This is a genomic window from Kitasatospora sp. NPDC001527 (assembly GCF_040298605.1).
Taxonomy (GTDB): Bacteria; Actinomycetota; Actinomycetes; order Streptomycetales; family Streptomycetaceae; genus Kitasatospora.
In genome coordinates this window covers 213,247-267,269 of record NZ_JBEPAM010000007.1, presented here as the reverse complement: position 1 = coordinate 267,269, position 54,023 = coordinate 213,247, and the positions used below count along the sequence as shown (strand labels likewise).

Annotated in this window: 61 protein-coding genes and 2 pseudogenes (1 of these 63 running past the window's edge); 31 read left to right on the top strand and 32 right to left on the bottom strand. The window is 74.4% G+C overall.

Annotated features, from left to right (window positions below):
* On the top strand, positions 1-50 hold the 3' end of the coding sequence (locus ABT238_RS10590) for an SDR family oxidoreductase (protein WP_350756500.1). Its footprint begins 778 nt before the window's first position; the window shows 50 of its 828 coding nt (coding positions 779-828); its start codon lies off the left edge, out of view; its stop codon occupies positions 48-50.
* Between the two features lie 33 nt (positions 51-83).
* On the opposite strand, the gene ABT238_RS10585 is transcribed toward ABT238_RS10590, so the two are convergent.
* The gene (locus ABT238_RS10585; RefSeq protein WP_350569649.1) at positions 84-494 is read right to left on the bottom strand and encodes a hypothetical protein; all 411 of its coding nucleotides are present in this window, start codon (positions 492-494) and stop codon (positions 84-86) included.
* A gap of 110 nt (positions 495-604) precedes the next feature.
* Here ABT238_RS10585 and sigJ point away from each other — a divergent pair, with 110 nt between their 5' ends.
* Entirely contained in the window at positions 605-1,567 is a 963-nt protein-coding gene (sigJ, locus tag ABT238_RS10580; RefSeq protein ID WP_350756498.1) for an RNA polymerase sigma factor SigJ, read from the top strand.
* 10 nt (positions 1,568-1,577) lie between these two features.
* Here the strand turns inward: sigJ and ABT238_RS10575 are convergent, their stop codons facing one another.
* Positions 1,578-2,150: an ArsR/SmtB family transcription factor gene (locus ABT238_RS10575; protein WP_350756496.1), complete on the bottom strand. Its 573-nt coding sequence runs from the start codon at positions 2,148-2,150 to the stop codon at positions 1,578-1,580.
* A gap of 92 nt (positions 2,151-2,242) precedes the next feature.
* Between ABT238_RS10575 and ABT238_RS10570 the strand changes: the two genes are divergently transcribed.
* The 4 genes and pseudogenes from ABT238_RS10570 to ABT238_RS10555 all read left to right on the top strand — a co-directional run bounded on the left by ABT238_RS10570 (position 2,243) and on the right by ABT238_RS10555 (position 5,578).
* Entirely contained in the window at positions 2,243-3,256 is a 1,014-nt protein-coding gene (locus ABT238_RS10570; protein ID WP_350756494.1) for a S41 family peptidase, read from the top strand.
* A gap of 72 nt (positions 3,257-3,328) precedes the next feature.
* A pseudogene (locus ABT238_RS10565) lies at positions 3,329-3,949 on the top strand (serine hydrolase domain-containing protein); the annotation flags it as partial.
* 25 nt (positions 3,950-3,974) lie between these two features.
* Positions 3,975-4,448, top strand: a complete 474-nt coding sequence (locus ABT238_RS10560) for a serine hydrolase (RefSeq protein WP_350756492.1) — start codon at positions 3,975-3,977, stop codon at positions 4,446-4,448.
* Between the two features lie 464 nt (positions 4,449-4,912).
* Positions 4,913-5,578 carry a nitroreductase gene (locus ABT238_RS10555; RefSeq protein WP_350756490.1) on the top strand — a complete coding sequence of 222 codons (666 nt, stop codon included), beginning with the start codon at positions 4,913-4,915 and terminating at the stop codon, positions 5,576-5,578.
* Positions 5,579-5,724: 146 nt separating this feature from the next.
* Here ABT238_RS10555 and ABT238_RS10550 read toward each other — a convergent pair whose 3' ends face one another.
* From ABT238_RS10550 to ABT238_RS10540, 3 genes are all read right to left on the bottom strand, one after another.
* Entirely contained in the window at positions 5,725-5,979 is a 255-nt protein-coding gene (locus tag ABT238_RS10550) for a hypothetical protein (RefSeq protein ID WP_350569639.1), read from the bottom strand.
* A gap of 135 nt (positions 5,980-6,114) precedes the next feature.
* Positions 6,115-6,681, bottom strand: coding sequence for an NUDIX domain-containing protein (locus tag ABT238_RS10545; RefSeq protein WP_350756488.1), 567 nt, complete (start codon positions 6,679-6,681; stop codon positions 6,115-6,117).
* Positions 6,678-6,932, bottom strand: a complete 255-nt coding sequence (locus tag ABT238_RS10540) for a hypothetical protein (protein WP_350756486.1) — start codon at positions 6,930-6,932, stop codon at positions 6,678-6,680. The genes ABT238_RS10545 and ABT238_RS10540 overlap by 4 nt, the downstream gene beginning before the upstream one ends.
* 104 nt (positions 6,933-7,036) lie before the next feature.
* On the opposite strand from ABT238_RS10540, the gene ABT238_RS10535 reads away from it, so the two are divergent.
* From ABT238_RS10535 to ABT238_RS10515, 5 genes are all read left to right on the top strand, one after another.
* The gene (locus tag ABT238_RS10535) at positions 7,037-7,882 is read left to right on the top strand and encodes a helix-turn-helix domain-containing protein (protein ID WP_350756484.1); all 846 of its coding nucleotides are present in this window, start codon (positions 7,037-7,039) and stop codon (positions 7,880-7,882) included.
* A gap of 10 nt (positions 7,883-7,892) precedes the next feature.
* Positions 7,893-8,105, top strand: coding sequence for a DUF397 domain-containing protein (locus tag ABT238_RS10530; protein WP_350569632.1), 213 nt, complete (start codon positions 7,893-7,895; stop codon positions 8,103-8,105).
* A gap of 107 nt (positions 8,106-8,212) precedes the next feature.
* Positions 8,213-8,455 (top strand): DUF397 domain-containing protein, encoded by a 243-nt coding sequence (locus ABT238_RS10525; RefSeq protein WP_350756482.1) that lies wholly within the window; start codon positions 8,213-8,215, stop codon positions 8,453-8,455.
* A gap of 193 nt (positions 8,456-8,648) precedes the next feature.
* Positions 8,649-8,789, top strand: coding sequence for a hypothetical protein (locus ABT238_RS10520; RefSeq protein WP_350569630.1), 141 nt, complete (start codon positions 8,649-8,651; stop codon positions 8,787-8,789).
* A gap of 32 nt (positions 8,790-8,821) precedes the next feature.
* Positions 8,822-9,571 (top strand): NUDIX domain-containing protein, encoded by a 750-nt coding sequence (locus ABT238_RS10515; RefSeq protein ID WP_350756480.1) that lies wholly within the window; start codon positions 8,822-8,824, stop codon positions 9,569-9,571.
* Here the strand turns inward: ABT238_RS10515 and ABT238_RS10510 are convergent.
* A complete protein-coding gene (locus tag ABT238_RS10510; protein ID WP_350569626.1) occupies positions 9,568-10,209 on the bottom strand; it encodes a DUF6461 domain-containing protein in 642 nt (213 codons plus the stop codon). The genes ABT238_RS10515 and ABT238_RS10510 overlap by 4 nt on opposite strands.
* An 81-nt stretch (positions 10,210-10,290) precedes the next feature.
* Here ABT238_RS10510 and ABT238_RS10505 point away from each other — a divergent pair, with 81 nt between their 5' ends.
* Genes ABT238_RS10505 through ABT238_RS10490 form a run of 4 tightly spaced genes read left to right on the top strand, consistent with a single transcriptional unit; the run spans position 10,291 to position 13,438 of the window.
* The gene (locus tag ABT238_RS10505; protein WP_350569625.1) at positions 10,291-10,659 is read left to right on the top strand and encodes a hypothetical protein; all 369 of its coding nucleotides are present in this window, start codon (positions 10,291-10,293) and stop codon (positions 10,657-10,659) included.
* Between the two features lie 13 nt (positions 10,660-10,672).
* Positions 10,673-11,233: a hypothetical protein gene (locus tag ABT238_RS10500; protein ID WP_350756478.1), complete on the top strand. Its 561-nt coding sequence runs from the start codon at positions 10,673-10,675 to the stop codon at positions 11,231-11,233.
* Positions 11,226-12,275: a protein kinase family protein gene (locus ABT238_RS10495; RefSeq protein WP_350756476.1), complete on the top strand. Its 1,050-nt coding sequence runs from the start codon at positions 11,226-11,228 to the stop codon at positions 12,273-12,275. The genes ABT238_RS10500 and ABT238_RS10495 overlap by 8 nt, the downstream gene beginning before the upstream one ends.
* A gap of 38 nt (positions 12,276-12,313) precedes the next feature.
* Positions 12,314-13,438, top strand: coding sequence for a hypothetical protein (locus ABT238_RS10490; RefSeq protein WP_350756474.1), 1,125 nt, complete (start codon positions 12,314-12,316; stop codon positions 13,436-13,438).
* A 19-nt stretch (positions 13,439-13,457) separates the two neighbouring features.
* Here ABT238_RS10490 and ABT238_RS10485 read toward each other — a convergent pair whose 3' ends face one another.
* The gene (locus ABT238_RS10485) at positions 13,458-14,195 is read right to left on the bottom strand and encodes a flavodoxin family protein (protein ID WP_350569618.1); all 738 of its coding nucleotides are present in this window, start codon (positions 14,193-14,195) and stop codon (positions 13,458-13,460) included.
* Positions 14,196-14,332: 137 nt separating this feature from the next.
* Here ABT238_RS10485 and ABT238_RS10480 point away from each other — a divergent pair, with 137 nt between their 5' ends.
* The gene (locus ABT238_RS10480) at positions 14,333-15,241 is read left to right on the top strand and encodes a LysR family transcriptional regulator (RefSeq protein ID WP_350569617.1); all 909 of its coding nucleotides are present in this window, start codon (positions 14,333-14,335) and stop codon (positions 15,239-15,241) included.
* On the opposite strand, the gene ABT238_RS10475 is transcribed toward ABT238_RS10480, so the two are convergent.
* From ABT238_RS10475 to ABT238_RS10465, 3 genes are read right to left on the bottom strand one after another with little or no spacing between them, the layout of a single operon-like run.
* Complete coding sequence (locus ABT238_RS10475) at positions 15,235-15,762, bottom strand: hypothetical protein (RefSeq protein WP_350569616.1); 528 nt, start codon at positions 15,760-15,762, stop codon at positions 15,235-15,237. The two genes, ABT238_RS10480 and ABT238_RS10475, sit on opposite strands and share 7 nt — an antisense overlap.
* A 26-nt stretch (positions 15,763-15,788) precedes the next feature.
* Complete coding sequence (locus tag ABT238_RS10470) at positions 15,789-16,058, bottom strand: hypothetical protein (RefSeq protein WP_350756472.1); 270 nt, start codon at positions 16,056-16,058, stop codon at positions 15,789-15,791.
* A 36-nt stretch (positions 16,059-16,094) separates the two neighbouring features.
* Positions 16,095-16,730 (bottom strand): TetR/AcrR family transcriptional regulator, encoded by a 636-nt coding sequence (locus tag ABT238_RS10465; RefSeq protein WP_350756470.1) that lies wholly within the window; start codon positions 16,728-16,730, stop codon positions 16,095-16,097.
* Positions 16,731-16,829: 99 nt separating this feature from the next.
* Between ABT238_RS10465 and ABT238_RS10460 the strand changes: the two genes are divergently transcribed.
* On the top strand, positions 16,830-18,251 hold the full coding sequence (locus ABT238_RS10460) for an amidase (protein WP_350756468.1): 1,422 nt from the start codon (positions 16,830-16,832) through the stop codon (positions 18,249-18,251).
* On the opposite strand, the gene ABT238_RS10455 is transcribed toward ABT238_RS10460, so the two are convergent.
* Positions 18,252-18,635 (bottom strand): hypothetical protein, encoded by a 384-nt coding sequence (locus ABT238_RS10455; RefSeq protein WP_350569612.1) that lies wholly within the window; start codon positions 18,633-18,635, stop codon positions 18,252-18,254.
* Positions 18,636-18,719: 84 nt separating this feature from the next.
* Between ABT238_RS10455 and ABT238_RS10450 the strand changes: the two genes are divergently transcribed.
* Complete coding sequence (locus ABT238_RS10450) at positions 18,720-19,124, top strand: hypothetical protein (RefSeq protein ID WP_350569611.1); 405 nt, start codon at positions 18,720-18,722, stop codon at positions 19,122-19,124.
* Positions 19,125-19,179: 55 nt separating this feature from the next.
* On the top strand, positions 19,180-19,812 hold the full coding sequence (locus ABT238_RS10445) for a TOPRIM nucleotidyl transferase/hydrolase domain-containing protein (RefSeq protein WP_350756466.1): 633 nt from the start codon (positions 19,180-19,182) through the stop codon (positions 19,810-19,812).
* Here ABT238_RS10445 and ABT238_RS10440 read toward each other — a convergent pair.
* From ABT238_RS10440 to ABT238_RS10405, 8 genes are all read right to left on the bottom strand, one after another.
* Positions 19,791-23,882, bottom strand: coding sequence for a WD40 repeat domain-containing protein (locus ABT238_RS10440; protein ID WP_350756464.1), 4,092 nt, complete (start codon positions 23,880-23,882; stop codon positions 19,791-19,793). The genes ABT238_RS10445 and ABT238_RS10440 overlap by 22 nt on opposite strands.
* A complete protein-coding gene (locus ABT238_RS10435; RefSeq protein ID WP_350756462.1) occupies positions 23,879-24,727 on the bottom strand; it encodes a hypothetical protein in 849 nt (282 codons plus the stop codon). The genes ABT238_RS10440 and ABT238_RS10435 overlap by 4 nt, the downstream gene beginning before the upstream one ends.
* Positions 24,728-24,874: 147 nt before the next feature.
* Positions 24,875-25,393, bottom strand: a complete 519-nt coding sequence (locus tag ABT238_RS10430) for a hypothetical protein (protein ID WP_350569605.1) — start codon at positions 25,391-25,393, stop codon at positions 24,875-24,877.
* A gap of 98 nt (positions 25,394-25,491) precedes the next feature.
* Positions 25,492-26,391, bottom strand: coding sequence for a hypothetical protein (locus tag ABT238_RS10425; protein WP_350756460.1), 900 nt, complete (start codon positions 26,389-26,391; stop codon positions 25,492-25,494).
* Between the two features lie 69 nt (positions 26,392-26,460).
* A complete protein-coding gene (locus ABT238_RS10420) occupies positions 26,461-27,309 on the bottom strand; it encodes a hypothetical protein (protein WP_350569602.1) in 849 nt (282 codons plus the stop codon).
* Positions 27,310-27,483: 174 nt separating this feature from the next.
* Positions 27,484-28,521, bottom strand: a complete 1,038-nt coding sequence (locus ABT238_RS10415; RefSeq protein WP_350756458.1) for a TolB family protein — start codon at positions 28,519-28,521, stop codon at positions 27,484-27,486.
* Positions 28,518-29,873: an MFS transporter gene (locus ABT238_RS10410; protein WP_350756456.1), complete on the bottom strand. Its 1,356-nt coding sequence runs from the start codon at positions 29,871-29,873 to the stop codon at positions 28,518-28,520. Before ABT238_RS10410 ends, ABT238_RS10415 begins: the two co-directional genes overlap by 4 nt.
* A 5-nt stretch (positions 29,874-29,878) precedes the next feature.
* Positions 29,879-30,790 carry an alkaline phosphatase family protein gene (locus ABT238_RS10405; protein ID WP_350569596.1) on the bottom strand — a complete coding sequence of 304 codons (912 nt, stop codon included), beginning with the start codon at positions 30,788-30,790 and terminating at the stop codon, positions 29,879-29,881.
* 500 nt (positions 30,791-31,290) lie between these two features.
* Here ABT238_RS10405 and ABT238_RS10400 point away from each other — a divergent pair, with 500 nt between their 5' ends.
* Positions 31,291-31,767, top strand: a complete 477-nt coding sequence (locus ABT238_RS10400; protein WP_350756454.1) for a cobalamin biosynthesis protein — start codon at positions 31,291-31,293, stop codon at positions 31,765-31,767.
* The gene (gene cobC, locus ABT238_RS10395; RefSeq protein WP_350569593.1) at positions 31,764-32,891 is read left to right on the top strand and encodes an Rv2231c family histidinol phosphate aminotransferase CobC; all 1,128 of its coding nucleotides are present in this window, start codon (positions 31,764-31,766) and stop codon (positions 32,889-32,891) included. Before ABT238_RS10400 ends, cobC begins: the two co-directional genes overlap by 4 nt.
* On the opposite strand, the gene ABT238_RS10390 is transcribed toward cobC, so the two are convergent.
* The 4 genes and pseudogenes from ABT238_RS10390 to ABT238_RS10375 all read right to left on the bottom strand — a co-directional run bounded on the left by ABT238_RS10390 (position 32,834) and on the right by ABT238_RS10375 (position 34,721).
* Positions 32,834-33,355: a hypothetical protein gene (locus ABT238_RS10390; RefSeq protein ID WP_350756535.1), complete on the bottom strand. Its 522-nt coding sequence runs from the start codon at positions 33,353-33,355 to the stop codon at positions 32,834-32,836. The two genes, cobC and ABT238_RS10390, sit on opposite strands and share 58 nt — an antisense overlap.
* A gap of 120 nt (positions 33,356-33,475) precedes the next feature.
* On the bottom strand, positions 33,476-33,943 hold the full coding sequence (locus tag ABT238_RS10385; RefSeq protein ID WP_350756533.1) for a hypothetical protein: 468 nt from the start codon (positions 33,941-33,943) through the stop codon (positions 33,476-33,478).
* 125 nt (positions 33,944-34,068) lie between these two features.
* Positions 34,069-34,128, bottom strand: a pseudogene (locus tag ABT238_RS10380) (hypothetical protein); the annotation flags it as partial.
* 44 nt (positions 34,129-34,172) lie between these two features.
* Positions 34,173-34,721, bottom strand: a complete 549-nt coding sequence (locus ABT238_RS10375; RefSeq protein ID WP_350756452.1) for a hypothetical protein — start codon at positions 34,719-34,721, stop codon at positions 34,173-34,175.
* Between the two features lie 165 nt (positions 34,722-34,886).
* On the opposite strand from ABT238_RS10375, the gene ABT238_RS10370 reads away from it, so the two are divergent.
* Positions 34,887-35,552: a DUF4232 domain-containing protein gene (locus ABT238_RS10370; protein ID WP_350756450.1), complete on the top strand. Its 666-nt coding sequence runs from the start codon at positions 34,887-34,889 to the stop codon at positions 35,550-35,552.
* Between the two features lie 34 nt (positions 35,553-35,586).
* The gene (locus tag ABT238_RS10365) at positions 35,587-36,030 is read left to right on the top strand and encodes a GNAT family N-acetyltransferase (RefSeq protein ID WP_350569584.1); all 444 of its coding nucleotides are present in this window, start codon (positions 35,587-35,589) and stop codon (positions 36,028-36,030) included.
* Between the two features lie 50 nt (positions 36,031-36,080).
* Here the strand turns inward: ABT238_RS10365 and ABT238_RS10360 are convergent, their stop codons facing one another.
* The 5 genes from ABT238_RS10360 to ABT238_RS10340 all read right to left on the bottom strand — a co-directional run bounded on the left by ABT238_RS10360 (position 36,081) and on the right by ABT238_RS10340 (position 41,787).
* Complete coding sequence (locus ABT238_RS10360; RefSeq protein ID WP_350569582.1) at positions 36,081-37,184, bottom strand: LLM class flavin-dependent oxidoreductase; 1,104 nt, start codon at positions 37,182-37,184, stop codon at positions 36,081-36,083.
* 265 nt (positions 37,185-37,449) lie between these two features.
* Entirely contained in the window at positions 37,450-38,472 is a 1,023-nt protein-coding gene (gene glnII, locus ABT238_RS10355) for a glutamine synthetase (protein WP_350569580.1), read from the bottom strand.
* 238 nt (positions 38,473-38,710) lie between these two features.
* Positions 38,711-39,787, bottom strand: coding sequence for an SCO1860 family LAETG-anchored protein (locus tag ABT238_RS10350; RefSeq protein ID WP_350756448.1), 1,077 nt, complete (start codon positions 39,785-39,787; stop codon positions 38,711-38,713).
* Positions 39,788-39,932: 145 nt separating this feature from the next.
* Positions 39,933-40,610, bottom strand: coding sequence for a uracil-DNA glycosylase (locus ABT238_RS10345; protein ID WP_350569575.1), 678 nt, complete (start codon positions 40,608-40,610; stop codon positions 39,933-39,935).
* Positions 40,611-40,683: 73 nt separating this feature from the next.
* Entirely contained in the window at positions 40,684-41,787 is a 1,104-nt protein-coding gene (locus ABT238_RS10340) for an amidohydrolase family protein (RefSeq protein WP_350569573.1), read from the bottom strand.
* 43 nt (positions 41,788-41,830) lie between these two features.
* Between ABT238_RS10340 and ABT238_RS10335 the strand changes: the two genes are divergently transcribed.
* Together ABT238_RS10335 and tmpA are read left to right on the top strand one after the other, a co-directional pair.
* Positions 41,831-42,982, top strand: coding sequence for a pyridoxal-phosphate-dependent aminotransferase family protein (locus ABT238_RS10335; protein WP_502884342.1), 1,152 nt, complete (start codon positions 41,831-41,833; stop codon positions 42,980-42,982).
* A gap of 189 nt (positions 42,983-43,171) precedes the next feature.
* Positions 43,172-44,770, top strand: a complete 1,599-nt coding sequence (tmpA, locus tag ABT238_RS10330; RefSeq protein ID WP_350756446.1) for a 2-trimethylaminoethylphosphonate dioxygenase — start codon at positions 43,172-43,174, stop codon at positions 44,768-44,770.
* A 61-nt stretch (positions 44,771-44,831) separates the two neighbouring features.
* On the opposite strand, the gene ABT238_RS10325 is transcribed toward tmpA, so the two are convergent.
* Entirely contained in the window at positions 44,832-45,647 is an 816-nt protein-coding gene (locus tag ABT238_RS10325; protein WP_350756530.1) for a GntR family transcriptional regulator, read from the bottom strand.
* A 342-nt stretch (positions 45,648-45,989) separates the two neighbouring features.
* Here ABT238_RS10325 and ABT238_RS10320 point away from each other — a divergent pair, with 342 nt between their 5' ends.
* From ABT238_RS10320 to ABT238_RS10295, 6 genes are read left to right on the top strand one after another with little or no spacing between them, the layout of a single operon-like run.
* Positions 45,990-47,159, top strand: coding sequence for an ABC transporter substrate-binding protein (locus ABT238_RS10320; RefSeq protein ID WP_350569570.1), 1,170 nt, complete (start codon positions 45,990-45,992; stop codon positions 47,157-47,159).
* Between the two features lie 40 nt (positions 47,160-47,199).
* Positions 47,200-48,165 carry an ABC transporter permease gene (locus tag ABT238_RS10315; protein WP_350569569.1) on the top strand — a complete coding sequence of 322 codons (966 nt, stop codon included), beginning with the start codon at positions 47,200-47,202 and terminating at the stop codon, positions 48,163-48,165.
* Positions 48,153-49,004: an ABC transporter permease gene (locus tag ABT238_RS10310; RefSeq protein WP_350569567.1), complete on the top strand. Its 852-nt coding sequence runs from the start codon at positions 48,153-48,155 to the stop codon at positions 49,002-49,004. Before ABT238_RS10315 ends, ABT238_RS10310 begins: the two co-directional genes overlap by 13 nt.
* A 19-nt stretch (positions 49,005-49,023) precedes the next feature.
* Positions 49,024-50,109 carry an ABC transporter ATP-binding protein gene (locus ABT238_RS10305; protein WP_350569566.1) on the top strand — a complete coding sequence of 362 codons (1,086 nt, stop codon included), beginning with the start codon at positions 49,024-49,026 and terminating at the stop codon, positions 50,107-50,109.
* A gap of 33 nt (positions 50,110-50,142) precedes the next feature.
* Positions 50,143-50,817, top strand: a complete 675-nt coding sequence (locus ABT238_RS10300) for an HAD family hydrolase (protein ID WP_350756444.1) — start codon at positions 50,143-50,145, stop codon at positions 50,815-50,817.
* Between the two features lie 6 nt (positions 50,818-50,823).
* Complete coding sequence (locus ABT238_RS10295) at positions 50,824-51,144, top strand: DMT family transporter (RefSeq protein WP_350569563.1); 321 nt, start codon at positions 50,824-50,826, stop codon at positions 51,142-51,144.
* A 69-nt stretch (positions 51,145-51,213) separates the two neighbouring features.
* Here ABT238_RS10295 and ABT238_RS10290 read toward each other — a convergent pair whose 3' ends face one another.
* The 3 genes from ABT238_RS10290 to ABT238_RS10280 are packed head-to-tail and all read right to left on the bottom strand — an operon-like array spanning position 51,214 to position 53,902.
* Positions 51,214-52,215: a HEAT repeat domain-containing protein gene (locus ABT238_RS10290; RefSeq protein ID WP_350569562.1), complete on the bottom strand. Its 1,002-nt coding sequence runs from the start codon at positions 52,213-52,215 to the stop codon at positions 51,214-51,216.
* Positions 52,216-52,218: 3 nt separating this feature from the next.
* The gene (locus ABT238_RS10285; RefSeq protein ID WP_350569561.1) at positions 52,219-52,890 is read right to left on the bottom strand and encodes a HEAT repeat domain-containing protein; all 672 of its coding nucleotides are present in this window, start codon (positions 52,888-52,890) and stop codon (positions 52,219-52,221) included.
* Between the two features lie 52 nt (positions 52,891-52,942).
* The gene (locus tag ABT238_RS10280) at positions 52,943-53,902 is read right to left on the bottom strand and encodes a formylglycine-generating enzyme family protein (protein ID WP_350569560.1); all 960 of its coding nucleotides are present in this window, start codon (positions 53,900-53,902) and stop codon (positions 52,943-52,945) included.
* Between the last annotated feature and the right edge of the window lie 121 nt (positions 53,903-54,023).

The window sequence follows — 54,023 nt, the reverse complement described above, 5'->3', positions numbered from 1 at the left end:
CGGACGCCGCGGTGCGGCCGGACGCCCAGCCCACCGCGCTGACGCTCTGACACGCGGCGCGCTGGGAGGTGCGCCGCCCGGGCCTACCGGGCGGCGCGGCCCGGCGCGGCCGTGACCGCGCGGCCGAGGTCGAGCAGGCTCAGGCCGAACATCAGCACGCCGAGGGGCACGTGCGGCGCGGGGTGGTGGGTGACGCCCAGGACCACCTGGGCCGAGGCGAGCACGAGGAACCCGGTGGCGTACAGGATCGGGCGGGCCGGGCCGCCGCCCGGACGCCAGGCCAGGACGGCGGCGAGCAGGTAGAGCATCGAGGCGCCGTACATCACCCGGGCGCCGACGCCGTGCAGCGTCTCCCCGTAGGCGGTGGAGAGCAGCAGGCCGGCGGTGGCCGCCTGGAAGAAGATCGCCAGGGTCTGCAGGGCGACCGCGACCTGCGAGAACGTGAAGCCGCGGCGGGCGGCGGCGGTCGGTGCGGTACTCGTCGGGATGGCCATGGTGCGGTCCCTCTTCCTGCCTCGCGGCGGTGGATCGGTAGTGTCCCGCTGATTCGACGACGCAGGCCCGCGAAGTGTGAGGCGGGTGGGACGAGCAGGGGGCGGCCGGCATGGACACCGGGAACGAGCGGCGCACGGACGGCGTCCTCGGCGAGCGGCGCCACCTGACCGACCTCGCCTACCGGATGCTCGGTTCACCGGCCGAGGCCGAGGACGCCGTGCAGGAGGCCTACGCCCGCTGGTACGCGATGCCGCCCGCGCGACGGGAGGCCGTCGCCTCCCCCGGCGCCTGGCTGACGACGGTGGTCAGCCGCGTCTGCCTGGACGTGCTCGGCTCGGCACGGGTCCGGCGCGAGCGCTACGTCGGCGAGTGGCTGCCCGAGCCGCTGCCCGACCGCGCCGAGTGGCCCGGCGGCGGCCCGGCCGGGTCCGGCGACCCGGCCGACCGGATCACCCTGGACGAGTCGGTGAGCATGGCCTTCCTCGTCGTCCTGGAGTCGATGACGCCGGCCGAGCGGGTGGTGTTCGTCCTGCACGACGTCTTCCGCTACCCGTTCCCCGAGATCGCCGTGATCGTCGACCGGACGGCCGCGGCCTGCCGCCAGCTGGCCTCCTCCGGCCGGCGGCGGATCCGCGCCGCCCGGGCCCCGCAGGGCGGGCGGGCACAGCAGGCCGGACGGGCGGAGCAGGCCGGACGGGCGGAGCAGGCCGCCGTGGTGCGGAGCTTCCGGCGGGCCTGGGAGGCCGGGGACATCGAGGCCCTGGTCGGCCTGCTCGACCCGGCGGCGACCATGGTGGCCGACGGCGGCGGCCTGGTCGGCGCCGCGGTCCGCCCGGTCGAGGGCGGCGCGCGGATCGCCCGGTACCTGGTGCTGATGGCCGAGAAGGCCCCCGGGCTCACCCTCCTGGAGCGCACGGTCAACGGCCTGCCCGGCCTGGTCGCCCAGCGCGACGGCGTCACCGCGACGGTGGCGGCCCTGGACCTCGTGGACGGCCGGATCACCCGGATCTGGGCCGTCCGCAACCCGGAGAAGCTGGGCCGCTGGACGGCGTCGGGCGGCGCGGCCGGTTAGGCGAGGCCGGTCAGGCGCGACCGGTGCCCTGTTCGTAGAGCGCGACCAGCACGCCGTGCACCGGCTCGCCCTCCGGGGCCTCGGTGGCCTCGGCCACCAGGGCCTGGAGGGCCTCGCCGAGGCGGGCGGCCTGGTCGGCGGTCAGCCGTAGGTGCCGCAGCACCATCAGCGGCTCCTGCGGCGCCTTGGCGCACTCCTCGGCCACCGCGCCGAGCAGCGCGGCGGTCGGCCCGGTGTCCCCGCCGGCCACGGTGATCCGCCGGGCGGTGCGCCGGTAGAGGTGCTCGCTGCCGCCGCGCACCTTGCGGGTCTCGGCGATGCGGACGACGCCGGCGTCCTGCAACACCTTGAGGTGGTGGGCCACCGTGCCCTTGCCGCAGTCCAGCACCGCCGCCAGCCGGCTGACCGACGCGGCCTGGCCACCGAGGGCCAGCAGCAGCCGTTGGCGCAGCGGGTGGGAGAGCGCCTTGTACTGCTGTGGACTCTCGATGGTGAGCTCGTCGTCCTGGGTCTGGGCCTGGGCCTGATCCTGGGCCTGGTTCTCCGTCCGGCCCCGCGTCTCGTGCTGCGTCTCGTCCGCCATGCCGAAAGCGTCCACTTTTCTTGACGCTTTCGCAAGCCGCGTGCTCTACTCGTCGCCAACCTGATCCGATCACCACCAGCAGGGGACGGCACATGACACAGCTGCAGCCGGCCGAGATCACCGGGATCGTCACCGAGGTGAGCCGGCTCACGACGGAGCTCTACGTCTTCCCCGAAGTCGCCGAGCGGATCGCCGGCGGCCTCGGCGAGGCGCTGGCCCGGGGCCGCTACCACCGGGCGGGGGACGCCGAGACGCTCGGCCGGCTGGTCACCGAGGACCTCCAGGCGGTCAACGGCGACGGCCACCTGCGGCTGAAGTTCCACCCGAGGGCGATCCCGGCCGAGAAGGAGGACGGCGCCCTCCTCGCCGAGCTGACCCGGGCCGCCGACCTCTCGCTCGGCGGCGTCCCCCGGATCGAGCGCCTAGAGGGCGGCGTCGCCCTGCTGAAGCTCGCCCCGATCCTCTTCCCGCTCGACATGACCGGCGCCTCGCTGGACGCCGCGCTCACCCTGGTCGCGCCGGCCGAGGCGCTGATCCTGGATCTGCGCGAGTGCGTCGGCGGCCACCCGTACACGACCGCCCACATCTGCGGCCACCTCTTCGACGAGCCGACGCACCTGAACACCCTCTACGACCGCGAGGAGGACTCCGAGCAGCAGTTCTGGAGCCCCGCGCTGCCGCCCGGCCCTCGCTTCGGCGGCAGCAAGCCGCTCTACGTGCTGATCGGCAGGGCCACCTTCTCGGGCGGCGAGGAGCTGGCGTACAACCTCCAGCAGCGCGGCCGCGCCGTGGTGATCGGCGAGACGTCCGGCGGCGGCGCCAACCCCCGCCGGGGCTTCACCGTCCACCCCCACCTGGAGGCCACCATCCCGACGGCCCGCGCGATCAACCCGGTGTCGGGCGGCAACTGGGAGGGCACCGGCGTGGTCCCGGACACGGAGACGGACCCGGCCGTCGCGCACGAGGTGGCCCACCGCGCCGCGCTGGTCGAGGTGGCCCGCCTCGGCGGCGACACCCCGTCGGCTTCGGCCTCGGTCGAGGAGGCCCGGCGGGTGCTGGACGGCCCGACGGAGGACCGCTCCCCCTCGCCGGAGGGTCGTCTCTGACGGAACTCGCCCGGTTGGCCCGGGCGTTGATCCCTCTGCGGGAGGCGGGCGATTCGGACCTCGGAGGTCGGCATGGCTCGGCAGGGGGCGCTTCGGCGCGGATTCGGCGCGGTGGCGGTGGCCGCCGCGCTGACGGTGGGCACGGTGACATCGGCCGCCGCCGCCGGTGGCGGCGGACACGGAGCGACCCGGGCGGCGATGGAGGAGTACGTCCGGACCGAGAAGCTGCCAGGCACGATAGTCGGCGTCCTGGAGGGCGGCGGCACCTGGTCGGCGGCGGTCGGAGTGGCCGACACCTCGGGGCAGCCCCGCTCGCCCCGGGAGAAGTTCCGGATCGGGAGCCTGACGAAGACCTTCACCGCCACCGTGGTGCTCCAACTCCAGGCCGAGGGGCGGCTCGATCTGGACGACACGGTGGAGAAGTGGCTGCCCGGCGTGGTGCGGGGGAACGGCAACGACGGGTCGGCGATCACGCTCCGGCAGTTGCTGGCGCACACCAGCGGGCTGTTCTCCTACGACGCCGACCCGTTGATGATCCAGCGGCTGGCCGGCCCCGACTTCCTGACCCACCGCCACGACACCTACCGGCCCGAGGACCTGGTGCGGACGGCGCTCTCCCACCCGCCGGTGTTCCCGCCGGGGACGTCCCGCGCGTACTCCAACACCAACTACATCCTGGCCGGGATGGTCATCGCCAAGGTGACCGGCCGCCCGTACGGTGCGGAGATCGAACGGCGGATCATCCGCCCCCCTCGGCCTCTCCGCGACCAGCCTGCCCGGCACCGCCGCCGGCATCCCCCGGCCGCACGCGCTCGGCTACTCCATGCTGTTCGGCGGCTCCCCCACTCCGGTGGAGACCACCGAGCTCAACCCGTCCTGGGGCGGGGCGGCCGGGGAGATGATCTCCACCACCGCCGACCTGACCCGCTTCTACTCCGCCCTGATGCGCGGAAAGCTGCTGCCGCAGGCCGAGATGGACGAGATGGTCCCCGCCGCCGGCGGCGCCGGCCTGGGCATCGGCAGCGTCAAGCTCAGCTGCGGCGTCACCGTCTGGGGCCACACCGGCGGCATCCACGGCTCGGAGACGGCGGCGCTGACCACCCGCGACGGCCGCCACGCCGCGGTGTTCAACACCAACGCCGACTGGGCCGAGGGCGAACGCCCCCTCGCCGAGGCCGAGTTCTGCCGCTGAGCGACGCGCATGCGGGGCAGGACCGGGCGCCCATCGGGGCACCTCGACCAGGCCGTTCGGCCGTCCCCGCCGGTCTTCGGTGGTGGGCGATCGAATTCCGTGTGAAGCTTCCGGGGCGCCCGGCCTCCGGGCCGAAGCGCCGCGCGAGGGGTTGAGCAGTAACTCCCCGGCGGCGGCGAAGGGTGCGCGAGAAGTCGGCGGGTCCGACTTCTCGCGCACGCCCCCGCGCTTCCGGAGCCGACGGCGTCAACGGCCGTCGCCCGACGGCGGGTGTCACGTTCCCGGGGCCTTGATGGTTGATTCCAAGGGGGTTGGCCGACCTGCGGGTCGGCGTCCGGACTGCTGCGCTCGCGGCTCGTCCACGTCCAGGGTGGTCAGTGCCGTGGATACGGGGCCCCGGTGCCCGGTACCGACGGCTGCGTACGGTGGACGGGCCCGATCGACCGAGAGGACACGAAGAAGACGTGGACGTGTACGAGGCCGTGGACAGTCGCCGGGCCGTGCGGGCGTTCAGCGATGAGCCCGTGCCCAGGGAGGTGCTCGAACGCGTGCTGACCGCTGCGACGCGGGCACCGTCCAGCGGGAACCTCCAGCCGTGGCATCTGTACGTCGTGACCGGTGAACCCCTGGCGGCGCTCAAGCGGACCGCGACAGCCAGGGCCCTGGCGGGGGACCCGGGCGACGAGCGTGAGTACCCGATGTACCCGGACGGGCTGGACTCGCCGCATCTGGACCGCTTTGCCGCTGCCGCCGCCCAGCGGTACGCATCGCTGGGGATCCAGCGCGACGACCCGGACCGGCCCAGAAAGATCGCCGCCCTGAACGCGGAGGCGTTCGGGGCGCCGGCCGTCCTGTTCTGCTATCTCGACCGGACGATGGGGCCCGGCCAGTGGGCTGACGCGGGGATGTACCTGCAGACGGTCATGCTGTTGTTGCGGGCCGAGGGGCTGCACAGCTGCCCCCAGGTGATGTGGACGGTGTACCGGGAGACGGTCGGCCGGGCAGTCGGAGCCGATGACGGACTCGTGCTGTTCTGCGGCGTCTCCGTGGGCTTCGAGAAGGACGGCGTGCCGCGCCTGCGCACCGGGCGGGCGGACATGACGGAGACGGTGAGCTTCATCGGCGTGTGACCGTCGGACGGCCGAGACCGACAGGCCGGGCCCACACGCCAATTCGCCCGCGGGGCGGGCTCGGCGGGACGCCTGAGGCGTCTGCGGCCCCTCGCGCGGGTGCGCGAGGGGCCGTTTCATTCGGGCCTACTCGTCGGGACGGCCGATCAATCGGCCAGGGTGCCCCGGTACTCGACGGGGCCCTCGCCCGGGAAGCGGGCCGTGCCCTCGAAGCGGGAACCGTCGTCGAAGAAGGTGACGCTGGCCGAACCGGCGTCGTCGCTGCTCCAGGTGACGGACGTCCCCGTGGCGGGGGCGCCGTCGCCGACGACGGACCCGCGGCTGGCGATGTTGAGCGTGAGGGGCTTGTCCTCCTGCCAGCCCCCGCCGCCCGTGTGGATCTCCGTGTTGTACGTGGCCATGGTCTTCCCCTTCCCGGCCACCGGACCGGTGAGCGGCCCGGTGGCTGCTGTCGGAAACGGCGCCCTTGCGACGCCCCGCCCGACTCAACGCCCCGGGCGGGGAAAGGACACTGGCCCCGGAGCACCCGCCTCCGACTATTCGGCGGGGGTGCCGCGGAGGAGGAAGGGGAGGTGGATGCCGCGGGTGAGGGCGGTGAGGGCGTGGGTGGTGCGGCGGTGCTGGTCGGGGGCCATGGCGTCGGGAAGGTGTCGGGCGTCGACGTAGTCGGTGGCGAGGATGTGGCGCAGGGGGAGGGCGAGGCCGGTTTCGGTCTCGGTGTGGCGGCGGGCGGCGAGGTGGGGGAGTTCGTTGGCCTCGGCGCTGCCGCCGGGGAGGATGAGGCCGGTTTTGTAGGTGGTGGCGACGAGGAGGACGGCGCCGTCGCGGTTGAGGATGAGGGTCTGGTGGCCGAGGCGGCGGCGGGGCGGGTGGGTGAGGATGGCGGGGAGGGTGTGTGGCACGTGGTGCTCCTGTTTGTGCGAGAGCCAGGTGAAGCAGGCGGGCAGTCCGGCTGAGATGCCGGTGGTGAGGATCAGCCCGAATATCAGCAACTGCGGTGCGAGAGGCCCGTCGTGGATGGGCCGGCAGGCGGCGGTGGCGGGGAGGGCGCTGAGGATGGGGACGCCGAGGAGGGCGGTGGCCGGCTTGAGGGGGCGGCTCACGCCACGTCGGCGACGCGGGGCCGGCCGGGGTGCTGGACGGCGGTGAAGCGGGGTTCGGCGAGGGCCTGGAGGTGGTCGGGCTTGGTGGTCCACTCGCACCCGCCGCCCTCGGGCCGGAGGTAGACGAGCCCGGCGAGGGTGTCCATGTAGACGGCCTCGACCGGCTTTCCGGAGAAGTCACGGTGCCCGAGGTCGAGGACGATCTCGCCGACGGTGGGGGCGTAAACGGGCATGCGGGGGCGACTGGGCATGGGGGCTCCATTGATTGCGCTGTGCATTGGGATCACTACGACCCGTATCCATGGTGGGGGGATCTGAGCTACGATCGGAAGCGTTCGTACTGGACACTTCAGCCATGTGGGATTCACCCCACGAGAGGCGATCGAACATGCGGCGAACGTCACTTGACTCAACGTCATCTCCCGCAGCGGCCTTCGGGGTCCAACTCCGCAGATCACGCGAGGCGAAGGGGCTCACCCAGGTCGGCCTGGGGAAGATCATCGGCTACAGCGACACCCTGGTGTCCTGCATCGAAAGAGGGACGCGGAATCCCACTCTTCCGTTCGCCATCCAGTCCGATGATGCGCTTGATACCGGCGGCACCCTGGAGCTGATGTTCTGGAACATCAGCAACACCTCACTCCTCGAAGGGTTCCCCGAATACGCCTCCCAGGAGGCCAAGGCCGTCGAGATTCGGCACTTCGAACTCGGCATTGTCCCTGGGCTCCTGCAGACCCCGGAGTACGCGGCGGCGTTCGCCGCCGCCGCTGTACGACGCGGAAAGATCACCACCGAGCAGGCTGACGACCGAGTCAATTTCCTGCTGACTCGCCAGAAGTTGATGGACCGGACCCCGGCTCCGTGGCTCCACTTCGTCCTCGACGAGGGCTGCCTCCACCGTCCGGTCGGCGGCCGAGAGGTGATGCGCCGCCAGCTCCGACACCTGGCGGAGCTGGCGGCCCGGCCCAATGTCACCATCCAGATCGCGCCGTACAGCCTGGCCGAGGAACTTCCGTTCACCATGGTGGTCACGTTGCTGACCTTGGCGGACCGCTCGGTGCTCTCATACTCCGAGTGCCAGATGCGCGGCTTCCTCGTTCGGCAGAGCGAAACCGCCCGATCCTTGGAAAGGGACTACCATCAGCTCACAGTGGAAGCGCTGCCGAAAGCCGCCTCACTGGAGATGATCCGTCAGGCGTGAAAGGAACGTCATGAACGGCCCCGTAGACCTGTCCACCGCTGCCTGGTTCAAGTCCTCCTACAGCAACAATGGGGGGACCTGCGTCGAGGTCGCCCCCGACTTCCCCGGCATCGTCCCCGTCCGTGACTCCAAGGACCCCGCCGGGCCCGCCCTCGTCTTCCCCACCGACGCCTGGCGTGCCTTCCTCTCCGCCGTCCAGGCCGGCGAGTTCGGCGCCATCTGACCGCCGACTTCCGAGGGCCCTGACCGCCTCGCCGGTCAGGGCCCTCCTCACTCACTGGCCGGTTCTGGGGTTCACGCGGCCGATCGACCACACCTACCGTGAGGACCATGCGCATCCGCCCCGAATCGCGAGGGTCCCAAATGGCAACCATCGATCTCCACGGCGCCCGATGGGTGAAGTCGCGACACAGTGGTAACAGCGGGAACTGTGTCGAAATCGCGCCCGACTTCACCGGTCTTGTTCCCGTCCGTGACTCCAAGGACCCCGCCAGCCCCGCCCTCCTCTTCCCCACCGACGCCTGGCGTGCCTTCCTCACCGCCGTCAAGGCCGACGAGTTCGACCTCCTGTAGCCCTGACCGGCGCACCGGAGCGCGGCTCAGCAGCAGGTGCCTTCCTCATCGGCCACCATGCCCATGGAGGCCGAGATCTCAGCGTGGCCGCCGCCACGAACGCGCCTTCGCCGACAACCACGGCCTGCTGAACGCCTGCTGGCAGCACCGCCAGCACGTCCGGCAGGCCGCCTGGTTCTGCCGCCGCTGCCAGGTGGTCTTCTTCCCCGACACCGCGCTGCGCCCCGGCTTCCCGGCCTCCCCGCCGATCGCGCTCGACGCGTTCCCGCTCCGGGTGGTGACGGCCGCCGAACGGGCCTACGGCTCTTCCCCGTTCCCCGTCGCGCCGAGCTGACCCGGACGGCCGGTACCTGCTTCCATGGGCGGATGCCCGAAGCAGCCGCCGTCACACCCCCGCCACCGCCGCGCGCCGAAGTGCTGGGCGTCCGCCGGATCCGGCTCGTCGAAGTACCCGCCCCGCGCCTCACGGCGCAGGAGCGACAGGCCCGTGACCGTGCCTGGGAGGACGCCGTCGCGGCCAATCCCAAGCTCTTCGACGGCCCGGTGGTGGCGTGCGCGGGCACGTCGTGGCCGCGCCCCGGGGAGCTCCACGTGTACTGGTCCCGCGTGACGTACCGGCACTACGCGCTGCGCCGTGTCACGAGCTCCACCGCCCCGACCGCCTCCCTGTCGGTGAGCGTGCTCCAGCCCACCGACGACGGCCGGGTGCTCGTCGGCCGGATGTCGCCGTCCACCTCCGCCCCCGGCCGGTGGCAGCCGCCCGGCGGCGGCGTCGAACCCCCGCCGGACGGCGAGCGCCTCGACCTCGCCGCGCTGCGCCGCAACGCCGTCCGGGAGCTCGCCGAGGAGACCGGAGTGGCCGCCGGTCCGGGCGAGTTGGCGCTCTGGGCGGTCACCCGGGGCCAGTACGGCAGCGTCGGCGTGCTCTTCCTCGCCCCACCGCGGCCCGAGCCGGAGCTGCGCGAACGCTTCGGAGCGCTCGCGCCGCCCGAGCGGGAGCTGGTCGAGCTGGCCTTCGTCCGCTCCCCCGGTGACCTGCCCGGCCTCCCCGGCCCGCACGCCGACTACCTGGACCCGGTCGTCCACCGCTACGCCCGGCAGCGGCCGCCCGGTTAGTCGGCGAGCAGGACGGCCGGCAGCGGGGCCTCCAGGACCAGGGCCCTGGGGAGTGCCAGACCGAAGTGCCGCTCCAGCACCCCCAGGGTGGTCCGGTGCACCTCGCGGTGCTCCCGCTCGTCGTCCGGAAGGCCTTCCGCGCCGAGCGATTCCCTGACCTCGTCCGCGACTTGCGGGTCACCCTCGACCCGGCCGTTGCCCCAGGAGTCGTCCAGGTGCAGGTTGAACGAGCACACCGTCCGGCCGTCCCGGTGGTAGTGGAAGGTCGGCGGCACCGGCTTGCCGTTCTCCTCCTCGTATTCCAGCCGGAAGACCTCGGCCCCGCCCTCGGAGATCGCCGGATCGTTCCGGAACTCCCCGAACCAGCCCCCGTACGCCACCGCGAAGGTCCACCCACCGCTCACCCCCAGCCGCAGCCCGATCCCGTCCCAGGCGTCCCCGAACTCCGACTCCAAGGCCTCGACCAGCCCCTCACCGGTGAGTTCCCCGGCCGGCTCCACGGTCCGCTTCGACCACTGGACCGAGGCCGCGATCCGCGCCGCCAGCGCCTCGGTCCCGAGCCCTCGGGCCAGCGTCACGCTGTAGCCGCCGAAGGCGATGCTCTGTGGCTCCGCGAGCCAGGCGATTCCGTCCGTCATGCCGGTGATCCTGCCCTACCGCGCCGACACCGGAAGCGCGCAGAATGGGGCCATGTCGACACCGGCACCATCTCCCCGGTCATGACGCGGCCCGAGCTGCCCGCCGAAGTCCCGTGGCACGACACGGACTCGAACGTCTTCCCGCACGCCGCCCGGGTCGACGGCCAGTGGTGGGTGCTGCGCCTCAACGGCTTTCCCGACCACCCGCTCCACACCCTGTTCATCGACGCACGGGTCAGCCTGGACCTGGAGACCCTTCCGGTCACCTGGCGCCTCGCCGGGGGCCGCGGAACGCGCCCGGTCCTCGGCGAGCCGGAACGCGCGGAGGTGATCCGGCTGATGGTCGGCCTCGGTCCGTACGGCTCCGAGGCCGGCACCCCGTGCACGGGCGACTGGTGCACCTGTGCCGCTCTGACCGACGAGTACGCCGCCCTGCGTCGCGGCGGTTGATAGCGTGATCGTCATGACGGAGCTGGAAGAGCTGGTCCTGACCCCCGGCGAGCGGACCGGGGGCGCCCGGGTCGAGGACGTGGTGTTCACCATGGACTGGACCGGCGAGGAGGAGCCGGGCGAGCTGGCGGCGTTCGTGGCCGGCCGGGTGCGGGCCTTCGGGGCGGAGCCGGCGGGCGTCGGCACCGACGCCGTCCGGCAGGCGGCCGAGGCGGATCCGGCGCCGGGCCGCGGTGATCTCCCGGTCCGCCAACTCGACCACCTGTCCGGCGTGCTGGCGCCGCTCGGCTTCACCCTCCTGCTGTGGCACAGCGGCACCGACGCCTACGAGGTGCTGGTCGCGCCGGCCGGCGAGGGCGAGCCGAGCGGGCTGACGCACGAGGACCTGCCGGTGCGGGCCTGGGGCGCGCGGGCCGAGGAGAACCTGGTCAGCCTGACCTGCCCGGGCTGCGAGGACATGCTGGTCTGGGAGCTGCCGCCCACCGAGACCCTCGCCGACGAGAAATGCGACTGCGGCACCGCGCTGTTCGACGCCGAGGGCAGCCCGCTGCCCGGCGTCACCCTCCATGCCTGACCCCGACCACCCGGCGCGCCTGGCCGCCCACGGGGCCATGGCCACCCGCCTCTCCCTGCTCAGCGACCGGCGGCTCGGGCGGCTCGTGGCCACCGCCGCTCCGCTCGGCACCGGCGTCGGCGGCACGTCCGCCGAACTGGACGTCGACGGGACGCGGGTCTTCGTCAAGAAGGTGCCGCTCACGGAGTTGGAGACCCGGGCCGAGAACGTCCGCTCCACCGCGAACCTCTTCGGCCTGCCGCTCTTCTACCAGTACGGCATCGGCTCGGCCGGGTTCGGCGCCTGGCGGGAGCTGGCCGCCCACACCATGACCACCCACTGGGTGCTGGGCGGGGCGTACGAGGGCTTCCCGCTGATGTACCACTGGCGCGTCCTGCCCGACGCCGCGCCCGAGGGCTTCATGGACGAGTTCGGCGGCGTCGGGGGCGCCGTCGCCCACTGGGACGGCTCCCCGGCCGTGCGCGAGCGGCTGGAGGCCATCGGCCGGTCCGCGCACAGCGTGGTGCTCTTCCTGGAGCACGTGCCGCGGACGCTCGCCGACTGGCTGCACGAGCACCGGGACGCGGCTCCGTACGGGTGGGCGGAGCAGTCCGTGGCGCGCGGCGCCGCGTTCCTGCGCTCCCGGGGGCTCGTGCACTTCGACGCCCACTTCCGCAACCTGCTCACCGACGGCCGGCGGGTCTACTTCGCGGACTTCGGGCTCGCGCTCGGCGCGGACTTCGAACTCTCGGCGGAGGAACGGCGGTTCCTCGCCGAGCACCGCGCCTACGACCGCGACTACACGGCCGCCCACCTGCTCCGTCACCACCTCCTGGGCCGCTACCGGGGCGAGACGGAGGCGACCGTCTTCCTGGAGCGGTGGCTCGCGGGCCGGCGGCCCGACGGCGTCCCGGCGGAGGTGGCGGCGCTCGTCGACCGGCACGCCCGGACCGCCGTCGTCCTGGACGGCTTCCACCGCCGGCTCCTCCACGGGAGCAAGCGGACGCCGTACCCGGCCGCCGCACTCGACCGCGTCGCGGCGGTGGACGCAGCCACCGGGTAGCGGGCGGTCGACGGGTGGCGTGCCGCTACGCTGCCCCGGTGCAGACGAACGATCACCAGGACGACGCCGTGTGGGCCGGGTTGTTCGCGCCGCCGGGCCCGAGCGAGGAACTCGCCGAGGTGTGGCTGGACAGCCTCTGCTGCAACGAGGCCGCCCCGGTGGACCTGCTGCTCGCCATCCTCGACGCCGGAAGCACCACCCCCCTCTGTGGCGGCGACATCCCGCCCGCCGTCCTGGACGCGGCGGTGGTGCACCCGGACCGCCAGGTCTGGGGCCGGGCCGCCGAGTCCGGACAGCTCACACCAGCCCAGTGGGACCGGTTGCTCACCGCCACCGCCGGACGGCCCGGCCATGTCCTCGCGAAGGAACTCGCGGCCGACGCGGCCGCCCTGGCAAGCCGCCCGAGCTGGTCACGGCGCATCGCCGTCGACCGCGTTCCCGACGCCGGGACGCAGCCGCCCTCGACGCCGGAGGAGATCGCCGCGCTGGCCGGGACCGTTCCGGACATCGAGCCGGGCGCCCGGACCTACGCCCTGTGGTGGGTCGCCGCCCTGCACGACGACGCCGACGCCATGCGGCAGTTGGCGACCTCCCCCAGGCTCTGGATCCGCCGCAGCGTCGCCCGCGCGCGCCGGCTGCCCCCGGACGTCGTCGAACGGCTCGCCCGCGACGAGGACTTCGCCGTCCGGCTGTTCCTCACCGAGTCCTGCGACGACGCCCCCGCCGAACTGCTGCTCCGCGTGTGGGAGGAGGGCTGGAACGGCAGCTTCTCCTTCCCCGGCCGCCCGCTGAACCACCCCAACTTCCCCCTCGACGGCCTGCTCCGCTTCGCCGACGATCCCCGCCCGCGGATGCGCCTGCTCGCCCTCCACGACCCGGCCTCCACCGCCGATCTCGTCGAACGCCTGGCCCACGACCCGGACCGGACCGTCCGCCGGCACGCCGCCCAGCACCCCCGGCTCTCCCCCACCGCCGCCGCCACCCTGGCCGCGGACGAGGACGTCGCCCCGCACGCCCACCGGCACCCGGCCCTGCCGCTGCCGCTCCTGGCGGAGCTGCTCCAGGACCCGTTCACCGCCGAGGACGCCGCCATGAACCCGGCGCTCCCGGTCCACGTCATGCGCCGGATGGTCGCGGTGGCGGGGGCCGTGCGGGCGGGGTAGGAGACCGCCCGGGCCGAGCTCAGACCCCGGCCGGCACGGCGGCGTCCGCGCCGTCCGCCTCCCGGAGCGAGGCCGAGAGGGCGCGGGCCTCGTGCTCGGTCATCCGGGAGGTGGCGTACGGCACGCCGTTGACCCAGCGCTGGGTCAGCCGGGCGATCCGCTCGCCGTACCGCTGGGCGGTGATCAGGTCACCGCGCGAGCCGGCCTGCTCGGGGCCGAGGTCGGCGTGGCTCTGGCTCATCAGCCCGAGCCACGAGCCCAGCCGGTTCAGGTCGTCACGGGAGCCGCCGCTCCAGTTGTTGCCCGGCAGGTCCCCCACGCCGATCCACTGCATGCCCAGTTGCGCGGCGAACACCGCCAGCTGCTGCAGCACCATCAGCTTGTCGCCGCTCTGCGAGGCGGCCATGGTGAACCCGCCGGCCAGCTTGTCCTTCCACGCCTGCGTGGTGAACGCCGTGAACGCCGACTCCATGAACGCCTTGAACGCCGCCGACACGCTGCCCATCAGCGTCGGACAGCCGAACACGATCGCGTCCGAGCGCTCCAGCAGCGCCAGCACCTCCGCGTCCCGCCACCGGCCCGCGTTGACGTCCTCCGCCCGTACCTCGACGAGGTGCACCTCGGCCCCCGGCACCGCCCGCGCCCCGTCGGCGAGGTGCTCGGCCAGCACCCGGGTGTGCCCGTGCACCGAGTGGTAGACCACCGTCACGGTGACCGCCGGCGCTCCGTGCTCGCGGTCGACGTCCTTGACTGCCATGTCGCTTCACTACTTTCCGTCGATGAACGGGCATTCCTGCCCGCCCGTTCATCACACCCCGTGCACGGCCGGGCATCAACGACGGACTTCGCCCCGCAGCGATCGGCCACACCGATCGATCGCGCTAGTCTGCTCCCGTGGACAGGATCGAACTCGAGGCGTTCGTCGCCGTCGCGGAGGAACTCCACTTCGGCCGGGCCGCCGCGCGGCTGCACCGGGGACAGCCGACGGTGAGCGAGGCGGTGCGGCGGCTGGAGAGCACGCTCGGCGGGCGGCTGTTCCACCGCACCAGCCGGCGGGTGTCGCTGACCGACCTCGGCCAGGCGCTGCTGCCCGACGCGCACGCCACGCTGGCGCAGCTGCGCCACTTCCAGCAGCGCGGCCGTGCCCTCGCCGCCGGGGAGCGGGCCCGCAGCACCCTCGTCGTCGGCCACGCCGAGTACACCGGCCAGCAGGTGCTGCTGCGCTGCCTGCCCCGGCTGCGCGAGCGGTTCCCGGACGTCACCATCGTGCCGGAGTGCATGCCCACCACGGCGCAGCTCACCGCCCTGCGCGCCGAGACGATCGGACTGGGCATCGGCTGGGCGACCGGCGACGTCGCGGGCGTGCGCGCGCGGGTGCTGTCCACCGAGCGGTTCGTGGCGCTCGTCCCCGCCGCCCATCCGCTCGCCGACCGCAGCGAGCTGAGCGCGCCGGAACTGTCCACCACCGACCTGCTCACCTGGCCGCACCAGATCAACAGCGGGCTCTGCGACCGGCTGCTGTCCGCCTTCCAGCTCGGCGGGGCGGACCTGCGCATCATCAGGACCGCCGACAGCGTGCACGCCATCGCCGCCCACGTCGCCGCCGGGACGGGCATCGGCATCACCGTCGAGTCCGCCCTCGACCACCAGCCCCCCGGCCTGCACGTCATCCCCCTCACCGGCCCGTCCACCACCGTGGACCAGGTCGTCCTGACCCCCGCCCGCCCGTCGGAGACCGCCGCGGCCCTGCACGACCTGCTGCTGGACGCCTCGGCGGCGGACGCGGTCGTCAGCGGCTACTGAGCGCCGCGCACGGCCGTGTGGCGGACGTAGGCCGGCCGGGCCGACCCGGTCTCGACGCGGTTCTCGTCCAGGCCGTTGGCGATGCGCAGGCACCCTCCCTCGAAGACGAACTCCACCGCCACGGTCCCGGCGGCCAGGTCGAGTCCCGCCGGGCGCCATTCGAGCAGCGCGGCCTCGCGCAGTTCCTGGCCGACGAAGGGCGCGAGGCGGTCGTCGCCGTGGGACCACTCCGGTGTGAAGCCGGCCCACTCCCAGCCGGCGATGCCGGCCTCGGTGTCGATCGTGTCCCAGCCTGTCGAGAGTTCGTCGAGACTCCTGTGGCAGAGCTCCACCTGGACGCCGTCGAAGTCCAGGACCACCGGGCAGTCGGCGAACCACTCCCCGTCCTCGGCGAAGCGCACCACGGCGAACCCCGTCAGCCGCCTGCCGGCGAGCGCCGCCAGCCGTGCCCCGTGCGCCTGCCGCACCGCGTCGAGCCCGACCAGGAACAGTGGCTCGAAACCGGAGATCCCCATGGTCATGGACCTGATTCTCCCCAAACGACGGATCAGGAAGTCGGCCGGTCCGACTTCCTGATCCGCGCGACCGGTCCGGAGCACGCGCGCCACCATGGCGGTGATGTCCCGAAGGCGCCCGTCACCGGGCCCCCTGCGCCGACAGGTGCGCGGACGCAGCCCGCGAGGGAAGCGTCCGTCAGCGCCATGCCCTCGCCGTCGATCTCGCGGCCGCGCAGGTGCCGCGGGAACGGCGCTCGCAGGTGTTCCTCCCACAGCCGCGCCGGCGGGTCCGGGTCCGGCTCGTGCTTGCCCGCGGTCACGCCCGGGCTCCGGGCGGGGCACCGGGGCAACGGGCGTCAGACGGACGTCCCGGGAGGGGCGGCGCGGAGGCGTTCCCAGAGGCGGACCAGATGCGTGAGCAGGGCGCCCTCGGCCTCCTCGGCGGTCAGGTGTCCGATGAGCACGTGGCTGGTCAGGCCGTCGGTGAGGGCGAGCAGGGCCCGGGCCTCGCGCCGCGGATCGGGCGGCGCGGCGTCACCGCCGGCGCGGCCGCTCTCGCAGGCCTCCGCGATGAGGCGGCCGAGGAGGTCCTGGAGAGCCGCGTAACTGGTCCTGAGCTGGGCGGCGAGCGGCTCGCTGACGGCGGCCTGCGCGACGAACGCGAGCCACACCCGCGCCTCGGCGCGGTGCTCTTCGCGGAGCAGGGCGATCTCGGTGGCCGCGTGCCCCAGGGCGGACGCGGCCGACTGGGCCGGGCTGCCGCCCAGGCGGGCCCGGACCCGTTCGGTGATGCGCTCGCCGACGTGCTCGACGGCGAACAGCAGCATCTCCTCCTTGGTGCGGAAGCACCGCTGGACGGCGCCCAGGGAGACCTCCGCGCGGGTGGCGACGTCGCGCATGGTCACCCCCTCGGGTCCGTGGTCGTCGACGAGGAGGCAGACGGCCTCGGCGATCCGCCGGCGTCGGCTCTCGTAGTCCACCTGCTTGGGCATGGTCGGGCTCCTCCTTATTCCGATACAAGCGTATCGGTTCTGGGCTATGGTTCCGACACGAGCACTCCGGCGCAGGACAGGAACGGGGAGGACACGATCGTGCGCGACACCCTATGGACGATGACCGCCGCAGCCCAGGCGGAGGCGGTCCGGAACGGAGACGTCTCGGCCGTCGAGCTGGTCGACAGCCACCTGGACCGCATCGCCGACGTCAACCCGCGGGTCAACGCGGTCACCCAGCTGATGGCCGAGCGCGCCCGCGAAGCCGCGGCGCGGACGGATGCGCGCCGGGCCGCGGGCGAGGAGCTGGGGCCGCTGGCCGGGGTGACGTTCACCGTCAAGGAGACCACCGCCGTCGAAGGCGTGCCGACCACGATGGGACTCCCGCGCTTCCGCGAGCTGGTGGCGACGGCCGACGCGCCCCCGGTGGCCCGGCTGCGCGCCGCCGGAGCCATACCGATCGGGCACAGCAACATGCCCACCCTGATCCTGGCCGGGATGCACACCCGCAGCGAGCTCTTCGGCGACACCGTCAACCCGTGGGACCGGAGCCGGACCCCGGGAGGCTCCAGCGGCGGCGACGCGGTGGCCGTCGCCACCGGCATGGCCGCGCTCGGGCTCGGCAACGACTCCGGCGGGTCCGTCCGCGTCCCGGCCTCGTTCTGCGGCGTGGCGGCCCTGAACCCCACCACCGGGCGGTTCCCCGCCGACCACCGCATTCCCGGCGCGGACGACCCGGGACCGGCCACGCAGATGCTGGTCAAGGACGGGCCCCTGGCCCGCGGCATCGCCGACCTGCGGCTGGCCTACGAGGCCCTGGCCGGGACCGACCCGCGGGACCCGCGGGCCGTGCCGGTGCCCGTCCGGGGTGAGCCGCTGCCGGGACCGGTGAAGGTCGCGGTCGTCACCGACCCCGGCGGCCACGGCGTCCACCCCACGGTCCGCGGTGCCGTCGCGACCGCGGCCGAAGCACTGCGGGACGCCGGGTACGACGTGCGGGAGGTGGCGGACGTGCCGCGGCTGGACGACGCGCTGGAGGCGTACCACCGGATCGTGGCGACCGAGTTCGCCCCGACCTGGCCGGTGGTGCGGACCCTGCTCGGCGAGGGCGGAGACCGCTTCATCGAGATGACGATGGAGAAGACCCCGCCCGTGACCGCGGCGGAGTTCATGAAGCTGATGGGGGTGTGGCTGGGCATCCGCCGCTCCTGGGCGGAGTTCCTCGACGAGTACCCGCTGCTGCTCGGGCCGTCGTTCACCGAGCCGCCCGTCGAGCCGGGGCTGGAGTCGCGCGACCGGGCAGGACGGGAGCGGGTCGGCTCGGGCATGCGCCTGTGCACGGTGACCAGCTTCGTGGGCGTACCCGGGGTCGCCGTACCCACCGGAGTGACCGACGGCCTGCCGACCGGCGTGCAGATCGTCGGGCGCGCGTTCCGGGAGGACCTGTGCCTGGACGCCGCCCAGGAGGTCGAGGACCGCCTCGGCGTGTTCACCCCGATCGACCCCCGCCCCGGCTCCTGATCACCGACCCGTCGGGGTGTCGTCGGCCGGGCGGCAGAGGTTGAGGCTGTAGGCGGCCCGGCACTCCGTCTGCGCCGGGACGACGCCCGTGCCGCGGACGCCCTGGAAGAGGCTGACCAGGACGACGGCGGCCAGCGCCGCCTTGACGGTGCCGGTCAGCGCGCCGGTGAACTTCGCGGCGTGGAACCGGCGGTAGGCGTACGCGAGGCCGGCGAGGGCGGCGACGAGGGCGGAGAAGCTGAAGTAGTCGTAGGCGACGATCCGGCCGTTCTCGCGGACCAGGCTCTCGCTCTTGAAGTCCAGCAGCACGGGCGCGATCGCCACGACGGCGGCCGCCAGGCCGACTCTGACGGCGAGGCTGCGCCCACGGATGTACTCGAACACGGTTTCCCCCCATGATCGTTCGGTTGCAGGGAGGACGCTACAGTTCGATCTTCCGGTTCCGGCGTCGGGGTTGTGGAGGATGCGATGGGAAGACCGCGGATACGTCTCGGCGACGATGTCGCGTGGGTCGAACTGGCCGAGGTCGAGGAGGAGAGCTGGCGCGTCACCGCGGACTGGTCCTCCCGCCTGACGGCCGACTTCACCGCGTACCTCACCACCGAGGAGGTCGCGGACTTCGCGGCGCGGATGCTCGCTCTGCTGCGCACGCCTTCGGGTGAGGACTTCGCGGAGCGGGTGACGCCCGGTCGCAACAATCCGCTGACGCTGCGGGGCGAGCCCGTCGAGGACGGCTACGCCTTCGCCGTGCGCCTCACTCCCCACGGGGACGACGCCGTGTGCCAGTTGCAGCTGGAGGTGGACCCCGTGGGCAACGCGGACCTGTGCGAGCTGTTCGAGGAGCTGCGGGCGTCCCTCGCCGTCGGGCGGTAGCGCGTCCGCGGAAAATGGCGGGCCCACCGGGCCGGTCAGGGGCAGAATCGGCCCCATGGCGGACATGGAAGCGTTCCGGGATGCGGTCACCGCGTGGGCGGCGGGCGGGCCCGGTGGGCCGGCGGGCGAGGCGGCCGGGCAGGTCGGGGTGCGGACGGCGGTGCTGGTGGAGGGGCCGAGCGACCTCGCCGCCGTCGAGACACTGGCCGCCCGGCGGGGCCGGGACCTGGCCGCCGAGGGGGTGTGCGTGGTCTCCATGGGCGGGGCGATGAACGTCGCCCGGTACGCGAGCCTGCTCGGGCCGCCCGGGCTGGGGCTGCGGCTGACCGGGCTCTGCGACGAGAACGAACGCGGCTTCTACGAGCGCGGGTTGGCACGGGCCGGGGCGCCGGAGGACGGCTTCTTCGTGTGCGTGGCGGACCTGGAGGAGGAGCTGATCCGCGCGCTGGGCGTGGCACGGGTGGAGGAGATCGTCCGGGCGGAGGGGGAGCTCCCGGCCTGGCAGACCTTCGTCCGCCAGCCCGCGCACCAGGGCGGGGTGGCGGAACGGCAGCTGCGGCGGTTCATGGGGACGAAGTCGGGGCGGAAGATCCGCTACGGGCAGCTGCTGGTGGAGGCGCTGGAGCACGAGCCGGCGCCGCTGCGCGATCTGCTGGCGGCGCTGGCTCAGGAAGGCCTGCGGCGGTAGAGGGCGACGTCGTTGTTCGAGCTGACGACGAGGTCGCCGTCGGCGGTGAAGCATACGGCGCATGGCCCCTCGATGACGATCTCGGCGAGGAGTGACCGGCGGTCCAGGTCCCACAGCCGCACCCGGTGGTCGAGGCCACCGGTCACCATCACCGAACGCCCGTCGACCAGAGCACAGTTCATCCCCATCACAGCAGCCGCGTGAACGAAGATCGGCTCGCCCAGCGCCCGGCCAGTGTCCAGGTCCCGCAGCCGAACCATGCCGGTGTAGTCGCCACTTGCCACCGCCGGACGCCCCTCAACCACCCCGAGCGCCACCGCCACGGCGTCACCGAGGGAACCCGTGAGAGGCTTGCCGATTCTGCGGCCAGTGATCAGGTCATTCACCCGCACAAGTCCGGAAAGGTCACCGATCACCATCGATAGACGGTCCTCGACCATCCCACACGCCACCGCAGACGCGGAGTCAATATGACTGACGAGGGGCTCGCCAAGCTCTCGGCCAGTCTCCAGGTCCCGCATCCGAACCATGCCGGTGTCGTCGCCACTCACCACCACCACCGGGCGCCCCTCAACCACCCCAAACGCCAACTTGATATCGCGACCGGAACCGGCGCGTGGCGGACCGAGCTGTCGCCCCGTGGCCAGGTCCCGCACTCTGATCGATCCACCCCGGCTACCACTGATCACCACCGGACGACCTCCGGCCTCCGCACACCCCACCGCTACGACGTCGTGAGTGTGACCGGTCAAAGGTTGGCCCAGATTCCGGCGCTCGGTCAGATCCCAAACCCTGACCGTCCCGTCCCAGCTGCTGCTGACCAACATCGCTTCGCCGTCAAGTTCGACGCACACGACTGCGGTCACGCGACTGTTGTGGCCCATGAGAGGCCGGACGATCTCCTGGCCGGTAGCCGGATCCCACACCTGAACCGTACCTCCCGATCCACCACTCACGACCACCGCGCCACCGTCCAGCTCCGCATACACCACCGTGTCGACCATCTCGTCATGACCGGTGAACGGTCCGCCGATCAGCTGACCGGTAGCCAGGTTCCACATCCGAACCGTCTTGTCCGCGCTACCACTGACCACCACCGAGATACCGTCAACTACTGTGCAATACAGCGCAGTCACCGCATTGTCATGGCAGCCGAAAGGTCCGCCAACCAGCTGGCCGGTAGCCAGGTCAAGAACCACGATCGACCCGTCCATGCCACCGCGGACCACCACCGCCCTGCCACCGAGCACGGCGCATGCCAACGCGCCCACCTCGCCCGAACAGCCGGTGAAAGGACCCCCAACCGCCACACCGGTAGCCAGATCAAGCGCCACCACCGACCCGTCTGTACCGCCGCAGACCACCACCGCCCTGCCACCGAGCACGGCGCATGCCAACGCGCCCACCCTGCCCGAATAGCCGGTGAAAGGACCCCCAACCGCCACACCGGTAGCCAAGTCCCACACCCGCACGGTCTTGTCCATACCGCCACTCACCGCCACCTGATGGCCGTCCATCAGTGCGCAGGACAACGCGGTCACCGCCCCGTCGTGACCGGCGAGAGGACGGCCCACCGGCTGGCCGGTCGCCAGATCCCACAGGCGGACCAAAGCGTCCCCGCCGCCGCTGGCCACCACCGGACGCCCGTCGACCACCGCACACGCCACCGCGAACACGCTGTCCTCGTGGCCGGAGAAGGTGCCGCGGAGGGAGGGGTCGAATCCGCTGCCGGTGGCCCAGACCGGAGCCCACTCGCCGGGCGGGATGCGGCTGACGAGTTCTCCGTGCAGATCCTCGGCGCCGGCTCTGGCGGCGTCGAGGGCCAGGATCCGGCGGCGTTCGTCCGGTGCTGCCTCCCGATGGAGGTGGATGCCGGTCCGGTAGACCGCCGCCGTCAGCCGGGCCGGGTCGGCGCGGGCGTGGTGGAGGTGGGGGGCGAGGCCTGCCGGGGTGGCGTGGACGAGGTAGTCGGTGTCGGCGAGGGCCTCGTCCAACAGGCCCGCCCGGGCGGCGTGGTGGGCGAGGTGGTGGAGGGCGTACGGATGGGCGCGGGACCAGTCGCGGGTGCCGTCGGTGCGGTAGGGGACGCGGGCGGTCAGGACGCGGGCGTAGGCGGCGTGGACGGCCTCCGGGGCGGTGCCGTCGCGCAGGTGCTCGGCCATCGCCTCGTGGTACAGCCGGTACGCGGAGCGGCCGTACTCGGTCGCCTCGACGACGTACGAGCCCGCCTCGCGGCGCAGCCACAGCAGGTCCTCGTCGGTGTACCGCCGCCCGGAGACCGTCGAGGCGAGCGGGGCCCAGACGTCCTCCCACGGCAGGCCCTGGCCCTGGGCGTACGCCAGGGGGCGCAGCAGGTCGGTGGCGCGCCGGGCGTCGTCGCCGAGGCGGCGGTGGAGGTCCTCGCGCATGGCGTCGCCCGCGTGGCGGGGCAGCGAGGCGCGCCAGCCCTGGCTCCAGGGGTTCGGGATGTCGGGGGCGGCGGCGAGGGTGCCGGCGGTGATGCGGGCGATGAGGAAGGAGTGGCCCGCCGCCTCGGCGACGGCCTCGGCGACCGGGCGCAGGTAGCCGGGGTCGTGGAGGTAGGGCGAGCCGGGGTGGGCTTCGAGCAGGTTGCGGGCGGCGTAGACGGCGAGCGCCTCGGGGTCGGCGTAGCGGGGGCTGTCGAGGTCGAGGACCTGGTCGGCGGCCGTGCCGAGGCGGGGCAACAGGTACGGTCGGGTGCCCAGCAGCAGGCGCAGGCGGCCGCGGGCGTGCTCGATCAGCGGCCGCAGGACGGTGCCGCAGAGGGTGTCGGGCGTGGCGGCCTCGTCGAGGGCGTCGACGAGGACGGTGAGCGGGCGGGGGCGGCCTTCCAGGGCTTCGAGGAGCTTGCCGACGGAGTCGGCCCGGATCCGCGCCGCGGCGCACAGCGCGTCCAGCACGTCGGCGTCGGTGAGGCGTTGGGCGTAGACGGCGGCGTCGACGGCGCCGACGGCCACGAGGTCCGGCGGCAGGCCGAGGGCGTCGAAGGGGACGGTGCGGCGGCGTTCGGGGTGGGCGAGGGCGGCGACCAGGCCGAGGACGGCGGTCTTGCCGGAGCCGGGGGCGGCGGTGACCACCCGGCAGGCGGACGGATCGTCGCCGGCCGGGGTCTTCAGCCAGGCGGCGAGGTCGCCGAGGGCGGTGTGCCGGCCGCTGAACCACCACGCGGCGGCGTCCGCCCGGCTGTGGTAGCCCATGGCGCGGACCAGCAGCCGGGAGGTGAACTCGGTCTCGCGGCGCCGGTCCTGTTCGGCGAAGGCGGCGACCTGCTGCTGGGCGAGGTCGACCTCGTTGAGGCGGGTGTCGTGGCGGGGGTTGGGGAAGAACGCGGGCGGTTCGCCGTCCAGGCCCACCATGGCGAGCCCGATGCGCTGGTGGCCGGGGCGGTCCGCGGAGTTGTTCATGTGCTGCACCACCGCGTTCACGGACAGCGTGCCGGGGCCGTGCCCGGCGACCGACAGGTCGGTGACGGCGTCGGTGAGCAGCTGCGGGAACCGGCCCGCCACGGCCGGCTGGTGCGGCTGGGCGGAGGAGAGGACGATCAGGCCGGAGCCGGTGCTGCGGCCCCAGGTGGCGCCGAGGCGTTCCAGGGCGGCGGCGGCCAGCTGGTTGCCGCCCTGGCCGACGTAGCAGGCGTCCAGCAGCAGCATCACCCGCCGGGTCCGGGTGCCGCGCAGCATGGCCCGGGTGAGTTCGGCGGTCGGCAGGGCGGTGAAGGTGAGGTCGTCGGGGTCGGTGTCGGCGGTGAGCAGGACGTGTTCCTCGCCGTCGTCGAGGATCTCGCCGTGGCAGGAGAGGTAGACGGTCAGCAGGTCGTCCTCGCGGCGCTCGGGCGAGGTGCAGAACGCGCGCAGGGCGGCGGCCAGTTGGAGTTTGGTGGGGTTGAGCGGGACGGAGTCGTGGTGGTGGTAGCCGAGCGTGCCGGTGAAGAGCTCGACGACGCTCTCGCGGGCCCGGACGAGGCCGGGGCGGTTCCAGTCGCGGTTCTTCGGGTAGTCGGCGACGACGGCGGCGATCAGGTACCGGCGCGGGCCCGGCCCGTCGTTCACGCCAGGCCCTCGGCGATCGCGCGGCCGCACAGTTCGTCGGTCAGGTACGAGGTGGCGTCGTGGGCGTGCGTGCCGTTGGACAGCAGGGCCGAGCGGACCCGGGTGCCGAAGACCGGGCGCAGGTCCTTCACGAGGGCCACCACGTCGCCGGTGCCGGCCAGGTTGGTCCAGGTCAGGGCGTCCCCGCCCGGCCACTCCCCGAGCGGCTTCCCGCACGTCCAGACCGGGTCGGGGCGGAGGCGGTCGAAGACCAGGTTGCGGATGCCCAGCGGCGAGCCGATCGTCACCAGCGCCCGGACGCCGTGGCCGGGCAGGGCGCAGAGCGCCTCGTAGGCGACCACGGAGCCGAGCGAGTGCGCCACCACCACGCGGGTGTCCGGGCCGATCCGCGCCATGACCCGGGCGCGCACCCGCTCGCGGGTGGGCTCGTCGGTCAGGTAGGCGCGGACCTGCTTGAGGTCCGCCACGACCAGGCGCAGCGCGACGTCCGCGAAGAAGCGGGAGCCGGACAGCGCCCGCAGCGCGGCCTGCACGGACCGGGGCGTCGCCACCAGTGTGTCGTCCGCGTCGGGCGGCGCCACCTCGGGGTCGCGCTGCGCGGCCTCCCGCCACCAGGCGGCGAGCAGTTCCTGTTCGAAGCCGCCGTCGACGTCGCGGGCGGTGTACGGCGGGTCGCCGGCGGCGAGCAACTGCCCGGGCGGGCGGAAGAGGTCGCCGTAGAAGCCGATCGCGACGTCCGGTTCCGTCAGCAGTCCCTCGGGGGCGCCGGCCCGGCGCAGTCCGTCGCTCAGCGCGGGCCACCACACGGAGCGCAGCCGGTCCTCGCCCTGGACCTGCTGTCCCATCCCGTGCACGCACACCACCCGGGCCACTGCCCCACCCCCAGCCGTGAAGGGCCGCAACCGGCCCTGAGGGCTCCACACCTACCAGCCCGCGGCGGCTCCCGGGGGCGGAATCCCGACACCGGGCGGGGTGCGTCAGGGGCGCGCGGGTCAGAACTCGACGGCGTCCAGGTGGTAGGTGGTGTCGACCAGGAAGCCGCCGGCCTCGGCCTTGACGGAGAGCACGTACTGGCCGGGCGTCAGCGGGTCGAGGGCGCACCACAGGCCCCAGGCGACGCGCGGGATGCCGGTGGCGAGGAAGCGCCGGGAGGCGAACTCGTGCACCCTGAGCGGGACGCCGTTGAGCGTCGCCTCGGCCTGGGAGTGCTCGACGCGCCAGGGGGCGGAGGAGAGGCCGAGGGCGATGCGCTGGGTGTTGAAGACCGGGAAGAAGACCGGCTTCCCGGCGGCGATCGGGCAGCGGCGCACGACGCGTCCGCCGTAGGTGCCGGCGAGGAACCAGACGTCGGAGGGCTGGCGCCAGCCGGCGAACTCGCCGGTGGTGTCGGCGACCGGGCTGCGCTCCATCGGGGCGGACAGCGCCCACTTCCACCAGCGTGCCGCGAGCTGCGCGCCCCGGCGGGGATCCACGGTGTCGGCACCGGTCTCGGGGGAGACGGCCTCGCCCACGTCAGCTCCTTCGGGTCCACGCGCGCACCGCGAATCGGTTCGCGCAGTGACCCTATCCGGTGGCGGCCGGGCCCTCCCGGGCGGGAGGGCCCGGGGTCTCAGGCCTCCAGGCGGCGGACGACGATCTCGTACTGGTCGACCGCGCCGTCCCAGCGGACGACCACGGTGCCGCCCTCGGACGGGTCGTCGGTGTACTCCTCCTCGTCCTCCTCCTCGCCGGCCTCGCCGGCCTCGCCGGCCGGGGTGACCGGGGTGACCGGGGTGACCGGGGTGACCGGGGTGACCGGGACGAGGGCGAGGTCGTGCGACTCCTGGTCGCAGAAGGCCACCAGGAAGTCCCGCAGCGCCGGGTCGGCCACGCCGGCGGCCAGCTCGTGGGCCTCCTCGTCCAGCTCGTCCCCGGCGTCGCCGACACCGGCCGGCAGCAGCTCGGGCGAGGTGACGGCGGTCAGGCCGGTGGCGGCGAGCAGGGCGTCGAGCAGGGTCTCGCCCGCGGAGGCCAGCCGGGCCCGCCAGAGGGTCCACAGGCCCGCGGGCAGCTCGGGCGAGGCGAGGTCGACGCCGTGGCGCCCGGCGATCCGCCCGAGGTCCGCCCCCGGCAGCGCCCCGCCCCACGGCCCGTCCTCGGACTCCTCCACGGCGGCGGCGAGATCGGCGGCGAAGGGCGCGAGTTGCCCGGACAGTCCCCGCGGGTCGACGTGGAACAGCGAGCGGCTCGCGTCGAAGACCAGCTCCGTCTCGTCGAGGTCACCGGGCGGGGTGAGCAGCAGGTGGGCGGTGGTGACCCTCTCCTCCCCCGCGAGCGCGGCCCGGCCCACCCACACCGGGTCCCGCTCCAGCTCGCTCTCGGCGAGGAAGTTGCCGCTGTAGTAGGCCCCGTAGCGGGCCTCCCCGTCGTACTCGGCGAGCGGCCGGCCGAGCACCTCCCCGAAGCCCTGGGCGAGAACCGCCTCCCACTCCCCGGACCGGACGGCGGGCGTGCTGTCGTCAAGCGTCATGCCGGGAGTACAGCACGCCCAACCGACAACCCCCGCCCCTGGGTTGGCCCGCCGGGCAGGGGGATCCGGTCAGCCGGTGGCGCGGACGTAGATGTCGGCGGCGCCGGGGAGGCCGCCGGGGTCGGGGGCGACGTAGATGCGGCGGGCGCGGGGCGGGGTGGGGGTGACGGTGGGCTCGGCGGTGGGGGCGGGGATGGGGGTCGGGGTGGGACTCGGGGTGGGCGAGGGTGAGGGCGAGGGGGTTTCCTCCGGCGGGGGCGCGGGGTCGGACGTGGGGTCGGGGTCGGCTTCGGTGGCCGGGGTGAGGTGCTCGGTGGGCTCCTCGTCGACCGCCTCGGCCTCCGGCTCGGGTTCCACGGTGGCGGTGGGCGTGTCGTCGGGGGTGGCGGAGGGGGACGCGGTCGGTGACGGGGTCGACGGGGTCGACGGGGTCGACGGCAGGCTCGGCGACGGCGAAAGCGACGGCGACGGCGAGGCCGCGGGGTCGGGCACGCCGACCTCCCGCGCCTGGGCCGGCTCGTCGCCGCCCAGGGCCTCCGCGAGGTCGGCCGGCAGCGGGGCGAGGGCCCCGGGGGCGGCCAGGTCGTAGGTGCGCAGGAAGTCCCCGATGCCGACCTCGCGGCCGCCGGCCAGCCGGTAGTGCAGGTAGGCGACGGCCAGGCCGTCCGAGGTGTGCGTGTAGACGGCGCCGACCGGGACGTAGTAGCGGCCGGCCCCCGGGTGCTGGGACGGGTGGAGGCCCGCCAGCAGCTCGGCGCGGTCGCGGTCGGTCTCGATGGCGCCGCGGCCGACCGTGAGCGCGTTGACGCCCCGGACGGCCAGGGCGGCCAGCACCGACACGAAGATCACCAGGCCGATCGCGACCGTGCGGCGCAGCACGGGCCTGCCGTGCAGCGCCGGCCACGAGTCGTCGGGCACGCGTTCCGGCGACAGCCCGCGGTCGGGCCCTCGTTGACTCACTGTTCCTGCTCCCCCGGTCAGTTCTCGTGGCGGCCCGGCGCCGGGCGGCCACTCATAGTGCTCGACGTGGACCCTACGCGCGAAGTTCCGCCCGGGACCACCCGGCCCGAGTGGCCAGGGAACGCCGGGGCCTCAGCCCAGGAACGCCGGGGCGACCGCCGCGTCGAGCAGCCGCCGCGCGGAGCCGGAGCCGTCGGCGGGGACGGTCCACAGGTCGGCGCCGAAGTCGCCGGGCATGGCGTACAGCAGGGTGCGGTCGTCGGACCAGACGGCCTGGTCGTCGATGCTGCGCTGTTCGGCGGTGGCGGTCTCGGCCAGGGTGGCGAGGTCCAGGACGTACAGCCGCCAGGGGGCGTCCTCGGAGGCGCCGGGGACGCGCTTCTTGTAGGCGACCCGGGTGCCGTCCGGGGAGAGCGAGGGGCACTCGACGTTCTGGTGGAGCGTGGTGAGGGTGCGGGCGGCGAGGTCGCCGCGGACCAGGTGGGTCTGGCCGCCGGTGGCGAGGGTGGCGTAGAAGGCGTTGTCGTCGACGAAGGTCACGCCCCAGATGTTGACGTCGGGCGAGCGGTACGGCCTGCCGTCCTTGATCACGTCGAACTCCTCCAGGTTCTCCCGGAGGTTCCAGTCCCGGACGTCGACGATCGAGGTGCGGGTGGAGAAGGCGGTGCCCGCGTAGGAGTCGCCGCTGACGAAGACGGTCCAGGCGGCGAGGTGGCCGGAGGGCGAGACCCGGGAGCGGGTGGGGATGCCGGCGGCCGGGAAGGAGCGCAGCTCGCGCAGGTGCTCGTCGAGGACGACGGCCCGGTAGGTGTCCTGGAGCGGGCCCCGGTCGGCCTGCAGGCAGATGCCGGTGGCGGCGGCGGCGTGGAAGCGCAGGCACTGGACGCCGGAGGAGGTGCGCGGGCCGTCGGGGTGGTCGGCGGGGACGGTGACGACCTCGTCGCGGTGCGGGCCCCAGGCCATGTTGCGGAAGAGCAGCTGCCGGGCGGCGGGGGCCTTGAGGGTGACCTCGCCGGGGGTGACGACGGGGCCGCCGGCCTGGACGCGGTCGCGTTCGGCGGAGCGGTCGGCGGCCCACAGCACGGCGCCGGTGCCGACCGCGCCGAGCAGCACGACGGCGACCAGCAGGATCAGCACCCGGGCGCGGTTGCGGAGGGGGACGGTGGTCACGGGGACACCTCGGGGTCGGCGGTCGGGGACGTGGGCTCGCGCAGCACGAACGCCGCCCCGGTGACGCAGCCGGCCAGCGCCAGCGCCGACCAGGTCAGCGCGGTGGTGGCGCCGACGGCGCTCCACAGCGCGCCGAACGCGAGCGAGCAGGCGAACCGGGCGAGCGCCTGCCCGGTGCCGACCAGGGCGAGCCCGGCGCCGCGCCGCGCGGCGGGGACGGTGTCGGCCGCGGCGGCGGCGAGCACGCCGTCGGTGGAGGCGTAGAAGGCGCCGTGCAGCACCAGCACGCAGACCACCACCGGCAGGCCGTCCAGCGGGGAGAGCAGCAGCCCGTAGGCGAGCAGCAGGAGGCCGTGGCCGGCCAGGAACAGCCGGCGGCGGCCGATCCGGTCGGCGAGCGCGCCGAGCGGGACGGCGAGCAGCAGGAAGGCGCCGGCGGTGCCGAGCGGGAGCAGCGGGAAGTACTCGGTGGCGAGGCCGAGCCGGCGCTGCACGAGCAGGTAGAGGAAGGAGTCGCTGACGGTGGTGAGGCCGAGCAGCACGGCGCAGACGGTGAGCCGGCGCAGCCCGGGGACGCGCAGCAGGGCGAGCCCGTCACGCGGGCGGGGCTGCCCTTCCGGCGGTTCGCCGGCCGGGAGGCGGTTCGGCACGAACAGCAGCAGGACGAGCACGCCGAGCACCGCGACGCACGCGCTGACCGCGAACACCGCGCGGTAGCCCTGCTGTTGGCCGCCGTCGGCGAGCAGCGGCCCGCCGGCCATCCGCAGCACCAGGAAGGCGGTGAGCGGTCCGAGCAGCGCGCCGGCCGTGTCCATCGCCCGGTGCACGCCGAACGCCCTTCCGCGGTGGGCGGGTTCGGTGGCGAGCGAGATCATCGCGTCGCGCGGGGCGGTGCGCAGCCCCTTGCCGGTGCGGTCGGCGGCCAGCACCGCGCCGATCAGCGGCACGGTGTGGACGAGCAGCAGCAGCGGTTTGCAGAGCGCCGACAGGCCGTAGCCGACGGCGGCGACGGCCTTGTGCCGGGGCGCGCCGTCGCGCCCGCGCCGGTCGGCGAGGTGGCCGCCGGCCAGCCGGACGACGGCGCTGAAGCCGTTCTGGATGCCGTCGAGCAGGCCGAAGCCGAGCGGGGACAGGCCGAGGCCGGTGAGCAGGTAGAGCGGCAGGACGGCGCTGACCATCTCGGAGGAGACGTCGGTGACCAGGCTGACCACGCCCAGGACCACCACGGTGCCGGGAACGGCCGCCCGTGCGGCCCGGTCGGCGGTGGCGCCGTCGGCGGCCTCCCGCCGCCCCGGCCGGGTGGCGGCCGGGGCGGCGGGGGCCTTGGAGCTGCGGGAGTCCGCGACGTACACGGGCGTCAGTTCCAGATGCCGGTGATGGTGGCGGCGGTGGCGGCGTTGCCCGCGTGGGTGGTCAGGCCCGCGAGGTCCTCCAGCGTGCGCAGCACGTTGTAGTGGTTGTAGGTGGTGGCGGTGGTGGAGCCCGGGGTGACGTGGGCGCCGTAGAACACGGTGGGGATGCGGTTGCCGGAGAGGCGGTTGTCCTCGTCGAAGGTCACGACCAGGATGCTGTTGTTGTTCCTGGCCCAGGCGGCGTAGGCGCCGAGCTTGTTCTGGATCCAGCTGTCGCCGGTGGAGACCGAGCAGTCGTGCATGTCGTTGCAGAGGTCAGGGACGACGAAGGAGACCTTCGGCAGGCTCGCGAAGTTCGTCGGGAACTGCGTCATGGTGAACGCGGTGTTGGTCGGCACGTTGCCGAAGCCGAACCACGGGTTGTGCTTCTGCGCGTACTTGCCGCTGGAGCAGACGGTCGAACCCTGGCTCGGCAGGCCCTCGTTGTAGCTGCCCCAGGTCTTGCCGGCGGCGATCAGCTCGGAGGCGAGGTTCGGCTTGTTGATCGAGCCGACCGGCACGCAGCTGTCGTCGGTGCGGCCCTGGTTGGAGCCGGAGAACAGCTGGTAGTAGTTGGGCTCGCTGGGGTGGGTGAGCCCGAACGACTGGGTGAGGGTGGCGCCGCCGGCCTTCAGCGTGTTGTTGATGTACGGCGCGCCGGAGCTGCCGATCACCTGGCTGTAGGCGTGGTTCTCCATGACGACGACGACCACGTGGTCCGGGGTCGGCAGCGCGGCGGCCTGCGCGGTGGTGCCGGTGGCGGCCCAGAGGCCGAGCGAGCCGGCGACCAGGGCCAGGCCGGCGGCGGAGGCGGTGAGGGTGCGGCGGCGGGGGCGGCGCGGGGCGGCGCCCCCGGCAACGGGGGTCGTGGCGCTCATGTCAACAGTCTCCGGGGTTTCGGGCATGGTGTCCTCCGTACGTCGGGGCGGCCGGGTCGGGGAGGGGCCCGGCCGGGTGGGGAACTGCCGGGTGGGGAGAGGACCGCCGATCGGTGGGCCGGCGGTTTCGGAGCGCCGCAAACAGTAGGAGCGGCGCGGTGGCGCGGACCTCGGCGGTGACATGAAGAAACGGCGAACAGCGGTCGCCGGCCGAGGATCGCCCCCGGACGTACGTCACAACCGTCACGATTGACCCGTCCGTCACGGGCGTGGTGGGATTTCGGCGGCCCCCGGCACCCGGGACCGGCCTGACCTGGGCGTTCCGGCCGGCCGGAACGGCGGGTTTCGGCCGCCGCGGACGGGCTCCGGCCCGCGGCGGCCGGCGGGCGGCCCTCGCAGGTGTCGGGCGGGTGGCGCGGAGGAACGGGACGTGAGCAGGGCGTGAGCGCGGCGTGAGAGGACCGGACGGAAACGGTTCGCGACGCGGAGAATCCGGCGCGTTGGGCGGTTCGGGTGACGGCGGGGGCGGCGTCGGCGCGGACCGGCTCGTCGTCGGGGTGGGCGTGCGCGGCATGGCGACCGGGGCGGAGCTGCTGGAGCTGATCCGGCGGACGCTCGCCGCGGCCCGGCTGCCGTCCGGCGCCGTCGGCGCGCTCGCCACCCTCGCCGGCAAGGCCGGGCACCCCGCCGTCCGCGCGGCCGCGGCGGCGCTCGGCGTGCCGGTGGTCGAGTACCCGGCCGAGACGCTGGCCGCCGTCCCGGTGCCGAACCCGTCCGGCGCCGTCGGCGAGGCGGTCGGCACGGTCAGCGTGGCGGAGGCGGCCGCGCTGGCGGGCGCCGTCGGCGGCGGGCGCGCCGAGCTGGTCGTCCCCAAGCGGAAGTCGGCGGCCGCGACGGTGGCCGTCGCCCGCGTCCCCGTCACCCCGCACCGTCCGCGCCGTCCGCACGTCCAGCAGAACCCAGGAGAGCAGCCGTGACCCCCCACTCCCCCGCCGAACCCGACCTGCGCCACCACGGGGACGCCGAGGTGCGTGCCGACGGCGCCGGCCTGGTCGACCTCGCCGTCAACGTCCGCACCGGCACGCCCCCGCCGTGGCTGCGCGAACGCCTCGCCGCCACCCTCGCCGACCTCGCCGCCTACCCCGACGGCGCCACCGCCCGGGCCTCGGTCGCCGAACGGCACGGCCGGCCGGCCGCGGAGGTGCTGCTCACCTCGGGCGCCGCCGAGGCCTTCGTGCTGCTCGCGCGCACTCTGACACCTCGTCACATAGCGGTCGTGCACCCGCAGTTCACCGAGCCCGAGGCCGCGCTGCGGGACGCCGGGCACCGGGTGCGGCGGGTCCTGCTCACCCCCGGGGAGGGCTTCCGGCTGACCGGGGGCGCGGTGCCGGAGGAGGCCGACCTGGTCGTGCTCGGCAACCCCACCAACCCCACCTCCGTCCTCCACCCGGCCGCCGCCGTCGCCGCCCTGGCCCGGCCCGGCCGCACCCTGGTGATCGACGAGGCGTTCATGGACACCGTGCCCGGCGAGAGCCAGTCCCTCGCCTCCGTCCGGGACCTGCCCGGCCGGGTGGTCGTGCTGCGCAGCCTCACCAAGACCTGGGGGCTGGCCGGCCTGCGGATCGGCTACGCGCTCGGCCCGGCGCCGCTGATCGCCGCCCTGGCCGCCGCGCAGCCGCTCTGGCCGGTCTCCACCCCGGCGCTGGTCGCCGCCGAGGCCTGCTCCGCCCCGGCCGCGCTCGCCGAGGCCGAGCAGGCGGCGCGGGAGCTGGCCCTGTGGCGCGAGCACCTGCTGAAGGGTCTGGCCGCGTTCCCGGCCGTCCGGGTGCACGGCGAGCCGGCGGCGTCCTTCCTGCTGCTCGAACTGCCCGGCGCGGGCGCCGTCCGCGCCCGGCTGCGCGAGCTGGGCTTCGCCGTCCGGCGGGGCGACACCTTCCCCGGTCTCGGCGCGGACTGGCTGCGCGTCGCCGTCCGGGACGAGGCCACCACGGACCGCTTCCTGGCCGCCCTGGCGACCGCGCTCGGGGTTCTCCAGGACGCCGGCTACTCGCAGATCCCGGGCCGGGCGGCCGGTTCGAGCAGCACCGGACCGGCGAGGTAGCCGGGGGCGTCGAAGCGGAGCCGGTCCGCGGCGGTCAGCGTGGCCCAGCCCGGCAGCACCCGGGGTCCCGAGCCGGGGCCCTGCGGGCCGGGCGGGCCGGGCGGCAGGACCGGCGGCCGCTCGGTCCGCCAGCTGCGCCCGGCGAAGCTCAGGTGGCTGGTCTCGCAGTGGGTGTTCCAGTCGAGCGGGTAGGCGACGCCCACGGCCGCGGCGGGGCCGGGGTCGGCCGGCCGCACGTCCGGGGTCACCTCGCGGCGCGGTGGGGCGGCGGTGCTCCCCGCCGCCGTGGCCGTGGCCGTCGCCGTCACCCGGACGGTGACGACGTCCGTCCGGCCGCCACCGCCGCCCGAGGTCACCAGCACCACGGCCAGCGCCGTTCCCGCCGACGCCACCACGGCCACGCGGGCCGCCCACGTCCGCCACCCGCCGGCCGCCGCCGCGCCGCGCTCCTGCTCCCTGCCCATCCCGGTCGCCTCCTCGCCAGTCCCGTCCTGGTGGCGATGGGACTGTCCGGACCGGCGGGCGGTTCCCCGCACCTCAGGAGGACAGCACCACCGGGTCCCCGACCGCCACCCGGCCGGGCGTCAGCACCCGGGCGTACACACCGACGCAGGGCAGCGCGGGCATGCCCGGCGGCGGGACCAGCCGGTTGCGCCGCGCGGGCGTGCGCAGCGCCGCCGGCGAACGCGGCAGCCCGGCCCGTGCGCGAGGGTGGGGACGGCACAGCGCGGCGTCGCCGTGACGACGTGCGGGCGCAGCTCCGGCCCGATCGCCGGCTCACCCTCGACCCAGCCGTTCTCGACGAAGCCGGGGGCGCCGTCCGGGGTCCGGACCAGCACGTTCGGGCGGTACCGCTCGGGCGCGGCGCCGTTCGTCGCGGCGAGGGCGGCCGTGGTGAGCAGGTGGAGCGGCGCGAAGTCGACGAAGGTGCCGGGCGGCGCACCGCGCCCCAGCTCGTCGACGGTGAACCCGACGTCGGCGTGCGGTCCGTGCGCCAGGACCTCCTCCGGCACGGACCGTTGGACGCTCGCGCCCTGCGGCGGCTCGTCCACCAGCCGGTGACCACCACCCCGCCCCCGGGTCCGGTCGCGGCGGTGAACCCGAGCACACCCGCCCACAGGCGCGGGCGCTTGGCACTCACCACCCGCCCGGTCGCGGCGTCCAGCAGCGCGTACGCCCGGTCCCCGGCGATCCCCCGCTCCGTCACGGAGGCCGCCCGCAGCTCCTCCCCGAGCATCGACTTCACGGGATAGCGCCGCAGCCGCTCGACCGTGCCGACCCTCACGCCCCGGTCCCCAGCTCGGTGCGCGCCCATTCCCGCAGGGTGGCGAAGTCCTCGTCCCGCAGGCCGATCCCGGGGTTGATCCGGAAGGTGGCCGCCGGGCCGGGGTGGTGGGCGGCGATCCACTCGGTGTCCTGCGGCCCCAGTTCGTCGTCCACCCAGACGAACGGGCGGCCGTCCGCCCAGTCGAGCAGCGCGCGGGTCTTCCAGTGCAGGCCGTCCGGGTCGTCCTGGTGCATCTGCGGCCAGGCGATGAACGGGAGTTCGGGCAGGCCGACGAGCGGGGCTATCCAGGTGTTGGCCTCGCCCTTCCAGGCCGTCGCCCAGACCAGTTCGAAGGGCAGGCCGAGGAGTCGGGGTCCGTGGTCGGGGTTGATCCAGAGCCGGATCGGCTCGATCTCCCCGACCGGCCGGCCGGGGAACCGGGCCAGCCAGGAGTCGGGGCGGACGTGGTGCGTCCGGTAGCCGGCGGGCTGTTCCTGCGGCTCGGCGGCGAACGGGTTCAGCGGGCCGTCGACGTCGAGAAGGAGCAACGGGAGGGCAGTCATGGGGCCGATCGTCCCGCGCGGCATGGGCGTTGACCATCCCTTTCCGGCGGCGCGGTCTGCGACAGGATCGGGATATTTCCCGCACCGGGCCGTGAACGATCGCGTCGTACGGTCGTGGTGCGCCGGTGAGCGACACCGGCGCACCACGACTCTGGGGGAAACCGCATGCGCTCGCGCCGTCTCGCTCTCACCGCCGCCGCCGTCGCGGCGCTCGCCGTCACCGCCACCGCGTGCGGGCCGGAGAACAGCGACACCGCCGCCCCCGCGTCGAGCCCCGCCGTGACCACCGCCCCGGCCACCGCCCCGGCCACCGCCACCAACGCGCCGTCCACGGCCGCGACGCCCTCCGCCGCCGCCAAGCCCTCCTCCGCGCCCGCCACCACCGCCTCCTCCGCGTCGGCCTCCGCCGCCTCCTCCGCCTCCACCGCGCCCGCGGGCACCTGCGGCGCCAAGGACCTCGTGCTCACCGCCAGGACGGAGTCCCAGGCGGGCGGCTACATCCTGATCGCCGCCAAGGCCAAGCCGGGCGTCACCTGCACGCTCCCGCCCCGGCCCCCGGTCATCGCCTTCGGCTCGCGCGGCATCGAGGCGTCCAAGGCCGAGCAGGGCGCCGGCCGGCCGATCAGGCTCAGCGGCTCGGACACCGCCTACGCGGGCGTCATGGCGAAGACCACCAAGGACAACCAGGCCGTCGAGTTCACCGACGTCATCGTGGGCATCGGCAACCCCGACCCCGACCCGGTCAGCCTGCCGGTCGGCCGCACCGACGTCGACCGGCCGATCGTCACCAACTGGCACAACCTGCCGGAGGACGCCGTGCCCGTCCACTGAGACAAACCGCTGGTCGCACGGCCTGCCCCTCTGCTTGGATCCGGCCATGACCAGTGACCTGCCGGACGGCTACGAGATCTCCACCGACCCCGCGCGCCTCGACGCCGCGCTGATCCACCAGTGGCTGTCCCAGGACGCCTACTGGGCGCTCGGCCGCAGCCGCGAGAAGCAGGACCGCGCGATCGCCGGATCGCTCAACTTCGGTCTCTACGCGCGGGATTCCGGCGGCCAGGTCGGCTACGCCCGGGTGGTCACCGACCACGCGACCTTCGCCTGGCTGTGCGACGTCTACATCGCCCCGGCCGCCCGCGGCCGGGGACTGGGCACCGCGCTGGCCGCCGCCGTCCGCGACCGGCTCGCCGAGCACGGCCTGCGCCGCGTCCTGCTCGCCACCGCCGACGCCCACGGCGTCTACGCGAAGGTGGGCTTCCAGGCGGTCGCGAAGCCCGAGCAGTGGATGGTGCTGGGCGAGCAGTAGCCCGGCCCGCCCCTCCCCCGAAGGCCCCTCCCCCGCCGGCCGGATGCTCCCTACCGCTCCGGCCGGCGCCACAGGCCGCGGGCGGCCAGCACCGGCAGCACGCCCTCGCCGAACCAGTACGCCTCCTCCAGGTGCGGCATCCCGCTGAGCACGAACTCGTCGATGCCCAGCTCGTGGTACTCGGTGACCAGGTCGGCCACCTCCCGGTGGCTGCCCACCAGCGCCGTCCCGGCCCCGCCGCGCAGCAGCCCGACGCCCGCCCACAGCCCGGGGTACACCTCCAGCCGCTCCGCCGAGCCGCCGTGCAGCGCGAGCATCCGGCGCTGCCCCACCGACTCGCTGCGGGCCAGCGCCCGCTGGGTCTCCCGGACGCGCTGGGGGTCCATCGCCGCCAGCAGCCGCTCCGTCTCCGCCCACGCCTGCGCCGAGGTGTCCCGGGTGATCACGTGCAGCCGGATCCCGAACCGCACCACCCGCCCCTGCCGCGCCGCGAGTTCACGGATCCAGGTGATCTTCTCCCGCACCTGCGAGGGCGGTTCGCCCCAGGTGAGGTACACGTCCGCGTACCGCGCCGCGACCTCGCCCGCCGCCGGGGACGACCCGCCGAAGTACACCGGCGGCGCCGGCTCCGGCAGCCGGTTCACCACCGCGCGCTCGACGCGCAGATGCGGGCCGTCGTGGTCCACGGTCTCCCCCGCCCAGAGCCGCCGCACGATCGACAGGAACTCCCCGGTGCGGGCGTAGCGCGCGTCCTTGTCCAGGAAGTCCCCGTACGCGCGCTGCTCCGCCGACTCCCCGCCGGTCACCACGTTCAGCAACAGCCGCCCGCCGGAGTGCCGCTGGTAGGTCGCCGCCATCTGCGCCGCCAGCGTCGGCGCGATCTGCCCGGGCCGGAACGCCACCAGGAACTTGAGCCGCTCGGTCACCTGGGTGAGCATCGCCGTCGTCAGCCAGGCGTCCTCGCACCACGCCCCGGTCGGCGTCAGCGCCCCCTCGAACCCCAACTGCTCGGCCGTGCGGGCGATCTGCCCCAGGTACCCCACCGACGGCGGCCGGTCGCCCCCGGCCGTGCCGGGTGTCGACCCGTGCCCCCCGCCGACCACCTGCCGGCTGTCACCGTTCGTGGGCAGGAACCAGTGGAACGTCAACGTCATGAGCACACACTCCGGTGTCGGGAACAGCCTGAAGGGAGGGAAATCGGCCACTCACCGGCGACAGGCGTCCGCACACACGCGCGCCAGATCCACGTGCAGGCGACGCACGAGGCACGTGGAGGCAGTCATGAACGGAATTATCCGCTCCCGCCCGGCACCGATCAAGAGAGCCTCCCCCGGCCACGCCGGAAACGCCCGCAGGGCCTCCCCGGTGAGGTGGGGAGGCCCTGCGGGCGTGCGGGGTGCTGCTTCCGGCGGACCGGGATCAGACCAGGCCGGCCTTCTCCAGGGCGGCGCAGCAGGTGTTGATCAGCAGGCGGGTGACGACGTAGGGGTCGACGTTGGCGTTCGGGCGGCGGTCCTCGATGTAGCCCTTCTGCTCCACCTCGACCTGCCACGGGATGCGGACCGAGGCGCCGCGGTCGGAGACGCCGTAGGAGTAGACGTTCCACGGGGCGGTCTCGTGCTTGCCGGTCAGGCGGGACTCGATGTCGGCGCCGTACTGGGTGACGTGCTCCAGGACCTTCTCCTGGGAGGTGCCGAGCGACTCGCAGGCGGTGATGATCGCGTCGTAGTTCTCGCGCATCGCCCTGGTGGAGAAGTTGGTGTGCGCGCCGGCGCCGTTCCAGTCGCCGCGGACGGGCTTCGGGTCGAGGGTGGCGTCGATGCCGAACTCCTCGGCGGTGCGGTAGAGCAGGTAGCGGGCGATCCACATGTCGTCGGAGACGGTCAGGGCGTCGACCGGGCCGATCTGGAACTCCCACTGGCCGGGCATGACCTCGGCGTTGATGCCGCAGATGGCCAGGCCGGCCGCGATGCAGCGGTCGAGGTGCAGCTCGACGATCTCGCGGCCGAAGACCTCCTCGGCGCCGACGCCGCAGTAGTAGCCGCCCTGCGGGGCCGGGTAGCCGCCCTCGGGGAAGCCGAGCGGGCGGGAGCCCTTGAAGAAGGTGTACTCCTGCTCGATGCCGAAGATCGACTCCTGCGCCGCGTACTGCTCGGCGACGCCGCGCAGCAGGGCACGGGTGTTGGACTCGTGCGGGGTACCGTCGGTCTCGTTGACCTCGCAGAGGACGAGGATGTTGTCGCCACCGCGGATCGGGTCCGGCACGACCCGCACCGGGTCCAGCACGCGGTCCGAGGCGTGGCCCTCGGCCTGGCTGGTCGAGGAACCGTCGAAGCCCCAGGTGGGGATCTTGTCCGCGTTCGGCAGGACACGAGTCTTGGAGCGGAGCTTGGCGGTCGGCTTGGTGCCGTCGATCCAGATGTACTCGGCCTTGATTGCCACGGCGGTGTACCTCGCAAACTGAGTGGTGGGGTGCCCGCGTAGCGTTGCAAGCCGCCGTTTCCCGGTTGTTCCTCTTGTGTAACGCGCATGTGAACCAACCGTCCGCATTGGCACGGTCACGGTGCGGGAGTGCCGCGGGTGGCACCCCCGCACCCGTGGGGAGCCGGGGCCGGTGGGCCGGAGCCGGTAGGGCCGGGGCCGGGGGCTTGGGCAGGGGGCCGGGCCCGACGGCCCGGGGTCAGTGCCGACGGGCGTGGGCCGGGGCGGCGGCCCGGCGGCGGCGGGTGGCCCAGAGGGCGCAGGCGCCTGCGGCGACCAGCGCGGCGGCCCCGGCGGCGAGCGGGCCGGTGGCGTCGTTGCCGCCGGTGGAGGCGAGCGTGTCCGGCGCGGCGGTGGGGGCGGAGGCGCCGGGCGACGCGGGGGACGCGGTCTTCCGGCCGGTGGAGGTGGCGGTGGCGGTGGCGCCGGCCGTCGCCGCGGCGGGAGTCGCGGACGGGGTGGTGTCCGCGACGGGCTGGGCGGCCGGGGTCGGGGTGACGGCGGCCGCGGGGGTGGTGGAGGGTGTCGCGGTGGCCGCCGGAGCGGCCGGCACGGGCTTCTCGCAGCTCACCGAGGCGACCGTGACGGTGCCGGTGACCTTGGCGACGTTGAGGTTGAGCGGGTCCACCGCCACCTGGACCTCCAGGGCGGAGGCGGCGGCCGTCGTCGAGGTGGTGGTCTTCTTGGAGAACTCGACCGACACGCTGCCGACCAGCGGTACGTCCACCCTGGTCGGCCCGTACAGGCCGAGGGTGACCGGCTTGCCGAGGACGGTGAGCCGGGCGGGCGCGACCACGTCGGCGGTGGGCTGCCCGTCGACCGGGCAGGTGGCGGTGGCGCTGAGCGCCTCCAGGCCGAGCAGGGTGGTCGCGGGCAGGCCGGGGGCGTGCACGTCGGCGTCGGCGAGCGTGACGGAGGCGGTGGCGCCCGTGGCGTCCACCCTGGTGACCGACTTGCCGACGTCCGCCTTCACCAGGGTGACCGGGCCGGACTGGTCGACGCCGGCCACCGTGGCGGTGAGAACGGTGCCCTCGCGCTGGGCCGGGGACTCGACCTTGTTGAGCGCGACGTCGACCGGGACGCTCACGGCGTTGTCCAACAGCCGGACGTCCAGGTCGAGTTCGGCGGTGACGGCACGCGCCTTGCCCGGCGATCCGGCCGGGGAGGCGGTGGGCGCGGCGGTAGGAGCGGGCTCGGCGGCCCAGGCCGGCGGCGCGGTGAGAACGGCGCAGGCCAGGACGGCGGTGGCTGCGGAAACGGTTCGTCGAGAAGACATGGCGGTACCCCCACGGCTGAATGGATGAGCCGCCAGTCTTCTCAAACGATCCGTCACATGAGTAACACAGAACGTTATTTCACTCGTTGGGGTGAGGTTGGCATCCAAGGCTGACGCCGACCTGCTACGGCCTGCGGCGGCAGCGTTACGGCAGCCGCCAGTCCACCGGCTGCGCGCCCTGCCGCACCAGCAGCTCGTTGGCCCGGCTGAACGGGCGCGAGCCGAAGAAGCCGCCGCTCGCCGAGTACGGGCTCGGGTGCGCCGACTCGATCGCGGGGATCTCGCCCAGCAGCGGCCGCAGATTGCGCGCGTCACGGCCCCAGAGGATCGCCACCAGCGGGCCGCCGCGCGCCGTCAGGGCGCGGATCGCCTGCTCGGTGACCTCCTCCCAGCCCTTGCCGCGGTGCGCGGCGGGCTTGCGCGGGGCGGTGGTCAGCGCGCGGTTCAGCAGCAGCACGCCCTGCCGCGTCCACGGGGTGAGGTCGCCGCTGGACGGCTGCGGCAGCCCGAGGTCGCTGCCGTACTCCTGGAAGATGTTGATCAGACTGGCCGGGATCGGCCGGACGTCGGCCCCCACCGAGAAGCTGAGGCCGACGGCGTGGCCGGGCGTCGGATAGGGGTCCTGGCCGACGATCAGCACCCGCACGTCGGCGAACGGCTGCTGGAAGGCGCGCAGCACGTTCGGGCCGGACGGCAGATAGGTGCGGCCGGCGGCCAGCTCGGCGCGGAGGAAGTCGCCCATCGCGGCGACCCGCCCGGCCACCGGCTCCAGCGCGGTGGCCCACCCGGGCTCGACGATCTCGTTCAGTGGACGCGGTGCCATGGGCGTAACCCTATCGGCCTACACCGACAGTCCGGTCACCGAGACGATCACACCGGAGGGCGGCCCGCGCGCCTCACGCCACCGGGCGCCCGCGCAGCACCACCAGCCGCGGATCGGCCAGCACCCGCACGTCGGCTCGCGGGTCGTGCGCGTACACCACGAAGTCCGCCGGCGCGCCCTCCTCCAGGCCGGGGCGCCCCAGCCAGGCGCGCGCGCCCCAACTGGCCGCCGACAGCGCCTCGGCGGGGGTGAGCCCGGCCTTCACCAGCTCGGCGACCTCCTGCGCCACCAGCCCGTGGGCCAGCGAGCCGCCCGCGTCCGTGCCGACGTAGACGGGGATGCCCGCGTCGTGCGCGGCGCCGACCGTGTCGTAGCGGCGCTCGTGCAGGCGCCGCATGTGGGCGGCCCAGGCCGGGAACCTGCCCTCGCCGCCCGCCGCCAGCTCCGGGAAGGTGGCGATGTTGACGAGGGTCGGCACGATCGCGACCCCGCGCTCGGCGAAGACCGGGATCAGCTCCTCGGTCAGGCCGGTGGCGTGCTCGACGCAGTCGATCCCGGCGGCCAGCAGGTCCGGCAGCGACTCGGCGGCGAAGCAGTGCGCGGTCACCCGGGCGCCCTCCTCGTGCGCCGCCGCGATCGCCTCGGCGAGCGCGTCACCCGGCCAGCAGGCGGCCAGGTCGCCGCGCTCGCGGTCGATCCAGTCGCCGACCAGCTTGACCCAGCCGTCGCCGCGCCGGGCCTCGGCGCGCACGTAGGCGGCGAGGTCGCCGGGCTCGATCTCGTGCGCGTAGTTGCGGATGTAGCGGCGGGTGCGGGCGATGTGCCGGCCGGCCCGGACGATCCGGGGCAGGTCCTCGCGGTCGTCGATCCAGCGGGTGTCGGCGGCGGATCCGGCGTCGCGGATCAGCAGGGTGCCGGCGTCGCGGTCGGTGAGCGCCTGCTTCTCGCTGGTGGCGGCGTCGACGGCGCCGTGCGCGTCCAGGCCGACGTGACAGTGGGCGTCCACCAGGCCGGGCAGCACCCAGCCCTCCACCGTCCGGACGTCGGCCGAGCCGGCGCCGACCGCGGCCGGACGGGAGAAGGTCACCCGGCCGTCCACCACCCAGAGTTCGTCCCGGACGTCCTCGGGACCGACCAGCACCCGACCCCGGACGTGCAGCACCGCGCCATCGCTCATGGCCGCACTCTACCGACGGCGCCGTTCCGTGTAAGCAGCGAACATGGGGCAGACTCGTTCCCGCCGGCCCGTCGTCCCCTCCCCGAAAGGCCCCGCAACCGTGAGCCCCTTCCTCGACCTGCCCCCGCTCACCGCCGCCGACTTCGCGGCGATCGAGGACCAGGTCGCCGCGCTGCTGCACACCACCGCCGACGTCATCGTCACCCAGGGCGAGGCGCTGCTGCCGCTGGAGGCCGCCATCCGCGGCGCCGCGCACCCGGGCTCGACCGCGCTCAACATCGTCACCGGCCCGTACGGCCAGACCTTCGGCAACTGGCTGCGCGACTGCGGCGCGAAGGTCGTCGACCTCGCCGTGCCCTTCGACAGCGCGGTGAGCGCCGAGCAGGTCGCCGAGGCCCTGGCCGCCGAGCCGGCCATCGACTTCGTCTCGCTGGTGCACGCCGAGGCCGCCACCGGCAACACCAACCCGGTCGCCGGGATCGCCGCCGTGGTGCGCGAGCACGGCGCGCTGCTGATGGTGGACGCGGTCGCCTCGGTGGCCGCCGAGCCGCTGCTGACCGACGCCTGGGGCGTGGACCTGTGCGTGATCGGCGGGCAGAAGGCGATGGGCGGCCCGGCCGGCGTCTCGGCCGTCTCGGTCTCCGCGCGGGCCTGGGAGCGGATCACCGCCAACCCGGCCGCCCCGCGCCGCTCCTACCTCTCGCTGCTGGACTGGAAGGAGCGCTGGACGGACGCCGGGCGCACCGTCCTGCCGCACGCCCCGGCGCAGCTGGAGATGCTCGCGCTCGGCGCCTGCCTGGACCGGATCGCGGCCGACGGCCTGCCCGCCGTCATCGCCCGCCACCGGGCGGCCGCGGCCGCCACCCGCGCGGGCGTCCGGGCGCTCGGCACGCTCGCCCCGTTCGTCCCGGAGGACGCCCACGCCGCGCCGGTGGCCACCACGCTGCGCACGCCGGCCGGCCTGGACGCCACCGCCCTCGCCGCCGAGCTGCGCCGCCTCGACCCGTCCCTCCCGGTCCAGGCCGGCGGCGGCGCCCTGGCCACCGAGATGCTCCGGGTCAACCACTACGGCCCCGCGGCGACCCTCGGCACCGTCCGCGCCACCCTCACCGCCCTCGCCACCGCCACCACCGCCGGCCCGGCCCCCGCCCTCACCGCCGCCACCCAGGCCTGGGAGACGGCGCTCACCGCCTGACCGGCACGTCGCCCGTCCGCCCCGTCCGCCGCAGCGGGCGGGGCGGTTCGCGTTTCCGGTGGCCGCCAGCCGGCACTGTTCCCGAACCGTTCACTCCCCCGGCACCCGGTGCTCACCCGCCCCCGGCAGGCTCCACGGAAAGAAGTTGGCTATACAACTTTGCCCGCCGGGCCGCCGAGGAGAACACCCATGACCACCGAGCTGCCGCCGTACTGGCTGCGCGACAACTGCCCCTGCGCCGAGTGCCGCGACCCGCGCAACGGGCAGAAGCTGTTCCAGATCACCGATCTGCCGGACGACCTCTCGATCGCCGCGCAGGCGGAGCTGGACGGGCACCTGGAGGTGCTGTGGTCGGACGGGCACCGCTCGCGCTACCCCGGCGACTGGCTGGCGCGGGAGGCGGACGGTGACGGGCGGACGGAGGCGGACATGCGGCTCTGGGTCGCCGCGGACTTCGCGCGCGGCCTCCCGGAGGCGCGGTGGCCGGCCTACCTGGCCGACCCGGCCGAGCGGGCCGCCGTGCTCGCCGCCGTCCGCCGCTCGGGCTTCGCCGTGCTGCGCGACGTGCCGGTGCGCGAGCGGCAGGTGCTGGAGGTCGCCGAGACCTTCGGGTACGTGCGGGTCACCAACTACGGCGAGCTGTTCGACGTCCGGGTCGAGCCGGACCCGAACAACCTCGCGTTCACCAGCGCCGCGATCGCCCCGCACACCGACAACCCGTACCGGGACCCGGTTCCCACCCTGCAACTGCTGCACTGCCTGGAGAACTCGGCGACCGGCGGGGACTCCGGCCTGGTGGACGGCTTCCGGGCCGCGGCGCAGCTGCGCGCGGAGGCGCCGGGGCACTTCGCGGTGCTGACCCGCACGCCCGTGCCGTTCGTCTTCCGCGACCGCGCCACCGACCTGCGCGCCGACCGGCCGCTGATCGAGGTGGACCCGCTGGGCCGGATCCGCGAGGTCCGGTTCAACAACCGCTCGATCGCCACCCTGCGCGGCCCGGCGGCGGAGCTGGAGGCGTTCTACGCCGCGTACCGCGCGTTCGCCGCGATCACCCTGCGCCCGGAGCTCCGGCTGGAGTTCCGGCTCGACCCGGGCGACTGCCTGATCTTCGACAACACCCGGCTGATGCACGCCCGGACGGCCTTCGCCCAGGACGGCCGCCGCCACCTCCAGGGCTGCTACGCGGACGTGGACTCGCTCGCCTCCGCCCTGGCCGTGCTGGACCGCCGGGTGGCCGCACTCGACGAGCTGGAGGCGCTGTTCGCGGGCGAGGGCGCCGGGGAGTACCTGGGCGAGGCGGTCACCATGGCCGAGCACATGCTGCAGGCCGGCGCGCTGGCCGAGGCGGCCGGGGCGGCCCCGCACCTGGTCGCGGCGGCGCTGCTGCACGACGTCGGCCACTTCTTCGACGAGCACGGCCAGGAAGCGCTGCACGGAGGCGATCTGATGCGGGGTCGGGACAACCGGCACAGCGACACCGGGGCCGACCGGCTGGCCCGCTGGTTCGGCCCGGAGGTCACCGGGCCGGTCCGGCTGCACGTGGCGGCCAAGCGCTACCTGTGCGCGGTCGAACCGGACTACCGGGCGCGGCTGTCCGAGGCCTCCGAGTACACCCTGCGGGTGCAGGGCGGGCCGATGTCCGAGCAGGACGCCGCCGCCTTCGCCGCCCACCCGGGCGCCGAGGACGCGGTGGCGGTGCGCCGCTGGGACGAGCAGGCGAAGGAGGCCGGGGCCGCGACGCCGGACTTCGCCCACTTCCGGCCGCTGCTGGCCTCGCTGATGAACTGACGGCCCGTCACCGATGGGGCACGGGGCGGCCCGGCGTACCGGGCCGCCCCCGCCGCAGCCGTCAGTCGCCCTCCCGGGCGTGCCGCGAAAGCGCCGAGGTGGCCAGCGAGTTGTGCACGCTGAACGCCACCGTGCCGGGCAGGTAACGGTCCTGGGACCACTCCACCGGCGTCCCGGTCGGATCCGTCGTCCGGCGCCGCTCGCGCAGCAGCGGCCCGCCGCGTCGGCAGCCGAGCAGCCGGGCGTCGTCCCCGTTGGCGGCGACGATGTCGATCGTGTGGTCGGCGTCGGTGAACAGGATCCCGTGCTCGCGCAGGACTTCGGTGTGCGAGACGACGTCCGGCGGCAGTTCGGCGACGATCTCGCCGACCCGGGGCGGGTAGATGGTCCGCTCGACCATCACCGGCGTGCCGGAGAGGGTGCGCAGCCGCACCGTGACGTAGACCTCGGCCCCCGGTTCGAGCCGCAACTGCTCGCGCTCGGCGGCGTCGGCCGGGCGGCGCACCAGCGAGTCGAGTATGCCGCCGGGCTCCTCGCCCATCGAGTACGCCCAGTGCGTGAAGCTGAGCAGTTCGGAGAAGCTCTGCACCCGGGCCGTGCCGAGCACCACCCGGCGGGTGCCCCGGCGGGAGGTGACCAGGCCGTCCGAGCGCAGCACGGCGAGCGCCTGGCGGACGGTGCCGCGCGAGACGCCGTACTGCTCGGCGAGCGCGCCCTCGGCGGGCAGCCGTCCGGCCTCGCCGAACGCCCCGGTGGTGATCGCCTCCCGCAGGTCGGAGGCGACCTTGCGGTAGAGCGAACCGGATCCGCGCTCGGCTCCGGCAGCGCCGGCCGGGCGGGCCGGGCCGGTCTCCGGGCGCCCCGACTCCAGTGCCACGTCAGTCAATGTCCCTCCTGGGCGGTGTCCTGCGCAGCCCGTACGGCGCCGGACAGCCCGACCTTATCCCGCTGCGCTCCCGAAGCATCGCACCCGTCGGATGGTCCGCCGGCGACCTGATTCGACCGTTCCCGCAGCCGACCCCGGTTCTGGGCCATCCGTTCACCTTCCCGTCACCGCGCTCCGGCGTACTTACCCCCGTCAGCGAAGTTGGCTAGTCAACTCGGACGACGTCGATCGGCCGCTCACCCGGCCGGCCCGCCGCCCTTCGCGAGACGCAGGCCCGCGGAACCCCCCGCGAACGCCCCCTCGCAGTACGCCCCCTTAACAGGAGACTTCCCCGTGACCGTGCACCGTGCCCGCGCCGCCGCCTTCGCGGCCGTCCTGACCGCCGCCGCGCTCTCGCTCACCGCCTGCGGCTCCGCCGGGTCGAGCGCCAAGTCCGGCGACGCCGCCAAGGCCGGCGCCAAGGACGCCAAGGAGGCCACCTCCGCCGCCGACTTCGGCGGCATGGACGGCCTGGTCGCCGCTGCCAAGAAGGAGGGCAAGCTGCACGTCATCACGCTGCCCCGGGACTGGGCGAACTACGGCAAGATCATCGACTCGTTCAAGGCCAAGTACGGCATCGAGGTCGAGGAGGAGAACCCGGACGGCTCCAGCCAGGACGAGATCAACGCGATCAACTCCCGCAAGGGCCAGGACCGCGCCCCCGACGTGGTCGACCTGGGCAGCGCCTTCGCCCTCCAGGCGGTCAAGGACGGCATCCTCGCCCCCTACAAGGTGGCGACCTTCGACAAGGTGCCGGACACCATGAAGGACGCCAACGGCGCCGCCGTCAACGACTACGGCGGCTACATCTCGATCGGCTGCGACGCCAAGCGGATCGCCAACTGCCCGAAGACCTTCGCCGACCTGCTGAAGCCCGAGTACAAGGGTCAGGTCGCCCTCAACGGCAACCCGACCAAGTCCGGCTCCGCCTTCGGCGGCGTCTACGCGGCCGCGCTCGCCAACGGCGGCTCGCTGGACAACGTCCAGCCCGGCATCGACTTCTTCGGCAAGCTGAAGCAGTCCGGCAACTTCAACCCGGTCGAGTCCACCCCGGCCACCATCGAGAAGGGCGAGACCCCGATCTCGATCGACTGGTCCTACCTGAACGCCGGCTACACCGACGAGTTCAAGGAGAAGGGCGTCGACTGGAAGGTCTCCATCCCGGTCGACGGCTCCTACGCCCAGTTCTACAACCAGGGCATCAACAAGTGGGCCCCGCACCCGGCGGCCGCCCGCCTGTGGCAGGAGTACCTGTTCAGCGCCGAGGGCCAGAACCTCTTCCTCGGCGGCTACGCCACCCCCTCCACCTTCGAGGCGCTGAAGAAGGACGGCACCCTGGACGCCGCCGCCGCCGCCAAGCTGCCGGCCGTCGAGAAGCCGTTCACCACCTTCCCGACCGTGGACCAGATCAACGCGGCCAAGAAGGTCGTCACCGAGAACTGGACCAAGGCCATCGCGGGCTGACCGACCGTCGGCACTCATCGAACGGGCTGAAGAAGCACTCATGACCACGGCTCCCACCCCGGTGCCGACCACCCCCGCCGCCACCGTCCCCGGTGGCGGCGCGGGGGCGTCCGCCACCGCCACGACCACCACCCCCACCCCCCGGCGGCGCCCGCTCGCCCGCCTCGGCGGCGGCTCCTGGCTCGCCACCGTCCCCCTGCTGCTGTTCTTCCTGATCGGCTTCGGACTGCCCACCGTCGCCATCGTGATCGGCGCGTTCACCACCTCCAGCGACGCCGAGAGCGGTGCCGGGCAGTTCACCTTCGACAACCTGACGGCCTCCGTCCAGGGCGCCTACCTGACGGCCATGCTGAGCAGCCTCAAGCTCTCCGCGCTGACCGCGCTGCTCGCCACCCTGATCGGCCTGCCGCTCGCCCAGGCGGTCGTCACCTCCCGGCACGGCTGGCTGCGCCAGGCGGTGCTCACCGCCTCCGGCGTGCTCGCCAACTTCGGCGGCCTGCCGCTCGCCTTCGCGTTCGTCGCCACGCTCGGCAACGCCGGCGAGATCACCAAGCTGCTGCACCTCACCGACCACGGCTGGTCGCTGTACTCGTTCACCGGCCTGACCGTCGTCTACCTGTACTTCCTCATCCCGCTGATGGTGCTCACCATCACCCCGGCCCTGGACGGCCTGCGCACCCAGTGGCGCGAGGCGGCGCAGAACAACCGCGCCACCACCGTCCAGTACTGGCGCCACGTCGCCCTGCCGATCCTGCTGCCCTCCCTGCTCGGCGGCTTCGTGCTGCTCTTCGGCAGCGCCTTCGCCGCCTACGCCACCGCCGCCGCGATGGTCGGCGCGACCGTCCCGCTGGTCAGCCGCTCGATCGCGGACGCGCTCTCCGGCAACGTGCTGGTCGGCCAGGGCAACCTCGCCCTCGCCCTCAGCCTCAACATGATCGTCGTGGCCGTCCTGGTGATGGCCGTGTACCTCCCCCTCCAGCGCCGGAGCGCCCGATGGCTCAGCTGACCACCCCCGCCCGCACGGCCTCCCGCCGGCCCAAGGTGCGCTGGTGGCGCGGCGCCGTCCTGCTGCTCGCCGGCGTCTACTTCGTCGTCCCGCTCGCGGCCTCCGCCTGGTTCTCCGTCGACGACCCGAGGGGCGTCTCCTTCGAGGCCTACACCGGACTGCTCTCCGCCCCCGGCTTCCTGGACAGCCTCTGGCTGACCCTGGGCCTCGCCGTGGTCACCGTCCTGGTGCTGCTGCTCCTGCTCGTACCGGCGCTGATCGCCGTCCGGCTCGGCGCGCCGAAGCTGCGCCCGGTCATCGACGTGCTCTGCACCCTGCCGCTGGTCGTCCCGCCGGTCGCCCTGACCGCCGGCCTGATCGGCGTGCTCCGCTGGGGCCCGGACCACCTGATGGACACGCCGCTCTTCCAGACCTTCGTGTTCGTCCAGGACCCGGACTTCCCGCTGGTGCTGGTCATCGCCTACGTGCTGATGGCCCTGCCGCTCGCCTACCGCGCCCTGGACGCCGGCCTGCGCTCGGTGGACGTGCGCACCCTGGTCGAGGCCGCCCGCAACTGCGGCGCGAGCTGGCCGCGCGCGGTGTTCACCGTCGTCCTGCCCAACCTGCGCGGCGCCCTGCTGAACGCCTCCTTCCTCACCCTGGCCCTGGTCCTCGGCGAGTTCACCGCCGCCTCGATCCTCGGCTTCCAGCCCTTCCCGGTCTGGATCTACTCGGTCGGCAACAGCCAGGCCCACATGTCGGTCGCGGTCTCCATCCTGAGCCTGCTGCTCACCTGGCTGCTGCTGCTCCTGCTGGCCACCGTCGGCCGCGAGCGCCGCACCAAGACCGCCACTTCCTGAACCCCCGGAGCCACCCATCATGACCACGGCCACCGCCCCCGTCACCGGCGTCCCCCTCGCCCCCGGCAGCGCGACCGTCGAGTTCCGCTCGCTGCGCCGCGCGTTCGGCGCCACCACCGCGCTCGACGGCCTCGACCTCACCGTCCACCCCGGCGAGCTGCTCGCCCTGCTCGGCCCCTCCGGCTGCGGCAAGACCACCGCGCTGCGCATCCTGGCCGGCTTCGAGCAGCACGACTCGGGCCAGGTCCTGGTCGACGGCCAGGACATCACCGCGATCCCCGCCCACAAGCGCGACGCCGGCATGGTGTTCCAGTCGTACAGCCTCTTCCCGCACCTGACCGCCGCCGACAACGTCGCCTTCGGCCTGCGGATGCGCGGCACCGGCAAGGCCGAGCGCCTCAAGCGGGCCCAGGAGCTGCTGGAGCTGGTCGGCCTGCCGCAGCACGCCGGCCGCTACCCGCACCAGATGTCCGGCGGCCAGCAGCAGCGCATCGCGCTCGCCCGCGCGCTCGCCCTGCAGCCGCGGGTGCTGCTGCTCGACGAGCCGCTGTCCGCGCTGGACGCCAAGGTGCGGCTGTCGCTGCGCGAGGAGATCCGCCGCCTCCAGCAGGAGCTGGGGATCACCACCCTGTTCGTCACCCACGACCAGGAGGAGGCGCTGTCGATGGCCGACCGGGTCGCCGTGCTGCGCGCCGGCCGCCTGGAGCAGTGCGCCGCCCCCTCCGAGCTGTACGCCAGGCCGGCCACCGCCTTCGTCGCCGAGTTCGTCGGCACCATGAGCCGCATCCCCTGCGAGCGCTCCGGCGACGGCGTCGAGGTCCTCGGCCGCCGCCACGCCGCGGACGGCGCCGTGCCCGCCGACGGCGACCTGCACGTCCTGGTCCGCCCGGAGAACGTCCGGCTGACCCCCGGGGAGCACGGGGCGGCCCTGGTGGTCTCCGCGTCCTTCCTGGGCGCGGTCACCCGCCTCACCGTCCGGCTGAACGACGGCACCGAGGTCAAGGCCGACCTGCCCACCGAGGCCGCCGCCGCCCTGCCGATCGGCTCGCGCGCCGCCCTGACCCTCCCGGAGCGGCCCGTGCTGGTCGACCGTCGTACGGTCTGATCCGCTCTGTTGAACCGCTCCGAAGGTACCGCCATGCCTCACACTCCCCCACCCGCCGCCGTCCTCTTCGACATGGACGGCACCCTCGTCGACACCGAGCAGCTCTGGTGGCAGGCCGCCGCCGAGCTCGCCGACGAGCTGCACCACTCCCTCACCGACGCCGACGCGCCCGAGGTGCTCGGCCAGGCGATCGAGCACACCGCCGCCCACCTCCACCGGGTCAGCGGCACCTCGCTGACCGAGGCCGAACTCGCCACCCGCCTGGGCGACTCCTTCGCCGGCAAGGTGGCGGCCGAGACCGTCCCGCGGCCGGGCGCCCTCGCGCTGCTCGCCTCGCTCCGGGACGCCCGGGTGCCCACCGCGCTGGTCTCCGCCTCCCCCCGCCGGGTCGTCGACCTGGTGCTGTCCACCCTGGGCCGCGACTGGTTCGCCGTCACGCTGGCCGCCGAGGACACCCCCCGCACCAAGCCCGCCCCGGACCCCTACCTGGCCGCCGCCGCCCGCCTCGGCCTGGACCCGGCCAGCTGCGTGGCCGTCGAGGACACCCCGACCGGCGTGGCCTCCGCCACCGCCGCCGGCTGCGCGGTGCTCGCCGTCCCCTCCAGCGACGTCCCGATCCCGGACGGCTCCCGGGTCACCCTGCTGGACAGCCTGGAGCACGCGGACCTGGCCCTGCTCGGGAAGCTCACCGCCGCGCCCGGGGTTTGATCCCCCATGCCCTACGTACTCCTCGCCCTGGCGATCATCAGCGAAGTCTGCGCCACCAGCTGCCTCAAGCTGACCGAGGGCTTCAGCAGGCTCTGGCCGAGCGTGGGCGTGGCCATCGGCTACGTCCTCTCCTTCGTCCTGCTCGGCCGCGCCCTGAAGCACATCCCGGTCTCGGTGGCCTACGCCGTCTGGTCCGGCGCCGGCACGGCGGCCGTGGCCGGCATCGGCGTCGCCGCCTTCGGCGAGTCGCTGGGACGGCTGCAGTGGTTCGGCATAGCCCTGATCGTCGTCGGCGTCGTCGTCCTCAACCTCCGCGGCAGCCACTGACCCTCCGCTCGGGCCCCGTGCGCAGCGCGTACGGGGCCCGTCCCGTTCCGGCCCCGCGGCGTCACGGCGTCACGGCCGGCGCCGGCGCAGGGCGTAGCCGGCGGTGAGGGCGACGGGGCGGTCGGCGTCGTGGCACAGGCCAGCGAGGGCGGCGGTCGCCGTGGCGCCCGGGACGTCCACCAGGGCCTGGGCCAGCCGGCGGCGGGACGGCGCCTCCAGCCGCCCCGGGAGGAGCCGGTCGACGAGGGAGGCGGCGATCCGGTCGGCGGACTCCGGATCACCCGCCAGGGCGCCCAGGGCGTCCGCCGCGTCGACGTCCCGCACTCCCTCGACGATCATGTCGACCAGCACCGGGACCGCCTCGGCCACGCCCCGCGCGCCGAGCGCCGGCGCCGCGTGGCCGCGGACCACCGGGTCGGGGTCGCCGAGGGCGTCGCGCAACAGGGCGGTCGCGGCGGCGCCGGGCAGCTCGGCGAGGGCCCGGGCGGCACGCGCGCGCACCTCCGCCGAGGGCGAGCCGAGCCCCTTCGCCAGCAGGGGCGCCGCCTCCTCGCCCGCCTGCGCCAGCGCCCAGCGGAGCGCTCCGGCGACGTTGGGGTCCGCCTCGCCCAGCACGGCCTCGACCAGCGCCTCCACCGGCGCCCGGGCGTCGTCGGTCACGGACAGGGCCGCGCGGTGGCGCGCCCCGGCGCTCTTCGACCCCAGCGCCTGGAGCAGCGCGACAGTCCGCAGGACGTCGTCCCAGCCCGCGGGCTCCGCGGCACCGATCCGGCGCAGCCGCGTGAGCAGTTCCGTCTCCACCGCGATGCGCTCGCGCGTCTCGCGGATCAGCTCGTCGACGAGTCCGGCCGGTGCGAAGCCGGGGTCGTCGAGCGCCCGCCCGACGTCGCGCAGCGACAGCCCCAGGGACCGCAGGCTCTCGATGTGGAAGATCCGCCGGACGTCCTCCTCGGCGTACTCCCGGTAGCCGGCGCCGGTCCGTCCGGTCGGCCGCACCAGGCCGAGCGACTCGTAGTGCCGGAGCATGCGGGAACTGACCCCGGACCGTCGCGCGACCTCACCGATCAACACGGCCTACCGCCCCTCCCCGCCGGCCCCGCCCAGGGCCACGACGCGCTTCGCCGCCTCGATCGCGAACCCGAAGCCGGCGTCCGGGTCGCGCCGCAGCCGTTCCGTGGCGAGCGCGTGCGTGCGCACCCGGGGGTCGGGAGCGGTGGCGGCGGCTTCCAGGGCCGGCAGCGCCGCCTCCCCGAGGGCGATCAGCGCCCGGCTGAGGCTCAGCTGCGTCCCGCGGTCGCCGCGACCGAGTTGTCCCGTCAACTCTACGGCCAGCGCGGGCCTCTCGCCCTTGGGCGCGAGGACGACCGCCGCCCGCCAGGCGGTCCGGGCCACCTCGTCGTCGGCGTCGGCCAGCAGCGCCGGCGTGATCGCCGGCCAGGCCCGCCGGTCCCCGATCTTGGACAGCGTGTGCAGGGCCTGGCTGCGCGCCTGAGCCTGCTCCGAGCGGACCTCGCCGACGAGCGCCGGGACCGTCAGGGACGGCGCGTGGCGGGTGAGCGCCCAGGTCAGCATCTCCCGCACGTAGAACTCGGATTCGACCGCGCTGCGCTCGACGAGCCTGCCGACGAACCCCGGGTCCGGCGCGGTACCGGCCGCGAGCGCGGCCTGCAGCCGGACCGACGGGTCGGTGTGCTCCAGCGCGCGCAGCGCTCGCGTCACGGCCGTCTCCTCGTGTGGCATGGTCATCGGGACCACCTCCTCCTGGGCCCGCAGTCAAGACCTTGCCACTGTGTCAAGGTCAAGCGGCGGCGTCGGCCGCCACCCGGAAGCCGATGTTCCCGGCCGAGCTGTCCGGGGTGTTGGAGCTGCGCGCGGCCACCCGGTAGCGGTTGCAGTACGAGGCGTGGCACATGTGGGAGCCGCCGCGCATCACCCGCGACTCGCCGTCCGGCGGGCCGAGCGGGTCGCGGCGCGGGCCGGTGCGGTGGAAGTCGGCGCTGAACCGGTCCGCGCACCACTCCCAGACGTTGCCGACGGTGTTGTACAGCCCGAAGCCGTTGGGCCGGAAGGCGGTCACCGGGGCGGTTCCCCGGTGGCCGTCCGCCGCCGTGTTCAGGGTGGGGAAGACACCCCGCCAGATGTTGCACTGGTGCCGGCCCCCCGGGTCGAGTTCGTCGCCCCACGGGTAGCGCGCCTGCTCCAGGCCGCCGCGGGCGGCGTACTCCCACTCGGCCTCGGTGGGCAGCCGGGTGCCGGACCAGGCGCAGTACGCCTGCGCGTCGTGCCAGGAGACGTGCACGACGGGGTGGTTCTGCCGGGTGGTGACCGAGGAACCCGGCCCCTCGGGCGCCCGCCAGTACGCCCCGGCGACCGCCCGCCACCACGGCACGGCGGCCACCGCCGGTGCGGCGGAAGCGAGTTCGGGCGCCAGGAAGCCCTCGAAGACGTAGGAGAAGCCGAAGGTCTCGGCCTCGGTGCGGTGGCCGGTGGCCTTGACGAAGGTCGCGAAGGCGGCGTTGGTCACCGTGGTCGGCGCGATCCGGAAGGGGCTCAGCTTGACGACGCGGACCGGACCTTCGCCGTCCTCCGGGTAGCCCTGCCGGTCGTCGGTGCCCATCAGGAACCGCCCGCCGGGCAGGCCGGTGAGCTGCCGCGCCACCCGCGAGGCGGGAGCGGGGGTGGGGGCGGCGAGCGTGAGCGGCGCGGCCCCGCCGGCGTCGCGGCCGGGGGTGCAGCAGGGCTTGGGGGTGGTCGGCACGGGGGTTCCTCGTCACGGGTCGGGGTCCGGGGGTGGGGGGCGGGGCGCCCCCCCCCCCCCCCCCGGGGGGGGGGGGGCGGGGCGCGCCGGCGGGCGCAGCCGCCGCCCCCCCCCCGGAGGC

What these genes read in the sequence shown, in the direction of transcription:
- ABT238_RS10585 (WP_350569649.1), bottom strand. Translation starts at nt 494, where the DNA reads ATGGCCATCCCGACGAGTACCGCACCGACCGCCGCCGCCCGCCGCGGC.
- sigJ (WP_350756498.1), top strand. Translation starts at nt 605, where the DNA reads ATGGACACCGGGAACGAGCGGCGCACGGACGGCGTCCTCGGCGAGCGG.
- ABT238_RS10575 (WP_350756496.1), bottom strand. Translation starts at nt 2,150, where the DNA reads ATGGCGGACGAGACGCAGCACGAGACGCGGGGCCGGACGGAGAACCAG.
- ABT238_RS10570 (WP_350756494.1), top strand. Translation starts at nt 2,243, where the DNA reads ATGACACAGCTGCAGCCGGCCGAGATCACCGGGATCGTCACCGAGGTG.
- ABT238_RS10550 (WP_350569639.1), bottom strand. Translation starts at nt 5,979, where the DNA reads ATGGCCACGTACAACACGGAGATCCACACGGGCGGCGGGGGCTGGCAG.
- ABT238_RS10540 (WP_350756486.1), bottom strand. Translation starts at nt 6,932, where the DNA reads ATGCCCAGTCGCCCCCGCATGCCCGTTTACGCCCCCACCGTCGGCGAG.
- ABT238_RS10535 (WP_350756484.1), top strand. Translation starts at nt 7,037, where the DNA reads ATGTGGGATTCACCCCACGAGAGGCGATCGAACATGCGGCGAACGTCA.
- ABT238_RS10530 (WP_350569632.1), top strand. Translation starts at nt 7,893, where the DNA reads ATGAACGGCCCCGTAGACCTGTCCACCGCTGCCTGGTTCAAGTCCTCC.
- ABT238_RS10525 (WP_350756482.1), top strand. Translation starts at nt 8,213, where the DNA reads ATGCGCATCCGCCCCGAATCGCGAGGGTCCCAAATGGCAACCATCGAT.
- ABT238_RS10515 (WP_350756480.1), top strand. Translation starts at nt 8,822, where the DNA reads ATGCCCGAAGCAGCCGCCGTCACACCCCCGCCACCGCCGCGCGCCGAA.
- ABT238_RS10510 (WP_350569626.1), bottom strand. Translation starts at nt 10,209, where the DNA reads ATGACGGACGGAATCGCCTGGCTCGCGGAGCCACAGAGCATCGCCTTC.
- ABT238_RS10505 (WP_350569625.1), top strand. Translation starts at nt 10,291, where the DNA reads ATGACGCGGCCCGAGCTGCCCGCCGAAGTCCCGTGGCACGACACGGAC.
- ABT238_RS10500 (WP_350756478.1), top strand. Translation starts at nt 10,673, where the DNA reads ATGACGGAGCTGGAAGAGCTGGTCCTGACCCCCGGCGAGCGGACCGGG.
- ABT238_RS10495 (WP_350756476.1), top strand. Translation starts at nt 11,226, where the DNA reads ATGCCTGACCCCGACCACCCGGCGCGCCTGGCCGCCCACGGGGCCATG.
- ABT238_RS10485 (WP_350569618.1), bottom strand. Translation starts at nt 14,195, where the DNA reads ATGGCAGTCAAGGACGTCGACCGCGAGCACGGAGCGCCGGCGGTCACC.
- ABT238_RS10475 (WP_350569616.1), bottom strand. Translation starts at nt 15,762, where the DNA reads ATGACCATGGGGATCTCCGGTTTCGAGCCACTGTTCCTGGTCGGGCTC.
- ABT238_RS10465 (WP_350756470.1), bottom strand. Translation starts at nt 16,730, where the DNA reads ATGCCCAAGCAGGTGGACTACGAGAGCCGACGCCGGCGGATCGCCGAG.
- ABT238_RS10450 (WP_350569611.1), top strand. Translation starts at nt 18,720, where the DNA reads ATGGGAAGACCGCGGATACGTCTCGGCGACGATGTCGCGTGGGTCGAA.
- ABT238_RS10445 (WP_350756466.1), top strand. Translation starts at nt 19,180, where the DNA reads ATGGCGGACATGGAAGCGTTCCGGGATGCGGTCACCGCGTGGGCGGCG.
- ABT238_RS10435 (WP_350756462.1), bottom strand. Translation starts at nt 24,727, where the DNA reads ATGGGACAGCAGGTCCAGGGCGAGGACCGGCTGCGCTCCGTGTGGTGG.
- ABT238_RS10425 (WP_350756460.1), bottom strand. Translation starts at nt 26,391, where the DNA reads ATGACGCTTGACGACAGCACGCCCGCCGTCCGGTCCGGGGAGTGGGAG.
- ABT238_RS10405 (WP_350569596.1), bottom strand. Translation starts at nt 30,790, where the DNA reads ATGAGCGCCACGACCCCCGTTGCCGGGGGCGCCGCCCCGCGCCGCCCC.
- ABT238_RS10390 (WP_350756535.1), bottom strand. Translation starts at nt 33,355, where the DNA reads ATGGGCAGGGAGCAGGAGCGCGGCGCGGCGGCGGCCGGCGGGTGGCGG.
- ABT238_RS10375 (WP_350756452.1), bottom strand. Translation starts at nt 34,721, where the DNA reads ATGACTGCCCTCCCGTTGCTCCTTCTCGACGTCGACGGCCCGCTGAAC.
- ABT238_RS10370 (WP_350756450.1), top strand. Translation starts at nt 34,887, where the DNA reads ATGCGCTCGCGCCGTCTCGCTCTCACCGCCGCCGCCGTCGCGGCGCTC.
- ABT238_RS10360 (WP_350569582.1), bottom strand. Translation starts at nt 37,184, where the DNA reads ATGACGTTGACGTTCCACTGGTTCCTGCCCACGAACGGTGACAGCCGG.
- ABT238_RS10350 (WP_350756448.1), bottom strand. Translation starts at nt 39,787, where the DNA reads ATGTCTTCTCGACGAACCGTTTCCGCAGCCACCGCCGTCCTGGCCTGC.
- ABT238_RS10345 (WP_350569575.1), bottom strand. Translation starts at nt 40,610, where the DNA reads ATGGCACCGCGTCCACTGAACGAGATCGTCGAGCCCGGGTGGGCCACC.
- ABT238_RS10340 (WP_350569573.1), bottom strand. Translation starts at nt 41,787, where the DNA reads ATGAGCGATGGCGCGGTGCTGCACGTCCGGGGTCGGGTGCTGGTCGGT.
- ABT238_RS10335 (WP_502884342.1), top strand. Translation starts at nt 41,831, where the DNA reads ATGGGGCAGACTCGTTCCCGCCGGCCCGTCGTCCCCTCCCCGAAAGGC.
- tmpA (WP_350756446.1), top strand. Translation starts at nt 43,172, where the DNA reads ATGACCACCGAGCTGCCGCCGTACTGGCTGCGCGACAACTGCCCCTGC.
- ABT238_RS10315 (WP_350569569.1), top strand. Translation starts at nt 47,200, where the DNA reads ATGACCACGGCTCCCACCCCGGTGCCGACCACCCCCGCCGCCACCGTC.
- ABT238_RS10310 (WP_350569567.1), top strand. Translation starts at nt 48,153, where the DNA reads ATGGCTCAGCTGACCACCCCCGCCCGCACGGCCTCCCGCCGGCCCAAG.
- ABT238_RS10305 (WP_350569566.1), top strand. Translation starts at nt 49,024, where the DNA reads ATGACCACGGCCACCGCCCCCGTCACCGGCGTCCCCCTCGCCCCCGGC.
- ABT238_RS10300 (WP_350756444.1), top strand. Translation starts at nt 50,143, where the DNA reads ATGCCTCACACTCCCCCACCCGCCGCCGTCCTCTTCGACATGGACGGC.
- ABT238_RS10295 (WP_350569563.1), top strand. Translation starts at nt 50,824, where the DNA reads ATGCCCTACGTACTCCTCGCCCTGGCGATCATCAGCGAAGTCTGCGCC.
- ABT238_RS10285 (WP_350569561.1), bottom strand. Translation starts at nt 52,890, where the DNA reads ATGACCATGCCACACGAGGAGACGGCCGTGACGCGAGCGCTGCGCGCG.